Here is a 57,671-nt window from a genome sequence, read left to right as displayed (position 1 = left end):
AATATGGCTGAAATTTTAACTTACATTCAAGATATTCCAATTCAAAGAAATTTTATTGAAGATTTGCCTTTCAATATAAAACTTAAAGAAAGGGCCAAAAAATTAAGAAAAGCTGGTAATTTTCCTGAAGTTGTATTTTGGAAACAAGTTCGAGCAAAAACATTTTGGAAAATTGATTTTGATAGACAAAGAATTATTGGTAATTATATTGTTGACTTCTATATTAAAACACTTGGATTAATAATTGAGATTGATGGTTCAAGTCATAATGATAAAGATATTTACGATGAAAAACGAGACTTGTATTTATGTTCTTTAGATTTAAGAATTTATAAAATTTCTAGTTTAAGAGTATTACATGATTTAGAAAATGTAATGAAAGAGTTAGAAAAATTTATAATTGAAAATTATGGTTTAAAATAAAACCACCCCGCCTTTCAGGCACCCCTCCAAAGGAGGGGAAGTATAGCGAAGAAAGATTGTCAAATATAATATTTACCCAACCGCTTCTTTATAAACTCGTAAACATTTTTCTCTGGCTTCTTTGTGATCTACAATTGGATTTGGATAATATGCTGTTTCTAATTCAGGAATCCATTTTTTGATGTATTTTAATTCTTTATCAAATTTTTTAATTTGTTCCGTTGGATTAAAAATTCTGAAATAAGGTGCTGCATCAACTCCAGAACCAGCAGCCCATTGCCAATTTCCGACATTACTAGCTTGTTCGTAATCTAATAATTTTGAAGCAAAATAGGTTTCGCCCCAACGCCAATCGATTAATAAATGTTTGCATAAAAAACTCGCAACCACCATTCTCACGCGATTATGCATGTGTCCAGTCGTATTTAATTCTCTCATTCCAGCATCTACCATTGGATAACCTGTTTTTCCTTCACACCATTTTTGAAATAAAACTTCATCATTCACCCATTTTATTTGATCATATTTGGGTTTGAAACTTTGCGTTTTAGTGTGTGGAAAATGCCATAGAATTTGCATGAAAAATTCTCTCCAAATTAATTCTTTTAAATAGGTTTCATTTTGAAATTTAACCGCATATTGTACTAATTTTCGAATACTTATTGTACCAAATCGTAAATGAATACCAATTAAAGAAGTTCCGTTTTTTAAAGCTGGGAAATTTCTTGTAGCTTCATATTCAGAAACTAATTTTTCTGAAATATTGTATTCTGGTAATGGAATAGTTGTTTTTTCGAAACCGATTTCATTCAATGATAAAAAAGGGTAGGCGTGTGGTGTAATTTTATCTAATAGTGTTTCAGAAGGATAATTAACTAATTTAGTTTCTTTTAATTTCGCTTTCCATTTATTAGAATAAGGTGTATAAACCACATAAGGCAAACCATCGTCTTTAGTAATTTCCGATTTCTCAAAAATTACTTGATCTTTACATGTTTTAAATTCAATTTTGTGTTTTTTGAATAAGTCATTTAATTCAACATCTCTTTTTCTAGCATAAGGTTCATAATCGTGATTGGTATAAACCGAAGTGATTTTATTTTCAGTAAGTAACTTTTCAAAAATATCAATCGGTTTTCCATAAAAAACTGCTAATGACTTATTAATTTTAGCTAATTCGTTATTTATTTTATCTAACTGATTGTGAATAAAAGAAACTCTTGCGTCATTATTTTCTAAATATTGCAATATGCTTTCATCAAAAATAAATATTGGCAAAACAGCTTCATTATCCTGCAAAGCGTGAAATAAAGCGGTATTATCTTCTAAACGTAAATCTCTTCTAAACCAAAAAACAGTCATCTTATTTAATTTCTCCAAAAAGTTCAATTAATTTTTTTCTTCTGTATTCAAATATCTCATTTAATTTTGGTTTCACAATAAATGGATGAACTAATTGTCCTAAAACTCCCATTGGAACTTTATAATCAATACTATCTTCCATTTCAACTCCACCAGGAATTTCCTTGATGAAATGCTTGTGATGCCATAAAGCATAAGGTCCAAAACGTTGTTCATCCACAAAGTATTCACCTTCAACAACATGAGTAATTTCAGTAACCCATTTAGTTTTAATCCCTAATACTGGCGTAACAATGTATTGTATTATTTGTCCAGCAAACATTGGTCGGTCTGCGCCACTTAAAATATCAAAACTCATATATTCTGGAGTAATTGTTTTTAAATTTCTTGGGCTAGATAAAAATTTCCAAGCTTTTTCTTTTGAAATTGGTAAATTTTGTTTCGATTCTAATCTGTATATTTTCATAATTTTATTTTAGTTTTAGAATTGCAAATATACGATTGTTTAATCTTTATTATAAAAAATTAAACAAAATAAATTATTTTATAATTTTATTAACTTTCTATAAATATTAATTACCTTAAATTAGCAAAAAAATATTTTTACTTATGAAAAAATTCATTGCTTTTAGTTTATTATTAATGACTGGAATTTCATCAGCACAAATTTCAATGCCACAAGCGAGTCCAATTTCAAAAGTTGATCAGACTGTTGGGTTAACAAAAATTGAAGTAGATTATCACAGACCAAGTGCAAAAGGAAGAGCCGTTTATGGAGAATTAGTTCCTTATGGGAAAAATTGGAGAACAGGAGCAAATGAAAATACAACAATAACTTTTTCTCAAGATGTAAAGATTGATGGAAAACCATTAGCTCAAGGAACATATGCTTTATATACTACTCCAAAAGCAGACGCCTGGGATATTATTTTTTATAAAGACATTCACAATTGGGGCTTACCAGAAGAGTGGAGTGAGGAGAAAATTGCCTTAAAAACTTCTGCAAAACCAGAAAGTTTAAACAGATTAGTGGAAACTTTTACCATTTCATTTAATAATGTGACAACTGAAGCGGCTAATTTAGAATTATCTTGGGAAAAAACTTTGGTTTCTGTTAAGATTGATGTCCCAACTCAAAAAATAGTTTTAAAAACGATTGAAGATGTCATGAATGGACCTTCAGCAAATGAATATTATACATCTTCTCAATACTATTATCAATCAAATACCGACTTAAACAAAGCTTTAATTTGGATTAATCAAGGTATTGCATTATCTGGTGAAAAAGTTCCATATTGGTACTATAGATTGAAATCGCTAATTCAGTTTAAATTAGGTGATAAAAAAGGTGCTATTGAAAGTGCAAAATTATCTTTAGCAGGAGCAACTGCTGATAAAAATGAAGATTATATCAAACAAAATAAAGATAGTATCGAATTGTGGTCTAAAAAATAATTCGTAACTTTATATATTAAAATAGGGCTGTCTAATTAATAGGAAAACCAACGGTTAAAAATTCTGGATTTACTTCAGAATAAGGTTTTCGAGACTTTTTAGACAGCCTCTTTTTTGTTTAAATTGTTTTCAAACTTTCAATAAAAACATCAATTTCTTCTTTAGTATTGAAATGACTAAACGAAATTCTTAACGAAGGTTTCTTAATATTATCTTCAGATAAAAACTCAGCTAAAACGTGCGACGGCTTTATGCTTCCACTTTGACAAGCACTTCCTCTAGAAACTGCAATTCCTTTCATATCTAAATTGAATAAAATCATAGCTGTTTTTTCTTCAGAAAATGGTAATAAAACATTTAGAATATTATAAAATGTATTTTCTCCATTTATAATAATTCCGTCAAAATTTGCTTGTAATTTCGAAATACAATATTCTTTTAATTCTGCAATATATTCTGTTTCTTCAACCAAATGTTCGTTAGATAAATCAAAAGCTTTTGACATTCCTGCAATTTGGTGAATTGCTTCCGTTCCGGCACGTAATCCTTTTTCTTGTTCACCACCAAATAACATAGGTTGCATAATTCTGTTTTTTCGAATAAAAGCAAAACCAATCCCTTTCGGACCGTGGAATTTATGCGCACTTGCTACTAAAAAATCTAAAGGCGTTTCTTGCAAATCAATCTTCACTTTTCCAATAGATTGCACCGTATCACAATGAAAAATTGCTTTGTATTTTTGACAAATAGCAGTAACTCTATTTAAATCTAAAACAGTTCCAATTTCATTATTCACGTGCATTAAAGTCACTAATGTTGGAATTTCATCATTCAATTTTCTTTCAAAATCAAATAAATCTAAATTTCCATTTGGAAAAACATTGATATACTCTACTTCAATTCCAAATTCTTTTTGCAGATTTAAAACGGTGTATAAAGTCGCGTGATGTTCAATTTTACTAGTTATAATTTTTTTAATTCCATTATTTTTAACCATTTCACGTAAAATCCAATTGGTTCCTTCTGTTGCATTTGCGGTAAAAATAATTTCTTGAGCAGAGCAATTTAAATGCTTAGCTATAGTTTTTCTTGATGTTTCTAAAATAGATTTCGAACTTCTTCCAAAACTATGCGTTGATGACGGATTTCCAAAATCGTGTTGCAAAACATCAACCATCGTATGAATAACTTCTGGGCGTAAAGGTGTGGTTGCGGCGTTATCTAAATATATATTTTTCATTTATTTTATTTTTGTTTGATGTAAACTTCCATAGCTCCAAGTCCATATTTTCCGTAGCTTGCTTCTTGTATCACAATGTTTTCGTAGCGTTTTAATAAATATTCTAATTCGCTTTTTAAAACTCCATCACCAACTCCGTGAATTAATACTACACGATTGTATCGCTTAGAAATAGCAAAATCCATAGCACGTTTGGCTTCTTCAAGTTGAATGTTCAGTTTATCGAAGTTTGTTAAATTCTGATTTCTTCCTGTAATTATTTTTTCCAAATGCAAATCGACTTCAAAAACCATTGGGTCTTTTTTACTCAATTTACTTAAAACAGAACCTTTCTTTTTTGGAATTTCTTTTTCGGCTAAAACCTGAGATAAATTGGCTCCAAAGTTTATTTTCGGCGCATCTGAAGCAATTTGAATCAGTTCTTTTTTATAATAAATTAATTCAAAACCATCAGTTGTTTCTACAATTACTCTGTTATCTGTCTCAAAACCAATTACTTTGCCTTCTAAATTATCATCTAGCACTTGTACAACATCTCCTATATTCATCATTTCTCGAATTTAAATCTGCATCAAAAATAAATAATTCAAATTTAATTTGGTAATTAAAATACAACTATATAAATTTGTACCCAATATGAAGAACAGAATTCAAAATACTTGGTGGTGGAATAACTTACAACTTACGTCGTGAGCAAATCCTCTATTGTATTAAATTATACATTTAAAAAAGGCTTGTCATTCACGACAAGCCTTTTTTTATTTTCTAAACTCAACAAAAAACAATGAAAACATATACTTTACATACCAATTCTAAAAAACTGCTAGCTGATACGTTTACGCCAGTTAGTGTTTATTTGAAAATTAGAGATAAATTCCCAAATAGTCTATTATTAGAAAGCTCTGACTATCATGCCAATGACAACAGTTTTTCTTTCATTTGTTTCAATCCAATTGCTAATTTCAGTATCGAAAACAATGTGATAACGAAACAATATCCGGATAATTCAATCGTAAAAACAGACATTCAAAACAAAAATGTAGTGGATGAATTAGCTCAATTTTCTCAGCAATTTATAACCGAATCGGAATCTTTTAAGTTTATCAATAATGGTCTTTTTGGTTATATTTCATATGATGCGATTCAATATTTCGAGAAAATAAATATTAAAGAAAAGTCTCCAGAAAACGAAATTCCATTAATACAATATGCTGTTTATCAAAATATTATTGCTATAAATCATTTTAATAACGAAGCGTATATTTTTTGTCATTCTTATGATGATGTAAACAATATCGCCGAAATTGAACAAGTATTACAAAACAAAAGTTTTGCTTCGTTTAGTTTTAAAAAGGAAAATGAAGTGGTTTCGAATTTAACAGATGAAGAATTTAAAAGAAACGTAACTTTAGCTAAGAAACATTGTTTGCGTGGCGATGTTTTTCAATTGGTGTTATCAAGACGCTTTTCGCAAGAGTTTAAAGGTGATGAATTTAATGTTTACAGAGCTTTAAGAAGTATAAACCCGTCGCCGTATTTGTTTTATTTCGATTATGGAAATTATAAAATTTTTGGATCATCGCCAGAAGCACAGATTATTATAAAAGAAAATGTAGCTGAGATTCATCCAATAGCTGGAACTTTTAAAAGAACTGGTAACGACGAAGAAGACGCACAATTAGCCAAAAAACTTACAGAAGATGCCAAAGAAAATAGCGAACACGTCATGTTAGTTGATTTAGCTAGAAACGATTTGAGTAGAAATTGTAACGAAGTAAAAGTCGAAAAATATAAAGAAGTTCAGTTTTTTTCTCACGTGATTCATTTGGTTTCAAAAGTGACTGGGAAATTGAAAAATTCTAATAATTTTATGAATTTAGTAGCCAATACATTTCCCGCTGGAACTTTAACTGGAGCGCCAAAAGTAAAAGCCATGGAGTTAATTGAAGAAATAGAACAAACGAACAGAAGTTTTTACGGAGGTGCAATTGGTTTTATGGATTTTAATGGAAATTTCAATCACGCAATTATGATTCGTTCCTTTTTAAGTAAAAATCATAAATTGTATTTTCAAGCTGGTGCCGGAATTGTAGAAAGTTCCACAGAAGAAAACGAAACACAAGAAGTATATAATAAGTTAAGTGCTTTGCAAAAAGCTTTAGATTTAGCTGAAACTATTTAATTCTCAATTAGCCAATTTGTCAATTTGTCAATTTGTCAATAAATAAAAAAAATATGAAAATAGCAGTTATAGATAATTACGATAGTTTTACATACAATTTAGTACACTATTTAGACGATTTAGGAGCAGAAGTGACTGTTTTTAGAAACGATGAATTTGAGCTAAAAGAATTAGAGCCTTTTGAAAAAATACTATTGTCGCCAGGACCAGGAATTCCTGATGAAGCAGGTTTACTAAAAGAGGTAATTAAAACCTATGCCAAAACAAAAAGTATTTTTGGAGTTTGTTTAGGTTTACAAGCAATTGGCGAAGTTTTCGGAGGAACACTTACTAATTTAGAAAAAGTATATCACGGCGTAGCTACAAAAGTTTCTAAAACAGAAGACGATTTCATTTTCAATAATTTACCTAATGAAATGGAAGTAGGACGCTATCATTCTTGGGTGATTTCCAACGAGAATTTTCCTCAAAATTTAATCATCACATCAACGGATGCAAACGGACAAATTATGTCAGTAAAACATAGTGTTTACGATGTTCGAGGTGTGCAATATCATCCAGAAAGTGTCTTAACGCCTCATGGAAAAAAAATCTTGGAAAATTGGCTTAGTCATTAAAGAGCCAAGTAAAAAGTAAAAAGAATCAAGTAGGACGATTTATACCTAAAGATCATGAAAAATATAATAAATAGATTAATAAACCACGAAATACTTTCCAAACAGGAAGCTAAATCGACATTAATAGAAATCTCTAACGGAAATTGTAATTCACATCAAATTGCAGCATTTTTAACGGTTTATATGATGCGAAATATTACTATTGAAGAACTTTCAGGTTTTCGCGAAGCTTTGCTAGAATTGTGTATTCCAGTTGATTTTTCAGCGTATGACACCATCGATTTATGCGGAACAGGTGGTGATGGAAAAGACACGTTTAATATTTCAACTTTGTCTTCTTTTATTGTTGCAGGAGCTGGTTACAAGGTTGCAAAACATGGGAATTATGGCGTTTCTTCCATTTCTGGATCGAGTAATGTGATGGAACAAATGGGCGTGAAATTTACAAATGATCAAGAAGTTTTAAGTAGATGTATAGAAGAAGCTAATATTGCGATTTTACATGCGCCTTTATTTCATCCAGCCATGAAAAATGTTGGACCAATTAGAAAGGAATTAGGTGTAAAAACGTTTTTTAACATGCTCGGTCCAATGGTGAATCCATCGTTTCCAAAGTTTCAAATGGTGGGAGTTTTTAGTTTAGAATTGGCCCGAATGTATGCCTATCTATATCAAAAAACAGTTACAAAATATGCTATTCTTCACGGATTAGAAGGTTTTGACGAAGTTTCATTAACTGATAAAGTAAAAATTATTACGAATACAACAGAAACCATCAATTCACCTGCTGATTTTCTTTTTGATACCATTCAATTGTCTGAAATTAAAGGTGGAGATACAGTTGAAGATTCAGCCAAAATATTTCATAAAATTTTAAATGGTGAGGGTTCAGATGCACAAAATAATGTGGTTTTAGTCAACTCAGCTTTAGCCATTCAAACGATTTCTGAATTAAGCTATGCTGATTCTTTAGAGAAAGCAAAAGAAAGTTTATTTAGTAAAATGGCACTTTTAAAATTAAATACACTTATAAAATTAAGCAACTAATGGATATTTTAGAAAAAATTATTGAAGACAAAAGGCGAGAAGTGGAATTGAAAAAATCAATCATTCCTGTTTCTCAATTAGAAAATTCGGTTTTATTTAATTCTAGAACCCATTCGTTAAGTAAATTATTGCAAAATTCTTCTTCTGGAATTATTGCGGAACACAAACGAAAATCGCCATCTAAGCAAACCATAAACTCTTCTTTTACAGTTGAAGAAGTTGTAAAAGGCTATCAAAATGCTGGTGTTTGTGGAATTTCAGTGTTGACAGATATGAAATATTTTGGTGGAAGTTTAGACGATTTATTGTTGGCGAGAGCTTCAGTAACCATTCCTTTATTGCGAAAAGAATTTATCATTGACGAATACCAATTAATTGAAGCCAAAGCACATGGAGCAGATGTAATTCTCTTAATAGCAGCCATTTTAACGCGTCAAGAAATTAAATATTTATCTGAATTTGCGCAATCTTTAGGTTTAGAAGTTTTGTTGGAAGTGCATAATGAAGAAGAATTGCAAAAAGCGATTATGCCAAGTTTAAATATGATTGGTGTAAATAACCGAGATTTAAAAACTTTTGAGGTGAGTTTATCGTATAGTAAAGAGTTAGCTAGTTTAATTCCGAATGAATTTGTAAAAATATCAGAAAGTGGTATTTCCAATGTTGAAGCGGTTAAAGAGTTACAACAATTTGGTTATCAAGGATTTTTAATTGGAGAAAACTTTATGAAAACGGATAACGCTGGTTTTGCTGTGAGTGAATTTATCAAACAGTTATAATAAAAGTAAAACGACCCAGATTAAAGAGATTATATAAATTTTTAGAAATTTCTCCAACCTGTGTTCAAAACGAAAATCTATGTTCACTTTTTTGAGCGAAGCGTCTATTATTTGAATTAAATTCTATGACCCTATGTGTTTCAAAAATTAAAATTAAAAAAATGAAAGTTAAACTAAAAATATGTGGCATGAAATTTCCAGAAAACATTCAGGAAATAGCTCTTTTGCAACCTGATTTTTTAGGCTTTATTTTCTATGAAAATTCGGCTAGAAATTATACAGAAAATTCAATTGTTTCGTTACCAGATTCTATAAAAAAAGTGGGGGTTTTTGTGAATGAAAGACAAGATAAAATCATTCAAATCATTCAAAAGCACCATTTAAATTACATTCAATTACATGGAAATGAAACTGAAAGTTATTGTTTAGAATTAATAAATCAACTTAATCACAATCAGTTAAATACAAAAATAATAAAGGCTTTTTCAGTTGATGATTCTTTTGATTTTCAACGCCTTACTAATTTCCAAATCGTTGATTATTTTTTATTCGATACGAAAGGAAAATTACCTGGCGGAAACGGAACGAAATTCAATTGGCAAATTTTAGACAACTATCATTTAGAAAAACCTTATTTCTTAAGTGGTGGCATTGGAATAGAAGACATTTCAACTATTGCAGCATTTTTAAAAACACCAGCTTCAAAATATTGTTTTGCATTAGATGTAAACAGTCAATTTGAAGTAGAACCTGGATTAAAAAACAAAGAACAATTACAACAATTTAAAACACAACTATATGAGTCAGTTTAAAGTTTCAGAAAAAGGATTTTACGGAAAATTTGGTGGTGCATTTATCCCAGAAATGTTATATCCAAATGTAGAAGAATTACGTACTCAATATCTATCAATCATTGCAGAACCAAGCTTTCAAGAAGAGTATATGTATTTGTTAGAGCAATATGTGGGTCGACCAACTCCTTTGTATTTTGCGAAGCGATTGTCGGAAAAATACAATACCAAAATCTACTTAAAAAGAGAAGATTTATGTCATACTGGTGCACATAAAGTCAACAATACTGTTGGTCAAATTATCTTAGCTAAACGTTTAGGGAAAACTCGAATTATAGCTGAAACAGGAGCAGGGCAACATGGTGTAGCAACCGCAACGGTTTGTGCTTTAATGGGTATGGAATGTATCGTTTATATGGGAGAAGTTGACATTGAACGTCAAGCACCAAATGTAGCACGAATGAAAATGCTTGGCGCAGAAGTTCGTCCGGCAACTTCAGGTTCAAAAACCTTAAAAGACGCTACAAATGAAGCCATTCGAGATTGGATCAACAACCCAACGGATACGTTTTATATCATTGGATCAGTAGTTGGGCCACATCCTTATCCAGACATGGTAGCGAAATTTCAAAGTATTATTTCAAAGGAAATTAAATCGCAATTATTAACGCAAGAAGGCACAGAATATCCAAATTATGTGATTGCTTGTGTTGGAGGTGGAAGTAATGCTGCTGGTGCTTTTTACGAATTTTTAGATGACAAACTAGTTGGTTTAATTGCTGTTGAAGCAGCTGGACATGGCGTAGATTCTGGAGAAAGTGCTGCGACATCTGTTTTAGGAAAAATTGGAATTATTCACGGAAGTCGCACTTTATTAATGCAAACAGAAGACGGACAAATTACTGAGCCTTATTCTATTTCTGCAGGTTTAGATTATCCAGGAGTTGGACCGCTTCATGCACATTTGAATGATACTGGTCGTGCCGAATTCATTGCTATTACAGATGAAGATGCCATGAATTCTGGATTAGAAATTTCTAAAATGGAAGGTATTATTCCAGCTATTGAAACCGCTCATGCTTTTGCTGTTTTAGATAAAAAACAATTCAAACCAACAGATATTGTGGTGATTAATTTATCTGGTCGTGGCGATAAAGATTTGAATACATACATTAATTATTTTAATTTCTAGAAAATATGAATAGAATCAATCAAAAATTACAGGAAAACAAAAAATTACTTTCTATTTATTTTACAGCAGGATATCCAAATTTAAATGACACGGTTTCAATTATTCAAGAATTGGAAAAAAGTGGCGTAGATATGATAGAAATTGGTTTGCCTTTTTCAGATCCTTTGGCAGACGGACCAACTATTCAGGAAAGTTCTACTCAAGCTATTGAAAATGGAATGACAACTAAATTGCTTTTCGAACAGTTGAAAGATATTCGTAAAACTGTAGAAATTCCTTTGATAATTATGGGGTATTTTAATCCTATGATGCAATTTGGAGTGGAAAATTTCTGCCAACAATGTAATGAAGTTGGTATTGATGGTTTAATTATTCCGGATTTGCCTTTAGAAGAATATCTTTCGGAATATCAAGCTATTTTCGAAAAATATAACTTAAAAAATGTGTTTTTAATCACACCTCAAACTTCAAACGAACGCATTTTACAAATCGATTCGGTATCTGATAGTTTTATTTATATGGTGAGTTCAGCTGCGGTTACTGGAAGTCAATCTGGTTTTGGAACGGAACAAATGAACTATTTTGAACGCATTTCGAATCTAAATTTAAAAAATCTACAAATTATCGGATTTGGAATTAATAATAAGGAAACTTTTGAGCAAGCAACTTCTTATCAAAAAGGGGCAATTATTGGAAGTGCGTTTATAAAATTTATAACAAATAATGCTATTGATAAAATTGGTGAATTTGTTCAGAAAATTAGAAACTAAAAAACATTTAATTAATCTTTTGGTAATAAAACAGACTAGTTTCTTGTCAAAACAAACCAAATTAATAATGTTATATATAGATAAACACATAGAATTTTACATTTTTTTGTTTTTAGAATGATACTATTTTAATGTTCGACAGTGAATTTTGTAGCAATTAAAAAACTACATAACAATGTCGAAAAATTATCTAACAAAAAATCAATTATTACTGTGTTTAGTAATGGTAACGTCTTTTTCTTGGGGACAAAATTTAGTTCATTATTGGAACTTTAACAACAATGCTTCAGTGGCAACAATCACAACTCCTTCTCAAACTGTTGGTGGTGCTAATTTAGTTGCAATTGCAGGTGGAATTAGTACGATAGATTTTGCTGGTGGAACAGGTCAAAACTTTAATCTTTTAAATCTAAATGCCAAAAACAGTGATGTTTCTGGAACTCATTTACGTTTTAATGATCCCATTGGTGGCGCTTTAGAGTTTGCTTTACCAACTTCAGGTTATGAAAATATAGTGGTGAAATTTGCAACTCGTCGTTCAGGTTCTGGAGCTGGAACACAATCTTGGTCGTATTCTTTAGATGGAACAACTTATGTTCCTTTTACAACAATAACTCCAAATAATGGAGATCCAGCTTTAGCAACTTTAGATTTTACTGCAATTTCTGGCGCAAATAATAACGCCAATTTTAAACTAAAAGTAGAATTTTCACAAGGAGCTGGTGGAACAGTTGGAAACAATCGTTTTGATAACTTTACTTTGGAAGGAAATACAACTGGTGGTGGAGATACAACAGCACCAATTACTACAATTTTACCAGTAAATGCGGCAACAAATGTGGCGACAACAATAAATCCAACTATTAGTTTCAATGAAGCCATTCGTTTAGTTGACGATAATGCCATAACAAATACGAATGTTGATGCTTTAGTAGAATTACGATTGAATAATGCTTCAGGAGCAATTGTTCCTTTTGATGCTACGATTACTGGAAATGTGATTACAATAATTCCTGCTTCGATTTTAAATAACGGTCAACAATATTATGTGGCTTTATTACCAAATACAATAGAAGATTTAAGTAATAATGCAGTTTCAACAACACAATCAGCAACATTTACAACAGGAAATCCAAGTGTTGCTTTCGCTTCTAATTTTATTAAAACTAATGAAGGAGCAACACTTTCTTTTGTGATTAATTTAACGAGTCCAGCAACTTCTTCTGTGGATTTAGTGGTGAAATCAAGTCCTTTTAGTACGGCTGATTTTAGTGATATTGTTTTAACTACCCAAACATTAAATTTTACAAGTTCAAGTACATTAACTCAAACTATTACTATTCCAATAGTAGATGATGCTTTAATTGAACAACAAGCAGAATACTTTGTTTTAAGTTTAGAGAATCCAGTTGGAGTTACCATTTCTGGAAATTCATTTGCAACGATTTATATTATTGATAACGATAATGTAGCGCCAATTCCTTCACAAGAAATTGAATTAAATTATATTGGAAGTTTTGATCCATCAGGTGCTAGTACAAGTACTTGTGAAATCGTAGTTCACGATCCAGCATCGCAACGTTTATTCACAACAAGTGCTGTTGCAGGGTTTTTAGACATTATTAATTTTTCAAATCCAGCAGCTCCAACAGTTGTAACTTCTATTGACATGAATAGTTATGGAGGCGTGACTTCAGTAGCGGTTAAAAACGGAATTGTGGCTGTTGCATCACCAAATACGGATGAAAGTTTAAATGGTTCGGTTGTGTTTTTCGATACGAATGGAGTATTTTTAAAACAAGTTACAGTGGGTGCTTTACCAGATATGATTACGTTTTCTCCAGATGGAACAAAAGTAATGACAGCCAACGAAGGGCAACCAAATGCTAATTATTCAATTGATCCTGAAGGTTCTGTAAGTGTAATTGATATTTCTGGCGGAATTCCGACTTTATCGCAAGCTAACGTTACAACTTTATTGTTTACGGCTTATAATTCACAAGAAGTTTCTTTAATTGCTTCAGGTGTCAGAAAATTAAAAGCGACAAGTACTTTATCTCAAGATTTTGAACCAGAATACATTACCATAAGTGCTGATTCTCAAAAAGCATGGGTGACACTTCAAGAAAATAATGCAATTGCTGAAATAAATTTAGCAACTACAACTTTTACAGATATTTGGGCTTTAGGAACAAAAGATGTGAGTCTTCCAGGAAATGGAATGGATATTTCAGATAATAACGGACAAGTGTTAATCGCAAACTGGCCTATTAAAGCGTTTTATATGCCTGATGCCGTTGCAAATTATACAATCGGTGGAACAACTTATTTAGTTACAGCTAATGAAGGAGATGAAAAAGAATATACTGGTTTTGTTGAAAGAACTACAGTTGGAGCAGCAGCTTATACTTTAGATCCAGCTATTTATCCAAATGCTTCAGTATTAAAACAATCATACAATATGGGACGTTTTAGAGTTTCTAACTTAAGTGGAAATACAGATGTTGATGCAGATTTCGAAACGATTAATGCAGTTGGTTCGCGTTCCTTTTCAATCTTTAATACCACAACCAAACAAATTGTATTTGATAGTGGAGACGATTTTGAAAGATATACAGCAGCTAATTTAGCTTCAATTTACAATGCAGATCACAGTGATAATATTTCAAAAGGAAGAAGTCGTGCTAAAGGTCCAGAACCAGAAGGTGTAACTGTTGCTCAAATTGGAACGGAAACTTTTGCTTTTATTTCATTAGAAAGAGTAGGTGGAGTTATGGTTTATAACATTACAGATCCAAACAATGTAACTTTCGTAGATTATAAAAACAGTAGAAGTACTTCTGCATATTCAGGAGATAACGGTCCAGAAGGAATTACTTACATTAAACCTGAAAATAGTCCAAATGGAAAAGGTTATGTTTTAGTGGCGAATGAAATCAGTGGAACTATTACCGTTTTTGAAGTGGATGCCAATCTATTATCAGCTTCACATTTTAATACAGAAGTTAAAACATTTGCTATTTTTCCAAATCCATCTGAAAACGGAATCGTATATTTCAATAGAGTTGCCGATTACGAATTATTTGATATTTCAGGTAAGAAAATAAGCGGAGAAAAAGAAGCTTTAACAATTAATACAAGTAAACTTTCAAAAGGAATTTACTTAGTAAAAACTAGCGAAGGAATTGTTCAAAAACTAATTATAAACTAATTATTTACGAAATTAACACCAAACCTCTAGCGAAAGTTAGAGGTTTTTTTATTTCTATAACATGTTTTTTATCTGTTAAAATAATGTTAAAATAAAATTAAACAATTGTTTAAATTAAACGTTTGTTTAATTTTGTATAGAATTTAAAAGATAACCCCATTATGGAATATAATTCAAAACAAATAGAAATCTTAAATATAACTGAAAAACTTTTTGCAGAAAAAGGGTTTGATGGAACTTCTGTAAGAGATATTGCAAAAGCCGCTGATATAAATGTAGCAATGGTTTCGTATTATTTTGGTTCTAAAGAAAAATTACTTGATGCGATTATTATACACCGAGTTTCTGGTTTTAGAATGATTTTAGAAAATCTTCAATTGGAAACGATTTCTCCAATAGAAAAAATCAAAAAATTTGTGGATTTATACATTAATAAGCTTAACGAAAATAAAGATGTATATCAAATAATTCATTTCGAAATAGTAAATCAAAAAAGAGCTTGCGATTTATCAGCATTTTCAGAAATCAAAAAGAAAAACTTATTACTTCTTGAAAATATAATTGCAGAAGGACAGAATGCAAATTTATTCAAATCAAATTGTAATTCGCTTATGATTCCAGCTATGGTGATAGGAACATTCTCCCAAATTTACAATAACAAGAAATTTTATATTGAGATGTTAAATTTAAAAAACGAAAATGAGTTTGAAAATTATATTTTAAATGATTTCAAAGAGGAAATAACAAATGTAGTATTAGGAATGTTAATCAAATAAAAATGAATATCAACAAAATTATAATTCTAGCGCTGTTTTCAATTGGATATATCCAAGCACAAGAAAACAAACCACTTTCTCTAAAAGAGGCAATTGATTTAGGAACAACTAAAAGCAACCAAGCTATTTTAGCCGATACGAAAGTTAAAACTTCAGAATGGGAAGTAAAAACGGTTAAAAATAATCAGTTACCAAGTGCCACACTTTCTGGACAATTTTTCAAACTTACCAAAGCAGATGTAAAAGGAAATCTTATTCCGCAATCTGATAATGGAATAGATATTAGTCAATTAGCTATAGGTCAAGCGAATGTTACCGTTCCTGTTTTTAATGGATTTAAAATTCAAAACAGCATCAAAGCTTCACAAAATTTAAATTTAGCGGAAGTAAGTAATGCACAACACACAAAAGAACAAATCGCTTTATATGTTACGCAACTTTATTTTAGTTTGTATAAAACCCAACAAATGATTCTGTTAACAGAAGATAATTTGAAAAGTGCACACCAACGTGTTGTTGATTTTCAAGCTTTAGAAGATAACGGCCTTTTAGCGCATAACGATTTATTAAAAGCTCAATTACAAGAATCTAATATCGAATTATCATTAGAGACGGCTAAGAAAAACAATTCCGTTTTGAATTTTCAATTGGTTAATTTTTTACAATTACCAGAAGGAACTAAAATAAAAATTTCGGAGGAAGAATTTAAATCGTTACAAACCATTTCTGATACTACCTTTCAAAGAAAAGATTTAGAAGCTTTAACGTTTCAACAACAAGCAGCTAAAAACAATATAAAAATTGCACAAGGAAATTATTATCCTTCTTTTAATTTAATTGGTGGATATATCGCTTTAGATGTAAAAAATGCTTTAACAGTAACTAATGCTATGAATTTTGGAGCTGGAGTTTCCTATGATATTTCTTCAATCTTCAAAAATAAAAAGAATGTCGAAAAAGCTAAAAGCAAATCTCTTGAAGTAGAAAATCAAATCGCTATTTTAAACGAAAAAATTACAGAAGAAGTTCAAGAAGCGAATGAAAATTACAATTTAGCCATCAAGCAAAAAAATGTGTACGAAAAAGCACAATTGCAAGCAACTGAAAATTACAGAATTGTGTTAGATAAATACAACAACGGCTTATCCAACACAAACGATTTATTAGAAGCCAACGTAGAACAATTACAAGCAAAAATAAATTACACGATTTCAACTTCAGATATTCTTCAAAAATATTACGAATTACAATTTCAAAAAGGAAAACTAACGCAATCAATAAATTAAAATATATTCAAAATGGAAAAAAAACAAACTAATAAAAAATTCACATTTGTTCTAATTGGATTAGTAACTTTAGGTGCAATATATGGTGGTTATAAATATAATCATTCCCAATCACATGAAACAACTGATGACGCTCAAGTAGAGCAAAACATGACACCTATTATTCCAAGAGTTACGGGTTTCATTGAAAAAATTTATATAAAAGACAATCAATTTGTAAAAAAAGGAGATACTTTATTTGTGATTGACAACAGTGATTATACTGTAAAAGTGGAAGAAGCCAAAGCTGCTTTATTAGCTGCACAAAGTTCATTTGAAGTTTCTAAAGCAGATGTTGGAACAGCGCAAAGTACGGTTTCTGTTAGTGATGCAAATGCTAAAACTTCTGTTAATAGCATCGAATCGGCTCAAATTCGATTATGGAGAGCGACTAACGATTTCGAGCGTTTTGAAAATTTATACAAAAACAAATCCATTACAAAACAACAATACGAACAAGCTTTAGCTGCGAAACAAGAAGCTGAAAGTCAATTGAAAATGATGAAGCAACAAAAAAGCGCCAACGATTTCCAAAAAAATGTTGCGGTTACAAGAACAAACGTTTCTCAAAAACAAACTTCAGTAGCCGCTGCAAATATCGAAAGAGCTAAAGCGGCTTTAGATGCAGCACTATTAAACTTAAAATATACAGTAGTTACTGCTGCAACAAACGGACAAGTTTCAGCTGTTGATTTACAACCTGGACAATTAATTCAACCAGGACAATCTTTATTTTACATTATTAATTCTGAGGAAGTTTGGGTGGTAGCTAATTTTAAAGAAACGCAATTGAATAAAATGAAATTAGGTCAAACAGTAGAAATTAAAGCCGATGCTTTTCCTGGTGAAAAATTTGAAGGTTCAATTACTTCATTTTCTCCAGCTACAGGTTCTCGTTTTTCTTTATTACCACCTGATAATGCAACGGGTAATTTCGTAAAAACTGTTCAACGTTTACCTGTGAAAATTTCATTGACAACAAATAATGCAAAAGATAAAATCAATTTACTTCGTTCAGGAATGAATGTAGAAGTAGATGTTCACTTAGATTAATTATGAGCACAAGCACAACAAACACAAACGAAGATAGTTTAGTTGAATATGGCTTTAATCGAGTAATAATCACTATTACCGCAGTTTTATGTGCACTTTTAGAAATTGTAGACACTACGATTGTAAATGTGGCATTGAACGATATGCGTGGAAGTCTTGGTGCAACTTTAACCGATGTAGCTTGGGTAATTACAGCCTACGCGATTGCAAATGTTATTGTTATTCCAATGACAAGTTGGTTGTCACAACAATTTGGTAGAAGAAACTATTTTGCAGCTTCCATCATCATTTTTACAACTGCATCATTTTTATGTGGAAACGCATCTGATATTTGGGAATTAATTATTTTTAGATTTATTCAAGGATTAGGTGGCGGTGCATTATTAGTGACTTCTCAAACCATTATTACCGAAAGTTATCCCGTTGCAAAACGTGGAATGGCACAAGCCATTTATGGAATGGGAGTAATTGTTGGTCCAACTTTAGGGCCGCCATTAGGTGGTTATTTAGTCGATACGTATTCTTGGCCTTATATTTTTTACATCAATATTCCAATCGGAATTATCGCTACATTATTAACGTTACGATATGTAAAAAGTCCGAAATATGGAGAAAAATTAAGTGCTAATCAAGTCGATTGGTTCGGAATTCTAACTTTAGCTGGATTTATTGGATCTTTACAATATGTTTTAGAACACGGTCAACAAGACGATTGGTTTAACAACAGAACAATAGTTACGTTGAGTTTAGTAAGTTTCTTTAGTTTGTTTTTCTTTATTTGGAGGCAATTAACGTATAAATATCCAATCGTAAATCTGAAAGTTTTAAAAGACACCAATTTGCGAGTGGGTACGATTTTAAGTTTTATCATGGGATTTGGATTATACGGCTCTACATTTATTATTCCGATTTACACCCAATCGATTTTAGGTTGGACGGCTACAGATGCAGGTTTACTTTTAATTCCAAGTTCACTAATGACCGCTTTTATGATGCCAATTATTGGACAATTATTACAAAAAGGAGTGCCTCAAAAATATTTAGTGGCTCTTGGTTTCTTAATGTTCTTTTTCTTTACGTTTTGGATGTATAATGTAATGACACCAGACACTGGAGAAGAATATATGTATTGGCCTTTAATTATTAGAGGATTAGGTTTAGGATTATTATTTGTTCCAATTACGACTTTATCTTTATCAACATTAAAAGGGAAAAGTATTGGTGAAGGAGCTGCTTTTACAGGAATGATGCGTCAACTTGGAGGTTCTTTCGGAATTGCGATTATCACCACATTTATTGCACGATTTAGTCAAGAACACCGGGTGAATTTAATAGCCAATATTGATGCGACAAAAACACAAGTTCAAGATAGAATTACGCAATTACAACATGGTTTTATGGCAAAAGGATTTAGTTCCAATGAAGCTTTAGCAAAAGCACATAAAGTTATTGATTTTAGTGTGAATAAACAAAGTACTGTTTTATCGTACATGGATATTTTCTTATACTTAGGACTTTTGTTTTTAGTTTGTATTCCGATAATACTTCTAATTAAAAACAATAAAAATAAAGTTGATATTAGTGAAGCCATGCACTAAAATAGAATTCAAAAAAAAATCCCAATCAATCGATTGGGATTTTTTTTTATCTCGTAAAAACTAATTTATTTCCTTCTGATAAATTGCTGTCAAAAGCATAACCTTCATAATTAAATCCTTTTAAATCATCAATAGTTTCAGCATTCGTATCAATAATATAGCGAACCATCATACCACGCGCTTTTTTTGCAAAGAATGAAATCATTTTTAGTTTTCCGTCTTTATAATCTTTAAATTCTGGAGTAATGACTGGAACTTTTAGTTTTTTCACATCTACAGCAGAAAAATATTCGTTGCTGGCTAAGTTTACAAATAATTCGTCTTTTTCTAATTCAGAATTTAAAGTATCTGTAATGGTTTTTTTCCAAAATTCATATAAGTTTTTATTCGTACCAATTTTTATAGAAGTTCCCATTTCTAATCGATATGCTTGCATTAAATCTAAAGGTTTTAATAAACCATATAATCCTGAAAGTATGCGTAATTTGTCTTGTAAATCTACTAATTTTTCTGTTGGTAACGAATAAACATTTAAACCGGTATACACTTCACCATCAAAAGTAAAAACTGCTGGTCTAGCATTTTCGATTGTAAACGGAGTTTGCCAATCTTGATTACGTTGCCAATTTAAATCCCCTAATTTTTCAGAAATATGCATCAATTCCATCAACTGATTTGGTTTCAACTTTTTTAAAGTTTTTTGGATAGTTTCCGCATGTTTCAAAAACGCAGATTCTGTATGTAATTGTGTTGGAAGTTCTTTATCTAAATTTAAAGATTTAGCTGGAGATATAACGATTTTCATTTTTGAGTAGATTTTTTTCAAAAATAGGCAATAGGATGATTTTTCACAACATAGATTTAAGAAATTTCAAAGATTTATATAATTTTTAAAATCTGTTTAACATAAAAAATGATATTGTATTTGATTGTGTAATTGATTATCTTCGCCACATGATAAAAGTAATTCTTTTAGGTTCGGGAAACGTGGCAACACATTTGTTTCAGGCTTTTTCTAAAGCAACTGAAGTAGAAGTAGTACAGGTTTTTTCTAGAACTATTTCAAAAGATTTTCCTGAAAGCATTCAGACTTCAGATGTTGAGCAAATTTTTGAAGCTGATATTTATATCATTTGCGTTTCTGACAATGCCATCGCAAATGTTTCTAATCAATTACAATTTGAAAACAGGTTAGTGGTTCACACTTCTGGAAGTACTGATTTTGATGTGCTTGACGTAAAAAACAAAAGAGGCGTTTTTTATCCTTTACAAACTTTTACTAAAAATAAAGCTGTCGATTTTAAAGATATTCGAATTTGTTTGGAAACTGAAAATCCATCTGATTATGCAACTTTAGAAAAATTAGCCAAATCTATTTCAAATTCTGTCACTAAAATTGATGGAAAACAACGAAAAGCGTTACATGTTTCTGCGGTTTTTGTTTGTAATTTCACGAATCATTTGTATCAAATTGGAAATGAAATTTGCAAAGAGAATAACATTCCATTTCAGATTTTACAACCTTTAATTGAAGAAACAGCTCAGAAAATAAAATCACTTTCGCCACAAGAAGCACAAACTGGTCCAGCTGTTAGAAATGACACTAAAACGATTGAAAAACATATCGATTTTCTAACCAATGAGAATCAAAAAGAAATATATAAAATCCTGACAAAATCTATACAAAATGTCTAAAAGTTATAAAGAATTAATGAATGATATAAAAGCGTTTATCTTTGATATTGATGGCGTTTTAACAGACGGAACCGTACACATTTCGGAAGACGGGCAATTGCTTCGTCAAATGAATATTAAGGATGGTTACGCTATGAAAGCCGCTGTAGATAAAGGTTATCCGGTTTGTATAATATCTGGAGGAAGTAATGAAGGTGTTCGTATTCGCTTACAAAATTTAGGAATCAAAGACATTTATTTAGCAGCTCCAGATAAAGTAGAAAAGTTTTATGAAATTTGCGATGCGTATCAACTAAAACCGGAAGAAATTCTATACATGGGTGACGATATTCCTGATTATTTAGTGATGCAAAAAGTGGGTTTACCAACATGTCCGCAAGATGCTGTGCAAGAAATTAAAGGAATTAGTAAATACATTTCACATGTAAATGGTGGAAAAGGTGCGGTTCGTGATGTCATCGAGCAAGTGATGAAAGTTCAAGGGACTTGGATGGACGATTTTAACGCCAAGTTTTTTTAAAATATAAAATTCATATCAAACTAAAATGAAATACTACTTAAAACTAATACGCATAGAAAATTTATTACTTATTGCATTAATGCAACTTGTGATTAAATATACTTTTTTAAATCAAGCTGATATTTTACAAGCCCTTTCTGATTGGAAATACTTTTTATTAATTATTGCAACCCTTTCAATCGCTGCTGGTGGTTACATTATTAATGATATTTACGATGTAGATGTGGATACAATCAACAAACCAAATAAGGTTTATGTTGGCACACATATTTCAGAAAAAAACGCTTACAATTTATATTTTGCCTTAAATGTAATTGGAGTTGGCTTAGGTTTTTATTTAAGTAGAACCGTTAATAAACCAGCAATTGCAGCTGTTTTTGTAATTTGTTCTGCCTTATTATATGTGTATTCTAATGGTTTAAAACAAATTCCTCTTGTCGGAAATCTTGTAATTGCAGCTTTAGCTGCTTTGAGTATTTTAGTCGTTGGTTTGTTTAATATCTATCCATTCATTTTCGATTTCAATAGAAACGAAATGTTCAGCATTTTATCAGTAATTATTGATTATGCTGTTTTGGCTTTTCTATTACATTTCGCTAGAGAAATTATCAAAACTATTGAAGATATTGAAGGTGATAAAGCTTTTGAAATTACAACAGTGGCTTCGTATTTCGGAATTCTAGTTAGTAAAATCATAACCATTTTTACTTTATTAGGTTTTATTGGATATGCTTGTTATTTCATTTATAACAACATCATGCATATGCCATATGTAATAGGTTATTTCGTTATTTTAATGATGCTTCCAACTCTATTTGTGATTTTTAAAACGATTACAGCTAAAGAAAAAGCAGACTTTAGTTTCATAAGTAAACTAATAAAAATAATCATGTTAACCACTATTTTTTCATTAACTGCAATCGTTTTAATAGGAAATTAATATGTTAAACGAAAAATTCAATAAACATCGTATTATTTTAGCTTCGGGCTCACCAAGAAGACAACAGTTTTTAAAAGAATTAGATGTCGATTTCGAAATTCAATTAAAAGATATTGAAGAAATTTATCCTGAACATTTACAAGCAGAAGAAATTACCAATTTCTTGGCTAAATTAAAGGCTTCTGCATTTGCTTTAGATTTAGATGACAATGATATTTTAATCACTTCTGACACCATTGTTTGGTTAAATAACAAAGCGTTAGGGAAACCAAAAGATTACGATGATGCTTTTGAAATGCTTACCGAAATGTCTGGAACAACTCATAAAGTAATCACTTCAGTTTGTCTTAAAACTACAGATAAAGAAATCGTTTTTTATGAAGAAACTTTAGTAACTTTTACGAAACTATCTTCAGATGAGATTAAATATTATCTGAATAATTACAAACCTTTTGATAAAGCGGGTTCATATGGAATTCAGGAATGGATTGGTTTGGTTGCTATTGAAAAAATTGAAGGTAGTTATGCGAATGTAGTAGGCTTGCCAACACACAGATTATATGAAGAAATGATGAAGTTATAAATTATCAACTTACATTTTTCAAACACGGATTGGAGAAATTTCACAGATTAATATTATTTCTTAAATCTGGGTTTTAAAAAAATTGATATTGTAATTGAAATATCTTACTTTTGTAAACACAACACACAAAAACATGAGTCAAAAAATATTGCTCAATACTAAAGAAGTCAATATCATCTTACATCGATTGGCCTGTCAATTAATCGAAAAACATCTCGATTTTTCTAATACTATACTTATCGGAATTCAACCAAGAGGTGCATTTTTAGCCAAAAGATTAACTGAAATTTTAAAAGACGAATATCAAATTTCCGATTTAAAACTAGGCCTATTAGACATTACTTTCTTTAGAGATGATTTCCGAAGAAGTGAAAAACCTTTCGAAGCCAATCAAACTCAAATCGATTTTTTAGTGGAAGACAAAAATGTCGTTTTCATTGATGATGTTTTATATACTGGAAGAAGTATTCGTGCTGCTTTAACAGCAATTCAATCGTTTGGAAGACCTAAATCTGTTGAACTTTTAACCTTAATTGACAGACGTTTTAGTCGCGATTTACCAATCCAACCCGATTATCGAGGCCGACAAGTAGATGCCATTAACAACGAAAAAGTTCTGGTAAAATGGAAAGAAAAGGATGGCGAAGATGCCGTTTATATAGAAGTGAAATCGTAGTGACAAGTCGAGACTTGTCATAATTATATAAAGAAAACAACACAACAACTAAAATGAAGGAATTAAGCGTCAATCATTTACTAGGAATAAAATACATCAATAAGAATGATATTAATTTAATTCTTGAAACTGCTGATCAGTTCAAAGAAGTAATTAATCGTCCCATAAAAAAAGTGCCGTCATTACGAGATATTACCATTGCCAATATCTTTTTTGAAAACAGTACAAGAACAAAATTATCTTTCGAATTAGCTCAAAAACGACTTTCAGCAGACGTCATGAGTTTTTCTTCCGCACAATCGTCAGTTAAAAAAGGAGAAACGTTAATTGATACAGTAAATAATATTTTAGCCATGAAAGTGGATATGGTTGTGATGCGACATAGCTCTCCAGGAGCCGCTCATTTTTTATCACAACATGTAAAGGCAAGTATTGTAAATGCTGGTGATGGCGCACACGAACATCCAACACAAGCTTTACTAGATAGTTACACAATTAGAGAAAAATTAGGTGAAGTTGCTGGTAAAAAAATTGTCATTGTTGGTGATATTTTACATAGTAGAGTTGCACTTTCTAACATTTTTGCCTTACAAATGCAAGGTGCGGAAGTGAAAGTTTGCGGACCAAAAACACTGATTCCTCAATACATCAATTCATTAGGTGTAACGTACGAACCAAATTTAATCAAAGCTTTAGAATGGTGCGATGTAGCAAATATGTTACGCGTTCAAAATGAAAGATTAGACGTAAGTTATTTCCCAAATACACGTGAATACACGCAACAATTCGGATTAACAAATGAAATACTAAACAATCTGAATAAAGAAATTGTCGTGATGCATCCCGGACCAATTAATCGTGGAGTCGAAATTACTTCAGATGTAGCTGATGGACAGCATTCAGTTATTTTAGATCAAGTCGAAAATGGAGTAGCAGTAAGAATGGCGGTTATTTATTTATTAGCGAGTAAGATTCAGAATTAATTTAGAGTTGGAAGTAGGGAGAATCCAATTCACACAAAACCTTTTAAACTATTAACGATTTAAACTCATAAACTTTTCAAAAATGAAAGTAGAACAAAAAGGACATACCACAACAATTAAAGATACGGAAAGTAGTTTTGAAGCATTTTTAGAAAAAATAACTACGCAATATAACTCGTACAAATCAGTTAATTTAATTATTGATGTTACGCATGATAAATCATTTAATATGAATTGTTTAAAACAATTTTCTGATTTAGCTAAAATGCATAAAAAGAATAAAAAATCTTTTGTAGTGGTCGCTGAAGATATTGATTTTAATAAAGTCCCAACTTCGATTAACACCGTTCCTTCTTTATTAGAAGCTCACGATATCATTGAAATGGAAGAAATTGAACGCGATTTAGGATTTTAATTTATTCATTATGACAACAAGAGCTAAATTCAACCTGTTTTTCCTACTATTAGCAATTATTTTGTTAGTATTAAACGGTATGATTTCTTATCAAGAAAATAAAATAGAATGGTTTAGAGTTGTTTCAAACGTTTTATTGATTCTTCTTTTTTCAATGAACATCTATAACGAAAACAAGAAACAAAAACAGCAATAGATTATAAAAAATCAATCCTACTCAACTCCGTAGGAGTTAAATTTTAGGTAAGTTGAAAGTAAAAATATTAGGCTGTTATGCCGCTACACCAAGAACGATAACCAATCCTACTTCGCAAGTTTTAGAAATAAAAAGTCACATGTTCTTAGTCGATTGTGGCGAAGGAACTCAAGTACAACTTCGAAAACATAAAATTAAGTTTTCTCAAATTGAACATATTTTCATATCCCATTTACACGGCGATCATTTCTTCGGATTAATTGGCTTAATTTCTACTTTTATGTTATTAGGTAGAGAAAAAGATTTACATGTTTATGGTCCAAAAGGTATCAAAGAAGCCATTTTATTGCTTTTAAAACTAGGAAACGCTTACACTTCTTATCATTTATTTTTTCACGAATTAACTTCCAAAGAAAGTGAAGTAATTTACGAAGATGAAAAAGTAAAAGTCACCACCATTCCTTTAAAACATAGAGTATATACCAACGGTTATTTGTTCGAAGAAAAAAACAAAGAACGAAAACTGAATATTGATGCCATTTTAAATTATGATATTGAAAAAGTATATTATAATAAAATTAAATACGGTGGCGATATCACTTTAGATGACGGAAGAATCATTCCGAATGCCGAATTATCTTTCGATCCCGAAGTCGCTAAAAGTTATGCTTTTTGTTCGGACACCATATATAATGAAGAAATTATTCCAATAATAAAGAACGTTACGGTTTTATATCACGAAAGCACCTTTTTAGAAAGCGAAAGTCATTTAGCTGAAAAAACGATGCACACAACTGCTAAACAAGCCGCAAATATTGCTAAATTAGCCGAAGTAAAAAACTTATTATTAGGGCATTATTCCACACGTTACGGAAATATTGAATTATTCAGAACCGAAGCTAATGAAATTTTTGAAAATGTTTTATTAGCCGATGATGGTTTAGAATTTGAGTTTTAAAAAATTTAGAAATGAAAAATTTAGAGAAAACTTCACAATTATTACCATTAGCCTATTTATTTTTAATTGTTTTAGGAATATTTAAAGAAACCATTTATTATTCTCAAGTAGGAATTAATATAATGGAATACTCGTCTATAACTGATGTAATATTGAGTCCAATTGCAGAATTAACTTCAAATATACCCGCTTTTATATTTTGTGTTATTTATACTTTTTTAGCCTTTTATTTAATTACTTTATTAAAAAAATATAGTCATAAAAAGTGGACGTATTATTTTACTAATGATAAAAATTTTAATAACTATTCTGAAGAGGTAAAGGAAGAAAAATATGTGTCGTTATTAATAGCTTTTCTTGCTTCAGTTTATGTTGGGTATTTTGTTGGTTTTGGTGTTTTTCATGGCAAAAGAATATCTGAACAGTTAGCTAAAAATACTTTACAATTTGAAGATGTTTTAACACAAAGTAATGGAACAACTATTAAATGTCATATTTTAGGTTCAAACAGTCAATATTATTTTTATATTAAATCAAATAAAACCATTGAAATTAGCACTATTGGAACAATTTCAACAATTATTAATAAACCAGAAATCAAAAATAAGTAATTAGAAAAATTGAAACCTTTTTAGCAAAACTGTTGCATTTATATAAGAAGTTTATTTAGAAATTAAAAAAGCCTTCGCGACTTTGTGACTTCGCGGCATATATTATGAAAGACTTATCAGATTATAGAAAATCATACGAGAAAAGTGAATTGTTAGAAAACACAATTCCAGATGATGCGATACAATTATTTCACAAATGGTTTTATGAAGCAGAAGAACAAGAAGATGGAGAAGTAAATGCTATGACGGTTTCTTCTATTGGTTTAGACGGATTTCCGAAAAGTAGAGTAGTGCTTCTAAAAAAGTTTAATGAAGAAGGTTTTATTTTCTACACCAATTACAGTTCTGAAAAAGGAAAAGCTATAATACAAAACCCTAATATTTGTATTTCTTTCTTTTGGCCAATTTTAGAGCGTCAAGTTATTATAAAAGGAATAGCTGAGAAAACAGCAGATACTATTTCAGATAACTATTTTGATTCCCGTCCAGAAGGAAGTAAGCTAGGCGCTATTGTTTCAAACCAAAGTGAAGTGATTCCTTCAAGAGATTTTTTAGATGAAAAATTAAAAGCTTTAGAAATGGAATTATCAGGTTCGGAAATAAAACGGCCAGAAAATTGGGGTGGTTTTTTAATCAAACCTGTTGAAGTGGAATTTTGGCAAGGAAGAGCAAACCGACTTCACGATAGAATTAGATATAAACTAAACGAAGATTTTAGCTGGAAAATAGAAAGATTATCGCCTTGATAATCAAATACATACAAAATAATCAAATCCTAAGTACTCCACTTAGGATTTTTTTATGTTTTTACTTACAAAAAACGTAACTAATTGACATTTAACAACTTAAAATGTTAAAGTTTAGTGTATTTCGTCGATTTTATTTGCAGTTAATCTGAATTATTGTACATTTGTCTTGTTAATCAACCACTTAGTCGATAATTATGAAAAATATGATATTTTTAAGAAGTTTAGTAGTTTTAGGTTTAACTATTACTTTGTTGTCTTGTTCAGGCGCAGATGCTACTCCAGAAGCAGCAACTCAACCAACAATTACATTAAACAATTATACTCATTCTACTTTTGAAGTTGAATTGTTAGATTTAGTAAATCAAGATAGAGTTAGTAAAGGTTTAAATGCCTTAACAATTATTAATGAAATTTCATATTTAGCATCAACTCATGATGATTATATGATTACAAATGGAGTTGCAAGTCATGACAATTTTGAACAAAGATCTGCATCTTTAAAAAGTGGAATTGGAGCAATTAGTGTAAGTGAAAATGTAGCCGCTGGTTTTAATACACCTGCTTCAACATTAGCTGCTTGGAATGCTAGTCCAACTCACAAAGCAAATTTAGAAGGAAATCATACACATTATGGATTAGCTGTAAAAGCTGATGCAAATGGAAAAAAATATTATACTTTATTGTTTATCAGAAAATAATGATTTACATATAGTTTTAATTGTTTAGTTTTTAGTTATAATGCAAAAAAAATCCCGATACTAATGTATCGGGATTTTTTATTTTATTCAGACTCAGAATCATCATCTTCATCATCTTCATCTTTTGTAATACTATCTTCTTCGTCTTCGTCGCTTACTAATTCGAAAAACGTGAAAGTAGTTCCACCATAAGTTCTGGCGAAAGAAAAATTATCTAAATGTTCTAACTTCGTATCTTTAGAATGTTCTATAATTAACATGCCTTCTTCCTCTAATATTTCATTCTCGAAAATTAATGTCGGAATTTTTTCAAAATCCTTTTGATCTAAATGATACGGTGGATCAGCAAAAATAATATCATAACATCCTTTGTGTTTTTGTAAAAAAGTAAACACATCACTTTTAATGGGCGTAATATCAAAATCAAATTCATTTGAAATTTTTCTAATAAAATTCACACAACCCATATCTGCATCTACTGCTACTAAAGGCGTAGCGCCACGAGAAGCAAATTCGTAAGCAATATTTCCAGTTCCAGAAAACAAATCTAAAATTTTAAGTTCACCAAAATTAAAATGGTTGTTCAAAATGTTAAACAAAGCTTCTTTGGCCATGTCAGTGGTTGGTCTTACAGGCAAATTTTTAGGTGCTTGTAATCTTCTTCCTTTATATTTTCCTGATATTATTCTCATGAGTGAAATAAAATAAAGTGCTTTAATAGGTCTTTTTCTTCCACATTAAAGGCTGTTTTTAAGTGCGATACATCTAACAAACTACAATTTCTTATGTATTTATAAGCTATTTTAAAAGAATCACTTTCTTCCGAAATATCGCCTATAAATTGAACTGGAACTATTTCCGGATTCAATTGCAATTGCTCATAGGTGAACAATAAATAATAAATGAAATCTTCTAATGTTTGGTAAATAAATGTATTGAACAATAATAAATGTTTGTTTTTGGTCACCACAATTTCAAATCGATCATTTTGAAAATGCACCCAAACTTGTTTTGCATCGTTATTTTTAGAAAAATCTAATGCTTTTTTTACGAATATCGAATTGCAATTTTTATAATCGAAAGTATCGTAATGATCTAATAAATAGTTGTTTATATTCGTATACGGAATAAAAACATTGTTTAAATCGTACGTATCTAAATAATCGTAAGCGAAATAATCTGTTTCAAAAACTTTGGAATTATATTGCAAATAACTTCCTAAATAATTCGGATCAAATAGGGAAGAAGGCACAAAAGTATTTAAGTTGGAATTATGCAAAACTACCACATCATCATACTTTTCTTCTAAAACAGGATTTTCTACAAATAGTTTCCATAATTCTTCTTCCAATACATTATTTTGATTAAAAGTATAAGATTTATGCGTAATTATTTGGTTTGAAATCAAATCAATAACACAAAAAGAAAGGTTACTATTCGCAACCTCAAAGCATAACTTTTTATATGTTTTTTGAGTAATATCCTGATTCATGTTTTCTATTTGATTGACAAATTTACATTTTTTGAGAGAATTAAAAACCTTCAAATGAAATTATATTTAAAAACCTTGCTATATTTGGTGTTCTTAAATAAAAATGAATGTCGCCAACGCAATTTTACAGAGTTTTAATGGATAATTTTCCTTTTGAGCCTACCGCTAATCAGGATATTTTCTTTCAAAAAATTGCAGGTTACATTTTACATTTCAAAGACGATTTATTTGTATTAAAAGGATACGCTGGAACGGGAAAAACGACTGTAATTTCTACTTTAGTAAATCAATTAAATACAGCCAATAAAAAAGCGGTAATGTTGGCGCCAACTGGTCGTGCTGCGAAAGTGATGTCGGCCTATTCTGATAAACCAGCATTTACCATTCACAAACGTATTTATTTTCCAAAAAAGAATAAAAATGGAGGTGTTGGATTTGTGATGCAAGCCAATAAATTTAAAGATACAATTTTCATTGTCGATGAATCGTCCATGATTTCAGACCAATCTAACGAAACGAGTTTGTATGAAAACGGTTCTTTATTAGACGATTTACTGTTTTATGTAGATGCTGGTCAAAATTGCAAATTAATTTTAGTTGGAGATACCGCGCAGTTGCCACCAATCAATTCAGAAATTAGTCCGGCTTTAGATATTCATTCTTTACATGTGAATTACGATAAAGAAATTGTTCATATTGAATTAGATGAAGTCATGCGACAAGCTGAAAATTCTGGGATTTTGTACAATGCTACAGAATTACGAGAATTACTTAAATCGCATTTTATTGATGATTTTAAATTCAGTTTGAAACGCTTTAAAGATATTGTCCGATTAGAAGATGGTTTTGATATTGAAGACGCCATTCATCAATCGTACCGAAATTATTCTACGGAAGATACAGCGTTTATTGTGCGTTCGAACAAAAGAGCCAATCAATACAACCAACAAATTAGACAACGAATTTTAGGAAAAGAAAGTGATTTATCGGCTGGCGATTTACTAATGGTGGTAAAAAACAATTATTTCTGGTTGAATGATACTTCACAAGCTGGTTTTATTGCTAATGGCGATATTATTGAAGTCCTAAAAATTAGAAATATTCAAGAATTATACGGATTCAAATTTGCGAATGTTACCATTAGAATGATTGATTATCCAAATGAAGCTTCGTTTGAAACCGTTTTACTTTTAAATACGATTGAAAGTGAATCGGCATCGTTAACTTATGAAGAATCCAACTTATTATACCAGGAAGTTTCTAAAGATTATGAAGACGAAAGTCATAAATACAAACGCCTTTTAAAAGTCAAAAGTAATCCGTATTTCAATGCGTTACAAGTCAAGTTTTCTTATGCGATCACCTGTCATAAATCGCAAGGTGGACAATGGAGTAGCGTGTTTGTAGAAAAACCCTATTTACCAAATGGAGTAGATAGAGATTATATACGTTGGTTATATACTGCGATTACTCGTGCTAAAGAAAAGTTATATTTAATAGGATTTAAAGATGAAAATTTTGAGTAACCTTATAATGCTACAAAAGTATGATTTTTGAAACAGAACGACTATTAATTAGACATTTAGAAGAAAGGGATTCTGAAGCAATGTTTGAAATTTACTCTGATAAAGAAGCAATGAAATACAGAGCAAATCAACCTTTTGAGAATATTTCTGAAGCAATAGAAATGATTCAACAATCAAAAAATGACTATAAATTAGGATTAAAATTTAGATTGGCAATTGAAAAGAAAGATTCAAATGAATTAATTGGTACTATTTTATATTTCTCTGAAGATATCAATTCAGAAATTTGTACTATTGGATATTCTTTAGGGAAAAACCATTGGAAACAAGGTTTTGCTTTTGAAGTTTTAAATGGTTTTATACCGTTTTTAAAAACCAAAGAATTTAAAAAATTAGAAGCTAAAGTTTTTAAAATGAATGTTGATTCTATCAAATTATTAAATAAACTTGATTTTATTTTAAATGAAGACACAAATGATGAAAAACTTTTTACTTTTGAAAAAATAATTATTAATTGAGGGAGTATGAGATTGCTTTGTTCCTCGCAATGACAAAAAAATGAAAATAATTGCTGTAATTCCTGCGCGTTATGCTTCTACACGATTTCCTGCCAAATTAATGCAAGATTTAGGTGGAAAAACGGTTATTTTAAGAACTTATGAAGCTGCAATGTCTACAAATTTATTTGATGATGTATTTGTGGTAACAGATTCAGATTTAATTTATAACGAAATTATTTCGCACAACGGAAAAGCGATTATGAGCATCAAAGAACACGAAAGTGGCAGCGACAGAATTGCAGAAGCTGTTGAAAACATAGATGCTGATATTATAATTAACGTTCAAGGTGACGAACCTTTTATCAATAAACCGCCATTGGAACAAATTATTGAAGCTTTCAAACAAGATGTAGAAAACAAAATTGATTTAGCTTCTTTAATGTTCGAAATTAAAGATAAATCAGAAATTGAAAATCCAAATAATGTGAAAGTAATTACAGATCAACAAAGTTTTGCGTTGTATTTTTCACGTTCTGTAATTCCGTTTCCACGAGAAGAAAATGTAGGTGTGCGTTATATGAAACATATTGGAATATATGCCTTTAGAAAGCAAGCTTTATTAGATTTTGCTAAATTACCGATGCTTTCTTTGGAAGCTTCTGAAAAACTAGAACAATTACGTTATTTAGAATATGGAAAACGTATTAAAATGATAGAAACTTCACACGGAAGTATTGGAATTGATACGTTGGAAGATTTAGAAAAAGCAAGATTATTGCTTCAATAACTTAGTTATTAAATATAAAAAAGGCTTCAAATTTTATACATTGAAGCCTTTTTTATGTTTTAGAAAGAAATATTAATGTTCCTCTTCATTGGAACATAATCCGATAATTTCATGAAAAACATCATGCAATTTGACTAATGCTTCTGTAATTTCTTTATCCGATTTTTTACCTTTTACTAATTTATCAAGTTTTTTACTGTCTACTTTTAATTTCTGAACAGCAGTTACCACTTCTTTTTTATTAAATTCAGTTGGAATAATTGATTTTGCTAATAAGTCAGCTTTTGCAACCATTTCTGCACTTCTAGCTTTTATAGGTTTTAAATCTCCATTTTCACTTGGGTGAAAGGTTTGCGACATCACTTTATGAAAATCCTTTAAAGCAGGCCATTCATCAAATTTACCCTTTGTAGCTGCTTTGTAATTAGCACTTACTTCATTCCAATTAATAACATTCCAAATAGAAGTTAAATAATCAGCGCGTTTGTTTTGGTATTTTAAATAATAAGCATGTTCCCAAACATCAATTCCTAAAATTGGTGTTCCTTTACTTTCTACAACATCCATTAAAGGATTGTCTTGATTTGGAGTAGAAGAAACTATAAGTTTTTTATCTTTATCTACAGATAACCAAGCCCAACCAGAACCAAATCGAGAAGTTGCAGTAGCATTTATTTTTTCTTTTAAAGCTTCTACACTTCCAAAAGTTTCAGTAATTGCTTTTTCCAATTCAACAGAAGGTTTTGTGTTTTTTTCAGGAGTTAAAATCGACCAAAATAATTCGTGATTATAATGTCCGCCTGCATTGTTTCTGATAGCTGGACTAAATTTAGAAACGGTTGCAAAAATTTCTTTTACAGACATTTTTTCAGCCTCTGTTCCAACAACAGCGGCATTTAAATTTTTCACATAAGCAGCGTGATGTTTGCTATAATGAATTTCCATGGTTTGTGCATCTATAGATGGTTCCAAAGCAGCATAAGAATAAGGTAACGGCTTTTGAGTGAATTGTGCAGAAACACTAATACTAACAATTGATAACAAGAATAAAATTTTATTTTTCATGTTGACTTTTTGATTTAAATAATAATCGTAAAGTTACGATGTTTTAAGATTAAAAAATTAGTTTTTACACAACTTTAAGATTTAATAATACAATCTAAAATCTAATAATTTACAAAGTGCGTAGTGTTTTTGAAAAAGAGCTTCAACAACTTCTTCAATATTGTCATCATCTTGAAAAAGTTTAAAGAAAACTTGATCTAATTGATAACTTTTTAGATTATTAAATTTCTCTCCGTAGCCCGAAATCGCTTTCGCTCCAGTTACATCTAAGAAAAATTGTGCTTGATCATTGGTTAACTCTAAGGTTTTAGTATTAGCAAAATGAATGATTTTACCTCTCATTTTTCCTTCGAAAAGTTCTGCAATCTCATCTAAACTGTAATAGTAATCGTAAATACAAATGTTATTATTTTCACCTTCCATTACCAAATAAATAATTTCATAATTCTTAAAATTATGATCATCATAAAGTAGTGCTGACAAGCTTTCTTCTAAACCTTCAATCGTATCACAAGATTTGTAAATGTTAGGAATTCCGTGATGTAGTGCTAAACTTTCTAATTGCTTTTCAATTTCTGAGGTTTCAACAATTTCAACATCTGAAACCGCTTCTAAACAGAAAACAAATTGTTCTAATTCTTCCATACTTAATGCTTCAATGGTCGTTTTTTAATCATTCCTCCTCGTGTATCTTTTACACTGTTCATCACCACAAAAGCTGAAGGTGAAATTTTATCTAATTCAGTCATTAACTTGTTTAACTCTAATCGGGTAATTACGGTGTAAACAATATCTGTTTCTTTAGTTTCTCCACGTTTTCCAAATCCTTTTTTACCACTGTATACTGTTACACCACGTCCCATTGTATTGATAATCATTTCTCTAATTTCTTCATTATGAGAAGAAACAATGGTTACTCCGATATATTCTTCTATACCTTCTACAATAAAATCAAGTGTTTTGGAAGCTGCTAAATAGGTAATCATCGAATATAATGCCACTTCAATACCTAAAAAATAAGCTGCAGTTCCAAAAATTAGTATATTAATAATAATAATAACATCACCAATTGTTGTACCGAATTTTCTACTCAAATAAATAGCTAAAACTTCCGTTCCATCAATAACAGCGCCACCTCTTATAGCAAAACCAATCCCAGCTCCAAGAAAAAACCCTCCAAAAACAGCTACTAATAAATTATCATCTGTTATATTTGGAAACGATAAAGTAGCTAGCGCTAATGAAAGTCCTCCAATGGCAAAGGCTGTTTTTACAGCAAATTGTTTTCCAATTACATGATACCCTAAAAAAACAAAAGGCAAATTCACACAAATAATTAGTAGATAAAGCGGGATTTTAGTTAGTGAAGCTACAAGTAAAGAAATACCTGTAGCGCCACCATCAATAAAATGATTTGTTAATAAAAATGCCTTAAAACCAAAGGATGCCGATAAAATTCCTAATAAAATCAAGAAAACATCTTTAATGTTATGCTTGACTGTAATTTTAAATTTCTTGTAGGCTTTCGCGAAAATATAATCGGATATTTTAGTTCTATCGATTGTTTCATCACGAAGAATGAATTTAAGAATGATATTTTTAAAAAATGAATTCATTTTATTTTTTTAAGAATGATTAGGTGATTTTATTCAACAGCGTTTGCCATTTCTGAATAATTTCAATTTCGTTTAGTATTAATCGGGTTTCGTCTTTATTGAAAAACTCTAAAACTACAGTTGGTTTACTGGCGAATGTGAGTTCTAACTCTAACTTTTCTAATACATTATGCTTGCTTTCTGTTCTCTCTATTCGGCACTTTAATAATTCCGAAATATTGATGGAGATAAATTTATCAAATTCTTCTGATTTTTTAGAGAAAAAAAGCATTTTATTTGTTTTGTCTATTCCGATAATAGATTGATTCCAATCATCTTTTTCTTGAATTGTCGCATTGTTTTCTTTTGCTTTTAGAATTAAGTTCTCAATTCTTTTTTTACGTTTTTTACTGTTAATTATACTGAATAATATAAACGGAAATACACATATTATTAATAATATGATACCAATTGTTAAGGATGTTGCATCCATGTTTTTTAAAAGTTTTAAATTAATGATACATTATTTATTTGTAGGTATTACAAGACTTACAAAATTATTTTATTGTTAAAATGTACGATTAATTACCAAAAGTTATGGAATGGAAACAGGATATCAGTTTGCTTAAAACGAATAGGAATGATAGTATCAAAATAATGATTCTTGGCTAAAACCGATTTGTTTTCTTTTTTCTTCGTTAAGGCTTTTATAAAATGAATGTTATAAAAAGCTTTAGAAATTTTAGTTTTTGCTGTAAAAAAGTGAAGTTGTAGTGTTCTATTTAAATTATCACTTAAAATTGTTGAAGAATCTATAGTGTGAATTTCTTTTTTATCAGATTGTTCTTGTTGAGGAACTTCTATAATACGAGAATTCATCTGTTGTAAATTACTCATAAAAAAGTAACTTACAACAGAGAAAAGGATTATAAATGATATTTTAAAAGTATTTCTCACTTTTTCAAAATTAGTTTTTATAAGTGTAAAGAACTAATTGTACAAAATAATTTAGGATAATTTTAATACTTTATATTTCACTTTCGTGGTCGAAATAGCCTTTACTTTTTACTTTTGAAGAAAAGAAATTTAAAAATAAAACCACAAACGACAAGAAAAACATCGCCTGAATACTAACTAATACTTTTGCAAATGTAGTTATAGGATAAAAATCTCCATAACCAACTGAATTAGATGTAATTATGCTAAAATAAATTGAATCAAACCAACTTGTAAAAGGTTTGTTCATATTGTCTCCTAAAGTATAGAAAACAGCGAAAGCGCATACAATTTCCAGATAATTTAAAAACAAAAGCATCATAGAACGTTTATAAGAACGCGGTCGAGATAGCATGTCGGAAGCAAAAATTAAAGTCGGAATGTATAAAACAGTTTCTAGTAAAACATAAACCATAATGTAAATTAGAATAGTATGTTCTTGCCAATGATTTTTTAAAATTAGCACAGGAAAAAACAATTTCAATAAAATATAAATATCCATAGCGATATCTTGATACTCGAAATTTCTTTTAGAAACCCAATACTTTATATAAACTCCAGGAAAAAGGAGTTGTGAAATAGATAAAAACAACCTGAATATTTTCTCAATTCCATTATCGTCTTGATGGTCGTTATTCCAAATCGCTCTTATATTTAATATTCTTTTTTGTATGGGATTTATTTTTATCGAGGTTGATCATTTTTTGTGATCTTTCCTAGTAAAAGTTGTCTTAAAAATCTTTTCATTTTTTTGGGTTTAATATCTTATAAACTCTTAATAATTATCAAATCATTATAGCGCTCAACATTTTTCAATACATTTTTAGAATAGTTTTGTGCTTCAAAATGGTTTAAATAATTTTGAATTTTATCTTTTTTATAAGTATCTAAAATCATCATATTAAAGATTATAAATCCATTTATATTAAGTCTTTGTTTAATAGAATTAATAAATCTTTCTTCAAATAAAAATTCCGGCATTTCTGTATCTTTAAATATATCGATAATTATTAAATCAAACTTATCCGTACCAGTTGAAACGAATTTCTCTGCATCTTCAATCACACATTTAAAATTACTAATTTTATCTAAGTCGAAATATGAATTCGCAATTTCAATTATTTCAGGATCTAACTCCACACCAGTAATATTTTTTGTGAATTCAAAATCAGTAATTAAGGTTTTTACAACGCTTCCGCCAGCGACACCAAGCACCAAAACACTATTCATTTTACTTATTTCCGATTGACCAATCGTTAAAAGTCCTTTTTTTAGAACGGATTGCAAACTACCGTAAGAATAATTCGTATTTTTAGTATTTAATAACGTTTTTCCATTATACAAGGTAACTTCTAAGGACTTACTAATATTTGAAGATTTATTATAAACGGTGATAGGATAGAAGTAACTGAGTATTTTTTTAAACATCATGCTTTGATTTAAGTAAATATACTATATTTTTGTCATGCAAATTTATAAGAATGAAACAAATTATCTACAGATTTATATTTTTTACTTTAATGGGTTGGAAGATAAAAGGCACTTTCGATACCAATATAAAAAAATGCATTATGATTGTCGTTCCACACACAAGTTGGTTCGATTTTTTCATTGGTGTTTTCTTTAGAGGAACTTATCCTGTTGAAATTAATTTTTTAGCTAAGAAAGAATTATTTAAATTTCCTTTAGGCGGTTATTTAAAATGGATGGGCGGAATTCCTTTAGATAGAAGTAAAACAGAAAACAAAGTTGATGCAATTGCAAGAATATTCGAAACTAAAGACGTATTACGACTTTCCTTATCTCCAGAAGGAACCAGAAAAAAAGTGACACAATGGAAATCGGGTTACTATTATATCGCTCAAAAAGCCAATCTTCCAATTATTCCTATTGGTTTTGATTATGCGAACAAACAAGTTATTGTTTTTGAACCATTTACCGTTACAAATGATTTTGAAAAAGATTCTAAATATTTAGAAAGCTTATTTAAAAACGTAAAAGGTAAGGTTGCTGAAAACAGTTTTTCATAAATAAAATCATTTTTTTAATCTTGTAAACCCTTTATTTTACTAAGATTTCAACTAGTAATTTAAAAAATATAAACTTTTCTAAAACCAAATTATAAAGTTTTACGTAGATACATTTATAACTTAAAAACTATAAATTATGAAACGTATTATTTTATCAATTTCCGCTTTAGCATTTCTATTGACTTCTTGTTCAAATGATGAAGGAACACCAATGGAACCTATGGCAACTTCTGAATTAAAATTAGTAACAACAAGCAACACTACAGGAAAAGTATCTTATGTAGATTTAATAAAAACTCCAACAACAACAAAATCATTGACAGTAAATGGTTTAGACGCAGATGGCGCTTATTTTAACAGTGAAACTGACGAATTTATGTTAGCCTCAAGAACTAACAATACCTTACAATTGTATAAAGGTTTAAATAGTTCAGTATCAAACAACACAGATGCTTTATTATTACAAGCTTCAACAGGAAATACTGATTTTAATAACCCAAGAGAAATTGCGGTTTCTGGAGATAAAGTTATTGTTACACAAGATCAAAACACGGCAAATGGAAATACAAATAAATTATTTGTTTATCAAAAAACAAATGCTGGTTTTACATTATTAAATTCATATACGGTAAACTTCAAAACTTGGGGAATTCATATTGAAGGAACAACATTATATGCTGTTGCCGATTTATCAAGTGATTTAGTTGTTTTTGATAATTTCTTTTCAAACGCAAATGGAAACATTTTACCAACAAAAAGAGTGACTATTGAAGGTTTAATTAGAACTCACGGAATTACTTTTTCAGCAGCAGATAACAGAATGATTTTAACCGATGTTGGAAGTGCCGCTTCTGATAGCGATGGTGGAATTATTGTTATTAATGATTTTTCATCAAAAATAGCTGCCACACCAAATATGGGAACAATCACAATGGCAAATCAAGTTAGAGTTTACGGACCAAATTCAAGTTTAGGAAATCCAGTTGATGTAGCCTACGACAATGTTACCAATAACATATTTATTGCAGAACGATTAAACGCAGGTGGAAAAGTATTAACATTTGCTTTACCAACAAATAATGGTGACGCAACTCCATTGAATAGCAGAACTGAAGCCGGAGTTTCATCTGTATATTTAATTAGAAAATAATAGTTTTAGTTTTTTTTGTAAATCCCAGCATGATTTATTTCAGGTTGGGATTTTTTTGTAGATATGTTTTAAAAGTTCCGTCTCTATAAAAAACTACAATTTGCTCAATATCAGAATTGCTAATTAAAGTATTTATCGGAGTATTGAAAACTTCCGTATTTGAAAAATTTTTAGAACTATTTTCAAATACAGGATTTTTTTCATTTTCAGTTAAAGGAATAGTAGTAGAGAATAAATCTGGTGAATTTAATTCTTGTTCATTTTCTATTTTTTGAATAGGAGTAACGTTTGTTTTTTCTTGAATAAAATTTTCACCTTTAGGAAAATTACCTTTTCCGTTTAATAACCATAATAATTCTACATCTGGAAAGTTCTCTATAACTTTTAGAATAAAATCTAAACTAGGTTTGTTTCTCCCAGACAGTAGGTGAGAAATACTCGAACGCTGAACGTTAATTTTATCCGCAAATGAAGAAGCAGTTAGTCCATAATAATCAAAAATGGTTTCTAATCGTTTTACAAAATCGTCAGTATTTATCATAGTAATTTAAATTGTAAATTATGTTTACAAATGTAATAAATAAAAGTACATAAACGTAAATTACAATTGTAAATTCACTTAAAATCATATATTTTATATAAAGTAAAAACTTAAACTAAGCAGTGTAACTAATTAATAATTAGAATTTTAATCTAATTTTATTAAACCTATTTACATTTGTCAATTACATCGAATAGTTTGTGTTTACATTTGTTTACACTTGGTTGTTTTTGTAAGTTTACAAATGTAAAATTTAAAATATTTACATTTGTAACATGAAAGATAATTTACAATTAGCAACTGAATTTTTATATAGTGATATATTAGGTAGATATGTTACTATGAATCATATTAATCCTTTTTTAGAGACTTTACATTCTGGTTTTAAAATTTCTACTGTTGGATTTTCTGTAGAAAAAAATCCTATAAAAGCCATTCAATTTGGTGAAGGAAAAACTAAAATTTTGGTTTGGTCACAAATGCATGGAAACGAATCGACAACAACAAAAGGCTTGATTGATTATTTAAACTATTTGAATTTAGATAAAAAGGAGTTTGAAAACATAACAAAAAACTACACCTTATATATACTACCAATTTTAAATCCTGATGGTGCGATTTTTTATACTCGTGAAAATGCGAATAAAGTCGACTTAAATCGAGATGCTTTAGATTGTTCACAGCCGGAAAGTAAAGTATTACGAAATGTTTTAGTAGATTTCAACCCAGATTATTGTTTCAATTTACATGATCAGCGTACGATTTTTGGTTTGTTAGAGTCGAAAAAACCAGCTACTATGTCTTTTTTAACTGCTTCGTACAATAATGAAAGGGAATTTAACGTTGTTAGAATGAAAGCTGCCGAAGTTATTGTTGGAATAGATAATGAACTTCAAAAATTCATTCCAAATCAAGTCGGAAGATTTGATGATTCTTTCAATATAAACTGCACTGGTGACTATTTTACCAATAAAGGTTATCCTACCATTTTATTTGAAGCCGGACATTATCACAATGATTATCAAAGAGATATTGTAAGAAAATATGTTTTTATCGCATTAAAATCTGCAATTTCTACTATCGATGAAAACGATATGGTTGAATTAGATTTTAACAATTATTTGCGTATTTATCAAAATAATAAATGTTTTTATGATTTTATTTTCAAAAATGTCAAAATTATTGATAATAATGTAGAAAAAATCATTAAATTTGCAGTCCAATATAAGGAAGTTTTGAAGAATGACGAAATTGAGTTTATTCCAGAGATTATTCAAGTAGAGAATTTAGATGATTTTTATGCACATCAAACTATTGATTCTAAAAATGATTTATTTGAATTTGAAAATAGAAACTTTCCTAAAATTGGCGACACTATAAAAATTAGAATATAAAAAAGAGTAAAAAAATTGATTATGAGTAAGTTTAGATTAGATGAAGTAGATCACCAAATTTTAGATATGTTAATTGACAATACTAGAATCCCGTTCACGGATATTGCCAAAAAACTATTAATATCTGCTGGTACTGTGCATGTTAGAGTTAAAAAAATGGAAGATGCAGGAATCATTCAAGGTTCTTCTTTAACCTTAGATTATGAAAAATTAGGATATTCTTTTATTGCATACGTAGGTATCTTTTTACAAAGTACTTCTCAAACAAAATTTGTATTAGAAAGAATTAACGAAATACCATATGTAACTGTTGCTTCAGTAACGACTGGAAAATTTAATATTTTCTGTAAAATTAGAGCGAAAGATACAGCAAACGCAAAGGACATTATCTTCCAAATTGACGACATTGACGGAGTTTACAGAACAGAAACAATGATTTCATTAGAAGAAAGCATTAACGACAAAAAACGATTAATGCATACAATCTTTAAAGAATTGTAATATATTTAGGCTTTCATTTTTGAAAGCCTTTTTTATTTTATATAACTATGATACATTTAAACCACAACGAATACTCAGAATATTACGGCTATTACATTTCATTGAATGCTACTGATAATTTAATTCTGAATTTAGAGCATCAATTAGAAGCTACGTGTGATTTTTTTAAATCAATACCAGCTGATAAATTAGAATATCAATATGAAGTAGGGAAGTGGACACCAAAAGATATTTTGCAACACATTATTGATACAGAAAGAATATTCGCTTACAGAGCCTTAAGATTCGCTCGTTTCGATACTATTAATCTTCCAGGCTACGAAGAAAATGATTATGCAGAAGTTGCCAATGCAAATAGCAGAACCATAGAAGATTTAATTGAAGAATATAAAATTGTAAAATTAGCAACGATTCATTTATTTAAAAGTTTTTCAGAAAAAATGCTGTTAAATATTGGTCAGGCTAATAATGCCCCGGCTTCCGTTAGAGCAATTGGCTTTATAATCTCTGGTCATGAAATTCACCACATCAACATTATAAAAGTGAGATATTTGAAATAAAAAAATCCCGATTGTTTAAATCGGGATTTTTTTATATTTTAATCTTCGTCGTCTTCGTCATCATCATCTGAATCGTCACTGATTTTATTTCCATCAGCATCTTCTTCGTCATCTAACTCGATTTTTTCTTCTTTTTCGTCTTCATCATCTCCATCATCGTCAATTTCTAACTCTTTTAAAGCATCTAAACTTTCCTCTGGTGCGAATAAATCATCATCTTCATCGAAGTTTTCAATTCTATCCGCCAACTTCATACTTACTTTTACCAAATAAATAGTGTCCTCCGTTTTTACTTCAACTGCCTCAATAGTCTCATTTTTAGCATTTTTGAAACGAATAATATCCGAATCATCATATCCGTCAGGAAACTTTTCAACTAGTAAGTTTAAAATCTCGTTTGTTAACTTTGCGTACTCTACAATTACTCTTTTCATTTGTTGCGTGCCTTAATCAATTTAAGTGTCAAATTTAGTATTGAAATATTAAAATTTAAATTTTTTTTAAACTTTTTTTTTTCTTATTACCAACCTAAGATGTAAGCAAATATTAGTGGTGTCACAATTGTAGCATCAGATTCTACAATAAATTTTGGTGTGTCAATATCTAATTTTCCCCAAGTAATTTTTTCATTTGGAACTGCTCCAGAATACGAACCATAACTTGTAGTTGAATCTGAAATTTGACAGAAATAACTCCAAAATGGCACATCATGCATTTCCATATCTTGGTATAACATTGGTACTACGCAAATTGGAAAATCTCCAGCGATACCACCACCAACTTGGAAGAAACCAATTCCTTTACCAGCACAGTTTTCAGGATACCATTTTGACAACCACATCATGTATTCAATTCCGCTTTTTGTTGTTGACGGTTGAAGTTCTCCTTTAATACAGTATGATGCGAAAATGTTACCCATTGTACTATCTTCCCAACCTGGAACAACAATTGGTAAGTTTTTTTCAGCTGCCGCAACCATCCAAGAATCTTTTGGATCAATTTCGTAGTATTGTTCTAAAACTCCAGAATTAATCATTTGGTACATGAATTCATGTGGAAAATATCTTTCTCCAGATTTGTCTGCTTTATTCCAAATATCGAATAAATGTTGTTGTAAACGACGGAAAGCTTCTTCTTCTGGGATACAAGTATCTGTAACTCTATTAAAGTGATTGTCTAATAAATCTCTTTCTTCAGCTGGAGTTAAATCTCTATAATTTGGAATTCTTTTGTATGAATTATGAGCAACTAAGTTCATAATATCTTCTTCTAAATTCGCACCAGTACAAGAAATAATATGAATTTTATCTTGACGAATCATTTCAGCTAATGATTTTCCTAACTCAGCAGTACTCATCGCACCTGCTAAAGTTACCATCATTTTACCATTGTCTAATAAATGTTCTTCATATCCTTTAGCTGCATCAACTAAAGCCGCAGCGTTAAAATGTAAATAATGTTTCTCTACAAACTGACTTATTGGTCCTTTACTCATTGTATTATATATTTTCGTTCTTTTTTTTATTATATCCTAAAATGTCTAAAACTTGTTCGGCATTTTGTTGCTCAGAAAACACTTCTGTTGCAAAAATTCCGTTTTTATCTTTATCAATTAAAATGTGTTTTGGTTGTGGTAAAATACAGTGACTTAATCCACCATATCCTCCAATTGTTTCTTGATAAGCACCCGTGTTGAAAAACCCTATATATAATGGCTTTTCTTTATTATATTTTGGTAAATAAACCGCATTCATGTGTTGTTCCGAATTGTAATAATCGTCACCATCGCAGGTTAATCCACCTAAAAGTACTCTTTCATAAACATCATTCCAACGATTCACCGCTAACATCACAAAACGTTTGTTAATTGCCCAAGTATCTGGTAAAGTTGTAATAAATGATGAGTCAATCATGTTCCAATTTTCTCTATCATTTTGTTTCTTTTGATATAAAACTTGGTATAAAGCACCACCAGCTTCACCAACTGTAAATGAACCAAATTCTGTAAAAATATGTGGCACATCAACTTCCGCTTCGTCACAAGCAATTTTGATTTGATTTAGAATTTCATCTACCATATATTGATAATCGTATTCAAAAGCTAAAGAGTTTTTTATAGGGAATCCACCACCAATATTTAAACTATCTAAAGAAGGACATTCCTTTTTTAAAGCGATATATACTTTTAAACATTTTACTAATTCGTTCCAATAATAAGCTGTATCACGAATACCAGCATTAATGAAAAAGTGAAGCATTTTAAGTTCAACTTTCTTATTATCAGCAATTTGTTTTCTGTAAAATGGTACAATATCTTTATATCCAATACCTAAACGAGACGTATAAAACTCAAATTTAGGTTCTTCTTCCGCAGCAATTCTAATTCCGATTTTAAATTTACCATCAATTTGTTCTTGTAGTAAATCTAATTCTTCATAATTATCAATTACTGGAATGGTGTTTTTATGTCCGTTGTTAATTAAACGAGCGATATTTGTAACATATTGATCACGTTTGAACCCGTTACAAACAATAAATGAATTTTTATTGATTTTACCTTGTTCCATTAAGTTTTCAACAATATTAATGTCGAAAGCAGAAGAAGTCTCAATGTGAATATTGTTTTTTAAAGCTTCATTTAAAATGAATTCAAAATGCGAGCTTTTTGTGCAATAGCAATAAAAATATTTGGCCTCATAACCATGTTTTTCCATTGCATTTCTGAACCACATTTTGGCTTTATTGATGTTTTCAGAAATTTTTGGTAAGTAAGTAAACTTTAAAGGCGTACCGTATTGTTCCACTAATTTCATTAAATCGATACCGTGAAACTGTAAATGATCTTTATTTAAAGTAAATTCTTCCTGTGGAAAATAGAAAGTTTGATTTATAAGGTCGGAATATTTTGTATTCATTGAATAAATAAAAGTTTAATTGAAAAATCAGTACAAAAATAATTTGCAAAAGTAAAAATAATATTGCTAAAAATAGATGTAATTTAAAAAAAAATTAATTCTGTAAATAATCTTCAAATGCTAATAAAATCAACGAGTTATCTACAGTTTGATCAATTTTAATTTCGCCAATTTTATTTAGTAAAGCAAATTGTACTTTTCCAAACTCATTTTTCTTGTCGAAAATTAATAAATCTATAATTTTTTGAATGTCAACATCATTAAAATCAACCTTTTCAAAAATATCGGTAATTATGTATTTAATTTCGGCATATTCTTCATTTGAAATCAGATTCAATTTTAAGGATAAAAAACTTTCTAAAATCATTCCAACCGCAATAGCTTCACCATGAAGTAATGCTTTTTTATCTTCAGATTCCAAGAAATAACTTTCAATAGCATGACCTAAAGTATGTCCGAAATTTAATGATTTTCGAATCCCATTTTCGGTTAAATCTTCAGAAACAATATTATTTTTTATTTCAATTGATTCTTTAATTAAAACATCTAAATCATCAGTATTTAAATCATTTAAGTTTTTTAATTTATCCCAATATTTTTTATCGTAAATTAATCCATGTTTTAACATTTCAGCTAAACCAGAACGCATTTCGTTGGAAGGTAAAGTTTCTAAAAACTTAGTAATTACAACAACAAATTTTGGTTCTTTAATCACACCAATTTGGTTTTTTAAGTTTCCTAAATCGACACCGTTTTTACCACCAATTGAAGCATCAACCATTGACAATAAAGTAGTTGGGATATTTACAAAATCGATTCCTCTTTTAAAGGTACACGCTACGAAACCACCTAAATCTGTAACAACACCGCCACCTAAATTTAGCATGATACTTTTTCTGTCTCCGCCTAATTCAATCAAAGTATGCCATAAATCAAGGCAAGTATAGATGTTTTTATTTTCTTCACCGACTTCAATTTCAATGATTTCAATATCAATTTCGGTTGGTAAATTTGACAAAAAATAAGGCAAACAATTTTCGTTCGTATTTTCATCAACTAAAACGAATATCTTGGAATAGGTTTCCGCTTTTAGAAGGTTTTCTAAATAAACAAAACTATCATCATTAAAATAAATAGAATAATTATTGGCTTGAATAGGATCCATGGATTTTTTTATAAATTCTTTGCAAAATAAATTAAAAAAAAGGAGAAATCATTACTTCAATAAGTATATTTGCATTCCTAAATTTTCATGTGACTTTTCAATTGATTTTTTATCTGACACATGTAATTCATAAACAATAATAGTATTTAAAATAAATTTAGATTAATACTCATTTCATAAAGTATAATGGAAAAAATATTCAACAATACAGAAAACGCATTTTCGCTAAAATCTAACTCTGAATTAAACAGAGCACACTTTTTATTTCAAATGATTGGTAAGCCATCATTAGTAAAAATTGGAACTTCATTAACAAATTTTGCTTTAAAATTTCATTTACCAGTAGAAGGTATAATTAGAAAAACCGTCTTTGATCATTTTTGTGGAGGCGTAAGCGAGCAAGATTGTTTAAAAGTGGTAGCTAATATGTATACCAAAGGTGTTTCTTCTGTTTTAGATTATTCTGTTGAAGGTAAAGAAGAAGAAGAGCAGTTTGACGCATGTTTAAAAATGACTTTGAAAACGATTGATTTTGCTAAAGAAAACAAAGCCATTCCATTTGCCGTATTTAAACCAACTGGTTTAGGTAAAATTGATTTATATGAAAAAGTTGGTGCGAAATTACCTTTATCTTCTAGTGAACAAAATGAATGGAATAGAGTAGTGGCACGTTTTGAAAAAATTTGTCAATATGCTTATGATAATGATGTTCAGATTTTAATTGATGGTGAAGAAACTTGGATGCAAGATGCTGCTGATGATTTGGTAGAGAAAATGATGGAGAAATTCAATACAAAAAAAGCATTGATTTTCAATACTTTACAACTGTACCGTTGGGATAGAGTTACATATTTAAAAAATTTACATAGTAGAGCTAAGGAAAAGGGGTATCATATTGGAATGAAATTAGTTCGTGGTGCTTACATGGAAAAAGAAGCGAAACGTGCTGAAGAGAAAGGTTACAAAAATCCTATTTGCGAAAGCAAAGAAGCTACTGATGCTAATTTCAATGCTGGATTATCATATATGTTAGACAATATTAATGAAATGGCAGTTTTTGCTGGAACACATAATGAAGAAAGTTCTTATTTATTAATGGACTTAATGCAACAAAAAGGAATTGCTAAAAATGATTCACGAATTTGGTTCGGACAATTGTACGGAATGAGTGATAACATCAGTTATAATTTAGCTGCAAATGAATATAATGTAGCAAAATATTTGCCTTTTGGACCCGTTAGAGATGTGATGCCTTACTTAATAAGACGCGCTCAAGAAAACACTTCAGTTGCCGGACAAACGGGAAGAGAGTTAACGCTAATTATCTCAGAAAGAAATAGAAGGAAATTAAAGTAATTTTATTTATATTTGATAATTATTAATTAACTTATATAATTATGAAAAAAAATTACATTTTAAAACAAATAGTATTTTTATTTGTTTTCTTTTTTGCAGTAGATTCTTATTCGCAAATTAATTATTATGATTGTGTTTCTGGAAATGGTACTTCTGTAAATGCAAGAGCACCTCAAGGAACAAGAAGATATGCTCGTTCGGTATATTTAATAACTGCTGCTGAAATGAGTGCATCAGGTTTAGTAAATACTGATGTAATCAATTCAATTGCCTTTTCTTATACTACAGCACAAGATATTGCGACTACAGGAAATTTAATAGTTTATTTACAAAATACAGCAGATGCTACTAATTTAAAAAGCACAACTTGGTCAACAGCTGGAATGACAACAGTAAGTAATTCTGCTTTAAATATAGGTACATCAACTGGGTCATTATTTATTCCATTTGCTGGTGGATCAGCTTTTACCTATACTGGTGGAGCCGTATATGTTGCTTTTGATTATCAAAATGCTGCAGGACCAATTGCAACTGTTGCACCTACTGTAAAATGTAGTAATTCTTTAACAAATGGATTAAAAGGTGCTCAATCTCAAACTGTTGTACCTACAACTTTAACAGCTACAAATTTTAGACCAGTTACTAAATTAGGTAAAGCTTCTACTTGTTCAAGACCTACAGATTTATCATACAATACAGTAGGAACGTTAACAACAAATCCTATTACTTGGGTTTCTCCTGACGCTGGTACAAATTTCATTCTTGAATATGGACCATATAATTTTACTCCAGGAACTGGAACTACAGTAAATGTAACAGGAAGTTCTTACACAATTACAAGTCTTACTGACAGTTCTGTATATGATTTTTACCTTAAAAAAGACTGTGGTGGAGGAATTAACAGTATTAATTCTTATGCTTCTAGTTTTGCAACTCAATTCATTCCTGCAAATACACCATACAATACAGGTTTTGAACAAGAAGTAACTGACTTTATAGGTTGGAAAGTAGTTCCAGGAACTTTAGGTTCTGATTGGGGTATTGGTAATTATGGTGCTGGTGCTTTAGTACAAGAAGGTGTTTCTTCTATTGTATCAATTACACCTGCTGCTTCTGCTGCTGATAATTTAGTAATTTCAAGAGGGGTTAATTTATCAGCTGGTTCTACAGTTACTGTAAATTATTATTTAAGTAATTTCGCTAGTGGTAGTGCAAATACAGGTACATATCAGTTAACTTGGGGAACAGATCAAACTGCAGGAACACAAACTAATATTATTACTACTGAAACAGGTTTAAATACGGCTGCTTTTACTTCAAAAACTTTTAATTTTGTTGCTCCTACTACTGGTGCATATTATTTTGGAATTAAAAACCAATCACCTTTAAATGCAGCTGGAACACATGCTATAATTATTGATAATTTTACAGTATCACAAGTTTTATCTTCAGAAACATTTACTTTATCTGGAGTAAAAATGTATCCAAATCCAGCTAAAGACATTTTAAACATTCAATCTGAAACTGAAGAATTAACTAAAGTTTCAATTACTGACTTAAATGGAAGAGTGGTTAAAGAAATTACAAATAATTTATCTCAAATTTCTTTAGGAAATTTAGCTAAAGGAATTTATATGGTAACTATAGAATCTGCAACAGCTAAAAAAGTAGAGAAGTTAATTGTAGAATAAATTTCAATTTACAATAAATAAAAATCCCGAAGCAATTCGGGATTTTTTTATGAAATAAATTTTCTTTTAACTTCTTCTGTTGGCATCATACAACTTTCTTTTTTACCATACCAATTGTATCTGTTTTTCGCAATTATATCGTAAAAAATATTTTTAATACTTGTTGGAATAAAATTAAAAAACAACAATAATCTTACTGATGACGATAAATGTTTAATAATTCTAAAAACTGCTTCCGATTTAATAAAATAAGCATAACCAGGTTCGTATAAAATTATACTATCAATAGAAGAATCAATTCCTAAATAGTTAATGATTTTTTGTCCCGTTTCGCATTGTAATGCCACAAATCTGAAAACATCATGTTTGTCGTTTTTAATTATGAAATTAATTTTATCATTACAATAATTACAAACTCCGTCAAAAAGAACTATTTTTTTATCTTTTGGTAAACTATCTATTTCCATTTAATCATTAGTTAATATTTGAACCTGACTTTTTAATCTTTCGATTAACATGGTCATCATTCTTTTATTTAAATTCGAAGAGTTCTTGATATAATCTAAATATTCCTCCACACTAAACAAAGCAATAACCATTCCTTTTAAGGAATTTCTGAACTTGATATCTTTCTGAATTACATTTTCAATATACTTTTCCTTTTTATCTGGAGAAAGCTCAAAAAAAGTGTTTTTTTGCTTTACTGCATAATTCTTAAAAACCTCAATTAATAAATCGTTTTGCAATTTAAGAATCGGTCTTAAGGTATTGTTTTGAAAATATTCCTCACTTAATGATTCTACATTTTCATCTCCAAACTTTACAGTTTTAAGTGGCAAAAGAAATTGGCTACGTTCTATCATTTTTTATTTTAAATTTACAAAAAAAACAATCATGTCTAAATATGTATCTAAAATTTTTGTAACAGTTGATGTATTAGTTATTAACAAAAAAACAAATGAAATTTTATTAATAAAACGTTTGAATGAACCTTATAAAGATTGTTGGGCTTTACCTGGCGGATTTGTGGATGAAAATGAAGATTTAGAACAAGCGGCTAGGAGAGAACTGTTTGAAGAAACGAATATTGAAACGAATGAAATGATTCAAATAGGCGCTTTCGGAACTCCAAATCGAGATCCACGTGGACATATGATTTCTATTGCATATCAAACCGATTTAATAGAAAATCAAATTGTAAAAGCTAAAGATGACGCGAAAGAAACAAAATGGTTTTCTATAAACGATTTACCAGAATTAGCTTTTGATCATTTAGATATAATCAACTCAATTTTATAAAGTTGAGTTGATTATTCTGTATCTATAATATCCAATAAATTTAATTTATCGGACTTAACATGTTGTACTTCAAACAATTCTAAATCGAAATAAGGAATTGAAGCAATGATATGATCGAAAATATCGGCCATAATGTATTCGTAGTTTTCCCATTTTTTGTCTTTACTAAAGCAGTAAATTTCTAACGGAATTCCTTTTTCTGTGGGTTGTAAATGTCTTACCATCAATTGCATATCTTTATTTATGCCTGGATGTGTTTCAATATATTTTTGAATGTATTTTCTGAAAAGCCCTAAATTGGTAATGTTTCTACCGTTTACATTTAAAGATTTATCTATATTGTTAGCCGTGTTATATTTGTCAATATCCGCTTTTCGTCTTTCAATATAACTGGCTACAAATTGAATACGTTTAAACGATTCTAATTCGTCATTTGTAATAAATCTTACTGTTGCGCCTTTTATTAAAATGTGTCTTTTAATTCGTCTACCGTCAGAATTTATCATGCCTCGCCAGTTTCTAAAACTATCCGAAATTAAGCTATAAGTTGGAATAGTGGAAGTCGTGTTATCAAAATTTCGAACTTTTACTGTAGCTAGATTAATTTCTTCTACTTCACCATCAGCGCCAAATTTATCAACTGTAATCCAATCACCAATTCGAACCATATCGTTGACAGTCACTTGAATACTAGCTACAAATCCTAAAATCGTATCTCTAAAAACTAAGATAATTAAAGCTGAAATAGAACCAAAAGCCGTTAATAATACATTCTTTTTTGTATCAAAGAGTAGTAAAACAATAGAAACTAATGCATAAATCCACAACACTATCATAATTACTTGAATGTAACTATCAATGGGTTTATCGTTGTATTTGGTTTGCGTTTTTAAATAATCTTTAAGAGAATTAAATATACTTCGAACAATAAAAAGTGATAAAACGATTATGAAAATTTTCACACTTTTTCCAAACAAATTTTCCCAGTAAACAAAATCGTCTAAAACTATTGGAATTTTTTTACTGATGTAATATAATGGAACTAAATGCGCAATATATTTTGCTGTTTTATTGGCGACTAAAAAATCGTCAAAAGTTGATTTTGTATAGGTTGCCACAACAGCTAAACCAATTATCAAAACTTTTTTAGCCAAATAATCAATTGCGTAAGCCAAGACCATCAACACAAACAAATTGATAAACAAATTTACATACAAAGTAAAATCTGCACCAAAATCAAGTTTTTTTAATAAAGGTTCTGCTAGATCGAAAACTTTCATATTTTCAAATAGTTTTTATTTTTTTTTGAATATCGAAATTTTAGCTAAGATATTTTTTATCCACCCAAAAAGTTCCAAAAGGAATTAATGAAGCTAATAATATAATGGCGAAATTTTTAAGATTCCAATTTTTTTCTTCTTTAAGCAAAAATGCTAATATAATGTATAAGATAAATAAAATTCCGTGAGCCATTCCGAAAGGCTTTAAAATCATTTTATACGTTTCTAAATAGTTTGGTTTTAAAACCAACATATTAAAAATTAAAATTAAATACGAAATTCCTTCAAGTAGTGCGATTCTTTTAAACCAGTTTAACATATTATGTGTAAATTTATATTTCATACAAAACTAAATAATGTTTAGCAATTAACGCAGTATTTATGATAATTTTAAAATAATATATTTGAACTATAATATACATTATGTAAAATAGAATATTTTTAATTAAGTCTTTCACTATTGATATATTTGCTTTAAATTTGAAGTGTATTTACTACTCCAACTATGAAAAATACTTTTGCAGAAAATATTGTCGACTTTTTACAGCAATACGATCCTTTTAAAACAGTAGCATACAGTGACTTATTAGATATTGCATCGCAAAGTGAAATTATTTATTTAGAAAAATCAAAACGATTATTCAAAATAAACGATGAATTACATAAAAATTTCTACATCGTAAATTCAGGAATTATACATTTAACAAAAATTGTTGATGCCCAAGAAACTTTAGTTTCTAAATGTTATGTGGGTTCTATTTTTGGTTTACGCCCGTTTTTTGCTAAGAATGATTATTCGTTAAATTCTATCGCCAATGAAGATGCTGTAGTTTATGCGATTCCAATTGTATTATTCAAACCTTTATTAGCTAAATATGCTGTTGTGATGGATTACTTTTTAGAAAGTTTTTCTGAACAAACGAAATCTACTGGTGAAAACTATCAGAATTTAAAAGCTATCTCTGAAGCTGGATCCGAATCTGAATTAACTGATTTTTCTTATTTTCAAGAGTTAGATTACGATAAAAATCCACTATTAGTTCCTATTCATACGAGTATTTCTACTGTTGCTAAGAAAATGGTTGAAACTAATAAATCCTACGCTATTGTTACTAATAATGCCAGAATTACTGGTTTAGTTACAGATGCCGATTTTAGAAAGAAAATTGCTTTCGGAGTTATAAATTTAGATGCCGATTGTACAACTTTAATGCAACAAAATGTAACAATAGTTGAAGAATCTATTTCTGTTGCTGAAGCGCAGTTATTATTGCTAAAAAACGAAACGAATTATTTATGTGTCACTGAAGATGGTACTGAAAATACACGTATTAAAGGTATGATTTCTGAACGTGATATCATCAAATCACAATCAAATAATCCTGGCGTTTTAATTGATGAAATTAGGAATGCTAAGAATTTTGAAGAACTAAAATATGTGCATTCAAAATATTTATTTGTCATTCAGAATTCATTTACCAAAAATATTCCGATTTTTCATATCAATAATACGGCTGGCGGAATTTTACATTCGATTATTCAGCAATGCATCAAATTATGTATTGAAAAAATTGGCTCACCTCCTGCCCGTTTTGTATGGCTTTCTTTGGGAAGTCAGGCGCGTAAAGAACAGTTAGTTTTAAGCGATCAAGATAATATGATTGTATATGAAGATGTTGCTGCAGAAAAACACCGAGATGTAAAGTTTTACTTCGTGCAATTGGCTAAAATGGTGATTTTAAACATGGAAGAATTAGGCTATAAACCTTGTCCTTACGAACATTTGGCGAGTAATATCAAATGGTGTAAATCTTTATCCGATTTTACAGCAATTTATAGCAATTGTATCAAATCACCAGGTGAAAATATGTCAGATTTTAGTGGTATTTTCTTTGATTTCGAATACATTTATGGGGAAATTAAAATTAAAGATTCTTTAGAAATAGCTATTCATCAAAGTTTAGCCAATAATAAAATATTTTTCGATTATATTGGTAATCAATTATTGAAATCTCCTCCACCACTTACCTTTTTTAAGAAATTTGCTGTAGAAGAAACCGGAGTTCACAAAGATCAATTCAATTTAAAACAAAAAGGATTACAGTTTTATATTGATGCGGCTAGAATTTTTGCTTTAAGTCATAATTTAAAAGGTGTCAATAATACCTTTTTACGATTTAAGCAAATGGCGATAACTGACCCAAAAAATGCCGAAAAATACCTTGATTTTGCTGAAAATTACATCAAATTACAAGAATTTAGAACAAAAGAAGGAATTTTAAATGATAATGACGGTGCCTTTATTGATACTAATAAATTATCGAAAATTGATAAAGAAGAATTGAAAAAAGCCGTAGCAGAAATTGATGATGTTATCGATTTAATCAAAGATAAATACAAATTAACCAGATTTTCATAAAGCCATATGCTATCAAAATTATTTAATAAAGAATATCCAGAATTTTGGAAAAAATATACCGATTCTTTTAAGAGTCCGGCGACAAAATATGTGGTTATTAGTATGGAAACTTCAGGTTTAGATACTGAAAAAGATGTAATTATGTCTGTTGCAGCTACTTCAGTAATTGACAACCGAATTATTATTAAAGATTCATTTGAAATTTTCGTGATTCATAAAAGACATACTGAATTAGATATTGATAACGAATTTATTTCGGTAAGTAAAATTGAAAAAGTATTTGAAAACAATGCTATTGAAACCTTGTTAAACTACTTAAATAATTCTATTTTAATTGGTCATCGCGTGGATTTCGATATTGAAATGCTTAATAAAGCTTTAAGCAGAATGAAATTAGGTAACATTAGAAATGAAGCTTTTGATATTGAAGCCATGTTTAATAAAATTAAGGAAACCAACGAAAAAAAGTATTCTTTAGAAGAAATGAGTAAAGCATTAAAAATATCCTTAAGTGAAAGAAATTCAGTAGCAGATGACGCGTATTCTATCGCTTTATTATTTTTAAAAATGAAAGATAAATTAGGAATAAAATAGTTTCTATTATTTTGATTTGATGTTACTTCTAACAATCTGAAACAATTGAAAAATAGCTAAAACTAAGAAAATGACCCAAATGTATTTAGAGAAAAATTGGGGAGAAATGTACTCTTTATCTTTTGCCGCTTGAATGGAAAATATTATGGCTAACATTCCGAAATACGTTCCGATTACTGTACCTAAAACATAAACTAAACCTAATTTCCCTTTAGAAATAATATAGTTTTCATTGGTTAAATATAAATTCCAACTCATCCAAAACGGAATTTGTGCGAAATTAATACTGCTTAAAATTAAGCCTGAAATTAGTGCCGAATAACTTAAATAAGAATTGTATTTCTCTAAAGAATTGCTTTCGTTTGAAGAAGAATTATATGTTAAAAGAGCAATTACTAGTAAGAAGATAAAAGAAAAAATAGAGATGTAATTTTTCCACTTCGGATTCATAGATACTTTTGCCGATAATTTTAAAGTAGAATAAATGACAATTGCTTCTATTAACAAAACACCTAATAAATAGAAATTTAATTGATTGAAATTGGATGTTGTGAAAATTTGATAGCCAAATAAATTAAGGTATCCCAAAGGAATAGAACCAATAAAACTTATGGCGAATCCAACAAGTATGTTTTTTAAAAACTTCAAAATTAGATGGAAACGATTTTATTTAAACACTCGTTATGTGCTTTGTATTCTTTCATTCCTTGTTTGTAGCTTAAGAATTTAAATCCTCTATCGTTATTGTATTTTCCAATTTTATACATGTGGCGGATTCAAGACCTTAACGCAACAAGGTCAGTTAATATTGTTCTAATCAAAATTAGTATTTTCTTTTCATTTTGTCTAATTTCAGAATAACTTTTTTGGTCTTTTTAATTGACCAAAAGTTATTTCCGAAATAGGCTTGATTTATGCTATATAGTTAGTGATTTCTTGATTCATTTTTTCTTGAGGTGTTTTGTACCCTAAAACCTTTCTAGGTCTATTGTTTAGAGTTAATTCAGCATGTTTTAGTTGTTTGTTTGTTATGGTGTTAAAATCAGTTCCTTTAGGGAAAAAACGCCTAATTAAACCGTTCGTGTTTTCGTTAGTTCCACGTTCCCAGGAAGAATAAGGATTAGCAAAATATATATCCATTCCAGTGTTATTTGATAGCCATTTGTGATTTGCCATTTCCATTCCGTTGTCGTAAGTCATTGATTTTACAGTGTATTTGGGTAGTGTTTTCAAGTGTTTTGCAAATTGTTGTGTCACGGTTTCGGATTTTCTATTTTCTAATTTAATAATGAAAACATATCTTGTTTTTCTTTCTACAATTGTTCCGATGGCACTTTTTTGTCCTACACCAATCATTAGATCTCCTTCCCAATGTCCAACTTCGTTTCGTAACTCAACACTGTTGGGTCTTTGGCTAATATTTACTTGGTCTTTGATTCGTATTTTGTTTTTTCCACCTTTTCTATTGTATCTTCTTTTGGAATGATGATAGGGTAGAAGTTGTATGAGTTTTTTGCCTAATCTTGACTGTCTATGTTTATAAATATGCTGATAAATTGCTTCATGAGAGATTGTCATAATACTATTGTTAGGATAATCAATTTTAATTCTTCCAGCAATTTGTTCTGGCGAAAAACCACATAATAAGCCTCTGTAAACAAATAGTTTAAGTTTTTTATGAGTATTTATTTTATCAAGATTTCTTTTGTTTAAATACTCTTCTTTTGCAAAGAAATCTGCTAAAGTTGCATTGTATTTATCGGTTGGTTTGTGCATCCAACTATTTATTTCTCGAGTAATAGTAGAACGATTTCTATTTAGATGCTTTGCAATATAACTTTTAGACTTATTTTCATAGAGTAAAGTCTCAATAATAATGCGTTCATTTAGTGTAAGTCGTTTGTGCTTTTTTTCCATAATTCAACAAAGATAAAAATTATCATTTGTTGCATTAAGTTATTGAATTCTCC

Annotated in this window: 63 protein-coding genes and 1 pseudogene; 39 read left to right on the top strand and 25 right to left on the bottom strand. The window is 29.7% G+C overall.

The window, feature by feature from the left end; all coding sequences use genetic code 11:
* Positions 1–3 precede the first annotated feature (3 nt).
* Positions 4–423, top strand: a complete 420-nt coding sequence (locus UEQ13_RS04165; protein WP_329805118.1) for an endonuclease domain-containing protein — start codon at positions 4–6, stop codon at positions 421–423.
* Positions 424–495: 72 nt separating this feature from the next.
* Here UEQ13_RS04165 and UEQ13_RS04160 read toward each other — a convergent pair whose 3' ends face one another.
* Both UEQ13_RS04160 and UEQ13_RS04155 read right to left on the bottom strand, forming a co-directional pair.
* The gene (locus tag UEQ13_RS04160) at positions 496–1,785 is read right to left on the bottom strand and encodes a cryptochrome/photolyase family protein (RefSeq protein ID WP_329805117.1); all 1,290 of its coding nucleotides are present in this window, start codon (positions 1,783–1,785) and stop codon (positions 496–498) included.
* A gap of 1 nt (position 1,786) precedes the next feature.
* The gene (locus UEQ13_RS04155; protein ID WP_329805116.1) at positions 1,787–2,251 is read right to left on the bottom strand and encodes an SRPBCC family protein; all 465 of its coding nucleotides are present in this window, start codon (positions 2,249–2,251) and stop codon (positions 1,787–1,789) included.
* A gap of 143 nt (positions 2,252–2,394) precedes the next feature.
* Between UEQ13_RS04155 and UEQ13_RS04150 the strand changes: the two genes are divergently transcribed.
* Positions 2,395–3,240, top strand: coding sequence for a DUF2911 domain-containing protein (locus tag UEQ13_RS04150; RefSeq protein WP_329805115.1), 846 nt, complete (start codon positions 2,395–2,397; stop codon positions 3,238–3,240).
* Positions 3,241–3,358: 118 nt separating this feature from the next.
* Here UEQ13_RS04150 and UEQ13_RS04145 read toward each other — a convergent pair whose 3' ends face one another.
* On the bottom strand, positions 3,359–4,480 hold the full coding sequence (locus UEQ13_RS04145) for a cysteine desulfurase family protein (protein ID WP_329805114.1): 1,122 nt from the start codon (positions 4,478–4,480) through the stop codon (positions 3,359–3,361).
* A gap of 5 nt (positions 4,481–4,485) precedes the next feature.
* Positions 4,486–5,031, bottom strand: a complete 546-nt coding sequence (locus UEQ13_RS04140) for a Smr/MutS family protein (RefSeq protein ID WP_329805113.1) — start codon at positions 5,029–5,031, stop codon at positions 4,486–4,488.
* A 233-nt stretch (positions 5,032–5,264) separates the two neighbouring features.
* Here UEQ13_RS04140 and UEQ13_RS04135 point away from each other — a divergent pair, with 233 nt between their 5' ends.
* The 12 genes from UEQ13_RS04135 to UEQ13_RS04080 all read left to right on the top strand — a co-directional run bounded on the left by UEQ13_RS04135 (position 5,265) and on the right by UEQ13_RS04080 (position 19,821).
* Complete coding sequence (locus UEQ13_RS04135; protein WP_329805112.1) at positions 5,265–6,662, top strand: anthranilate synthase component I family protein; 1,398 nt, start codon at positions 5,265–5,267, stop codon at positions 6,660–6,662.
* A 53-nt stretch (positions 6,663–6,715) separates the two neighbouring features.
* Entirely contained in the window at positions 6,716–7,279 is a 564-nt protein-coding gene (locus UEQ13_RS04130; protein WP_329805111.1) for an anthranilate synthase component II, read from the top strand.
* A gap of 54 nt (positions 7,280–7,333) precedes the next feature.
* Complete coding sequence (gene trpD, locus UEQ13_RS04125) at positions 7,334–8,326, top strand: anthranilate phosphoribosyltransferase (RefSeq protein ID WP_329805110.1); 993 nt, start codon at positions 7,334–7,336, stop codon at positions 8,324–8,326.
* A complete protein-coding gene (gene trpC, locus UEQ13_RS04120) occupies positions 8,326–9,105 on the top strand; it encodes an indole-3-glycerol phosphate synthase TrpC (RefSeq protein ID WP_329805109.1) in 780 nt (259 codons plus the stop codon). The genes trpD and trpC overlap by 1 nt, the downstream gene beginning before the upstream one ends.
* A 161-nt stretch (positions 9,106–9,266) precedes the next feature.
* Entirely contained in the window at positions 9,267–9,917 is a 651-nt protein-coding gene (locus UEQ13_RS04115; RefSeq protein WP_329805108.1) for a phosphoribosylanthranilate isomerase, read from the top strand.
* Entirely contained in the window at positions 9,904–11,088 is a 1,185-nt protein-coding gene (gene trpB / locus UEQ13_RS04110) for a tryptophan synthase subunit beta (protein ID WP_329805107.1), read from the top strand. The genes UEQ13_RS04115 and trpB overlap by 14 nt, the downstream gene beginning before the upstream one ends.
* A gap of 5 nt (positions 11,089–11,093) precedes the next feature.
* On the top strand, positions 11,094–11,858 hold the full coding sequence (gene trpA, locus UEQ13_RS04105) for a tryptophan synthase subunit alpha (protein WP_329805106.1): 765 nt from the start codon (positions 11,094–11,096) through the stop codon (positions 11,856–11,858).
* 175 nt (positions 11,859–12,033) lie between these two features.
* Positions 12,034–15,069: a choice-of-anchor I family protein gene (locus UEQ13_RS04100; protein WP_329805105.1), complete on the top strand. Its 3,036-nt coding sequence runs from the start codon at positions 12,034–12,036 to the stop codon at positions 15,067–15,069.
* Between the two features lie 161 nt (positions 15,070–15,230).
* On the top strand, positions 15,231–15,845 hold the full coding sequence (locus UEQ13_RS04095; protein WP_329805104.1) for a TetR/AcrR family transcriptional regulator: 615 nt from the start codon (positions 15,231–15,233) through the stop codon (positions 15,843–15,845).
* Between the two features lie 2 nt (positions 15,846–15,847).
* Positions 15,848–17,131 (top strand): TolC family protein, encoded by a 1,284-nt coding sequence (locus tag UEQ13_RS04090; protein WP_329805103.1) that lies wholly within the window; start codon positions 15,848–15,850, stop codon positions 17,129–17,131.
* Positions 17,132–17,143: 12 nt separating this feature from the next.
* Positions 17,144–18,223, top strand: a complete 1,080-nt coding sequence (locus tag UEQ13_RS04085) for an HlyD family secretion protein (RefSeq protein WP_329805102.1) — start codon at positions 17,144–17,146, stop codon at positions 18,221–18,223.
* A gap of 2 nt (positions 18,224–18,225) precedes the next feature.
* On the top strand, positions 18,226–19,821 hold the full coding sequence (locus UEQ13_RS04080; RefSeq protein WP_329805101.1) for an MDR family MFS transporter: 1,596 nt from the start codon (positions 18,226–18,228) through the stop codon (positions 19,819–19,821).
* A gap of 46 nt (positions 19,822–19,867) precedes the next feature.
* Here UEQ13_RS04080 and yaaA read toward each other — a convergent pair whose 3' ends face one another.
* On the bottom strand, positions 19,868–20,626 hold the full coding sequence (gene yaaA, locus UEQ13_RS04075; protein ID WP_329805100.1) for a peroxide stress protein YaaA: 759 nt from the start codon (positions 20,624–20,626) through the stop codon (positions 19,868–19,870).
* Positions 20,627–20,775: 149 nt separating this feature from the next.
* Between yaaA and UEQ13_RS04070 the strand changes: the two genes are divergently transcribed.
* From UEQ13_RS04070 to UEQ13_RS04015, 12 genes are all read left to right on the top strand, one after another.
* Entirely contained in the window at positions 20,776–21,516 is a 741-nt protein-coding gene (locus tag UEQ13_RS04070; protein WP_329805099.1) for a Rossmann-like and DUF2520 domain-containing protein, read from the top strand.
* Positions 21,509–22,036, top strand: a complete 528-nt coding sequence (locus tag UEQ13_RS04065) for a KdsC family phosphatase (RefSeq protein ID WP_329805098.1) — start codon at positions 21,509–21,511, stop codon at positions 22,034–22,036. Before UEQ13_RS04070 ends, UEQ13_RS04065 begins: the two co-directional genes overlap by 8 nt.
* Before the next feature lie 25 nt (positions 22,037–22,061).
* Entirely contained in the window at positions 22,062–22,976 is a 915-nt protein-coding gene (locus tag UEQ13_RS04060; protein ID WP_329805097.1) for a geranylgeranylglycerol-phosphate geranylgeranyltransferase, read from the top strand.
* 1 nt (position 22,977) lies between these two features.
* Positions 22,978–23,559, top strand: a complete 582-nt coding sequence (locus UEQ13_RS04055) for a Maf-like protein (RefSeq protein WP_329805096.1) — start codon at positions 22,978–22,980, stop codon at positions 23,557–23,559.
* Positions 23,560–23,692: 133 nt separating this feature from the next.
* Positions 23,693–24,235 carry a bifunctional pyr operon transcriptional regulator/uracil phosphoribosyltransferase PyrR gene (gene pyrR / locus UEQ13_RS04050; protein ID WP_329805095.1) on the top strand — a complete coding sequence of 181 codons (543 nt, stop codon included), beginning with the start codon at positions 23,693–23,695 and terminating at the stop codon, positions 24,233–24,235.
* A 53-nt stretch (positions 24,236–24,288) separates the two neighbouring features.
* The gene (locus UEQ13_RS04045; RefSeq protein ID WP_329805094.1) at positions 24,289–25,218 is read left to right on the top strand and encodes an aspartate carbamoyltransferase catalytic subunit; all 930 of its coding nucleotides are present in this window, start codon (positions 24,289–24,291) and stop codon (positions 25,216–25,218) included.
* Positions 25,219–25,300: 82 nt separating this feature from the next.
* Positions 25,301–25,633, top strand: coding sequence for a ribonuclease Z (locus tag UEQ13_RS04040; protein WP_329805093.1), 333 nt, complete (start codon positions 25,301–25,303; stop codon positions 25,631–25,633).
* Positions 25,634–25,643: 10 nt separating this feature from the next.
* Positions 25,644–25,829, top strand: a complete 186-nt coding sequence (locus UEQ13_RS04035; protein WP_329805092.1) for a hypothetical protein — start codon at positions 25,644–25,646, stop codon at positions 25,827–25,829.
* Positions 25,830–25,881: 52 nt separating this feature from the next.
* Positions 25,882–26,787, top strand: coding sequence for a ribonuclease Z (locus UEQ13_RS04030; RefSeq protein WP_329805091.1), 906 nt, complete (start codon positions 25,882–25,884; stop codon positions 26,785–26,787).
* An 11-nt stretch (positions 26,788–26,798) separates the two neighbouring features.
* On the top strand, positions 26,799–27,398 hold the full coding sequence (locus UEQ13_RS04025) for a hypothetical protein (protein WP_329805090.1): 600 nt from the start codon (positions 26,799–26,801) through the stop codon (positions 27,396–27,398).
* Between the two features lie 104 nt (positions 27,399–27,502).
* A complete protein-coding gene (gene pdxH / locus UEQ13_RS04020) occupies positions 27,503–28,144 on the top strand; it encodes a pyridoxamine 5'-phosphate oxidase (protein ID WP_329805089.1) in 642 nt (213 codons plus the stop codon).
* A gap of 206 nt (positions 28,145–28,350) precedes the next feature.
* Complete coding sequence (locus UEQ13_RS04015) at positions 28,351–28,845, top strand: CAP domain-containing protein (RefSeq protein WP_329805088.1); 495 nt, start codon at positions 28,351–28,353, stop codon at positions 28,843–28,845.
* Between the two features lie 83 nt (positions 28,846–28,928).
* Here the strand turns inward: UEQ13_RS04015 and rsmD are convergent, their stop codons facing one another.
* The gene (gene rsmD / locus UEQ13_RS04010; protein ID WP_329805087.1) at positions 28,929–29,537 is read right to left on the bottom strand and encodes a 16S rRNA (guanine(966)-N(2))-methyltransferase RsmD; all 609 of its coding nucleotides are present in this window, start codon (positions 29,535–29,537) and stop codon (positions 28,929–28,931) included.
* Positions 29,534–30,337, bottom strand: coding sequence for a DUF3822 family protein (locus UEQ13_RS04005; RefSeq protein ID WP_329805086.1), 804 nt, complete (start codon positions 30,335–30,337; stop codon positions 29,534–29,536). Before UEQ13_RS04005 ends, rsmD begins: the two co-directional genes overlap by 4 nt.
* A 107-nt stretch (positions 30,338–30,444) precedes the next feature.
* Between UEQ13_RS04005 and UEQ13_RS04000 the strand changes: the two genes are divergently transcribed.
* The 3 genes from UEQ13_RS04000 to kdsB are packed head-to-tail and all read left to right on the top strand — an operon-like array spanning position 30,445 to position 33,150.
* The gene (locus UEQ13_RS04000; RefSeq protein WP_329805085.1) at positions 30,445–31,863 is read left to right on the top strand and encodes an ATP-dependent DNA helicase; all 1,419 of its coding nucleotides are present in this window, start codon (positions 30,445–30,447) and stop codon (positions 31,861–31,863) included.
* Between the two features lie 20 nt (positions 31,864–31,883).
* Complete coding sequence (locus tag UEQ13_RS03995) at positions 31,884–32,381, top strand: GNAT family N-acetyltransferase (protein WP_329805084.1); 498 nt, start codon at positions 31,884–31,886, stop codon at positions 32,379–32,381.
* 40 nt (positions 32,382–32,421) lie between these two features.
* Positions 32,422–33,150, top strand: coding sequence for a 3-deoxy-manno-octulosonate cytidylyltransferase (kdsB, locus tag UEQ13_RS03990; protein WP_329805083.1), 729 nt, complete (start codon positions 32,422–32,424; stop codon positions 33,148–33,150).
* Between the two features lie 399 nt (positions 33,151–33,549).
* Here kdsB and UEQ13_RS03985 read toward each other — a convergent pair.
* The 7 genes and pseudogenes from UEQ13_RS03985 to UEQ13_RS03955 all read right to left on the bottom strand — a co-directional run.
* A pseudogene (locus tag UEQ13_RS03985) lies at positions 33,550–34,215 on the bottom strand (superoxide dismutase); the annotation flags it as partial.
* An 81-nt stretch (positions 34,216–34,296) separates the two neighbouring features.
* The gene (locus UEQ13_RS03980; protein ID WP_329805082.1) at positions 34,297–34,860 is read right to left on the bottom strand and encodes a DUF6642 family protein; all 564 of its coding nucleotides are present in this window, start codon (positions 34,858–34,860) and stop codon (positions 34,297–34,299) included.
* Between the two features lie 2 nt (positions 34,861–34,862).
* Positions 34,863–35,831, bottom strand: coding sequence for a YitT family protein (locus UEQ13_RS03975; protein ID WP_329805081.1), 969 nt, complete (start codon positions 35,829–35,831; stop codon positions 34,863–34,865).
* A 19-nt stretch (positions 35,832–35,850) separates the two neighbouring features.
* Positions 35,851–36,303 (bottom strand): hypothetical protein, encoded by a 453-nt coding sequence (locus tag UEQ13_RS03970; RefSeq protein ID WP_329805080.1) that lies wholly within the window; start codon positions 36,301–36,303, stop codon positions 35,851–35,853.
* A gap of 92 nt (positions 36,304–36,395) precedes the next feature.
* Positions 36,396–36,707: a hypothetical protein gene (locus UEQ13_RS03965; RefSeq protein WP_329805079.1), complete on the bottom strand. Its 312-nt coding sequence runs from the start codon at positions 36,705–36,707 to the stop codon at positions 36,396–36,398.
* A gap of 130 nt (positions 36,708–36,837) precedes the next feature.
* Complete coding sequence (locus UEQ13_RS03960) at positions 36,838–37,398, bottom strand: potassium channel family protein (protein WP_329805078.1); 561 nt, start codon at positions 37,396–37,398, stop codon at positions 36,838–36,840.
* 173 nt (positions 37,399–37,571) lie between these two features.
* The gene (locus UEQ13_RS03955; protein ID WP_329805077.1) at positions 37,572–38,237 is read right to left on the bottom strand and encodes a spermidine synthase; all 666 of its coding nucleotides are present in this window, start codon (positions 38,235–38,237) and stop codon (positions 37,572–37,574) included.
* A 50-nt stretch (positions 38,238–38,287) separates the two neighbouring features.
* Between UEQ13_RS03955 and UEQ13_RS03950 the strand changes: the two genes are divergently transcribed.
* Positions 38,288–38,836 (top strand): 1-acyl-sn-glycerol-3-phosphate acyltransferase, encoded by a 549-nt coding sequence (locus UEQ13_RS03950; protein WP_329805076.1) that lies wholly within the window; start codon positions 38,288–38,290, stop codon positions 38,834–38,836.
* A 136-nt stretch (positions 38,837–38,972) separates the two neighbouring features.
* A complete protein-coding gene (locus UEQ13_RS03945; RefSeq protein ID WP_329805075.1) occupies positions 38,973–39,986 on the top strand; it encodes a hypothetical protein in 1,014 nt (337 codons plus the stop codon).
* A 34-nt stretch (positions 39,987–40,020) separates the two neighbouring features.
* Here the strand turns inward: UEQ13_RS03945 and UEQ13_RS03940 are convergent, their stop codons facing one another.
* Positions 40,021–40,527, bottom strand: coding sequence for a helix-turn-helix domain-containing protein (locus UEQ13_RS03940; RefSeq protein WP_329805074.1), 507 nt, complete (start codon positions 40,525–40,527; stop codon positions 40,021–40,023).
* 275 nt (positions 40,528–40,802) lie between these two features.
* Here UEQ13_RS03940 and UEQ13_RS03935 point away from each other — a divergent pair, with 275 nt between their 5' ends.
* From UEQ13_RS03935 to UEQ13_RS03925, 3 genes are read left to right on the top strand one after another with little or no spacing between them, the layout of a single operon-like run.
* A complete protein-coding gene (locus UEQ13_RS03935; RefSeq protein WP_329805073.1) occupies positions 40,803–41,921 on the top strand; it encodes a M14 family metallopeptidase in 1,119 nt (372 codons plus the stop codon).
* A gap of 21 nt (positions 41,922–41,942) precedes the next feature.
* Positions 41,943–42,422, top strand: coding sequence for an Lrp/AsnC family transcriptional regulator (locus tag UEQ13_RS03930; RefSeq protein ID WP_091313834.1), 480 nt, complete (start codon positions 41,943–41,945; stop codon positions 42,420–42,422).
* Positions 42,423–42,469: 47 nt separating this feature from the next.
* Positions 42,470–42,982 (top strand): DinB family protein, encoded by a 513-nt coding sequence (locus UEQ13_RS03925; RefSeq protein WP_329805072.1) that lies wholly within the window; start codon positions 42,470–42,472, stop codon positions 42,980–42,982.
* 38 nt (positions 42,983–43,020) lie between these two features.
* Here UEQ13_RS03925 and UEQ13_RS03920 read toward each other — a convergent pair whose 3' ends face one another.
* The 4 genes from UEQ13_RS03920 to aroB form a co-directional block, all read right to left on the bottom strand.
* The gene (locus tag UEQ13_RS03920) at positions 43,021–43,416 is read right to left on the bottom strand and encodes a DNA primase (protein WP_166125255.1); all 396 of its coding nucleotides are present in this window, start codon (positions 43,414–43,416) and stop codon (positions 43,021–43,023) included.
* A gap of 86 nt (positions 43,417–43,502) precedes the next feature.
* On the bottom strand, positions 43,503–44,477 hold the full coding sequence (locus UEQ13_RS03915) for a deoxyhypusine synthase family protein (RefSeq protein ID WP_166125256.1): 975 nt from the start codon (positions 44,475–44,477) through the stop codon (positions 43,503–43,505).
* A gap of 4 nt (positions 44,478–44,481) precedes the next feature.
* Positions 44,482–45,897 (bottom strand): type III PLP-dependent enzyme domain-containing protein, encoded by a 1,416-nt coding sequence (locus tag UEQ13_RS03910; protein WP_329805071.1) that lies wholly within the window; start codon positions 45,895–45,897, stop codon positions 44,482–44,484.
* Between the two features lie 94 nt (positions 45,898–45,991).
* Positions 45,992–47,062, bottom strand: coding sequence for a 3-dehydroquinate synthase (aroB, locus tag UEQ13_RS03905; protein ID WP_329805070.1), 1,071 nt, complete (start codon positions 47,060–47,062; stop codon positions 45,992–45,994).
* Positions 47,063–47,248: 186 nt separating this feature from the next.
* Here aroB and UEQ13_RS03900 point away from each other — a divergent pair, with 186 nt between their 5' ends.
* Together UEQ13_RS03900 and UEQ13_RS03895 are read left to right on the top strand one after the other, a co-directional pair.
* Positions 47,249–48,418, top strand: a complete 1,170-nt coding sequence (locus tag UEQ13_RS03900) for a proline dehydrogenase family protein (RefSeq protein ID WP_329805069.1) — start codon at positions 47,249–47,251, stop codon at positions 48,416–48,418.
* A gap of 41 nt (positions 48,419–48,459) precedes the next feature.
* Entirely contained in the window at positions 48,460–50,109 is a 1,650-nt protein-coding gene (locus tag UEQ13_RS03895; RefSeq protein WP_329805068.1) for a T9SS type A sorting domain-containing protein, read from the top strand.
* 47 nt (positions 50,110–50,156) lie between these two features.
* Here UEQ13_RS03895 and UEQ13_RS03890 read toward each other — a convergent pair whose 3' ends face one another.
* Positions 50,157–50,570, bottom strand: a complete 414-nt coding sequence (locus UEQ13_RS03890; protein ID WP_329805302.1) for a thiol-disulfide oxidoreductase DCC family protein — start codon at positions 50,568–50,570, stop codon at positions 50,157–50,159.
* Between the two features lie 6 nt (positions 50,571–50,576).
* Complete coding sequence (locus UEQ13_RS03885; protein WP_329805067.1) at positions 50,577–50,972, bottom strand: glyoxalase; 396 nt, start codon at positions 50,970–50,972, stop codon at positions 50,577–50,579.
* Positions 50,973–51,003: 31 nt separating this feature from the next.
* Between UEQ13_RS03885 and UEQ13_RS03880 the strand changes: the two genes are divergently transcribed.
* Entirely contained in the window at positions 51,004–51,408 is a 405-nt protein-coding gene (locus tag UEQ13_RS03880) for an NUDIX hydrolase (protein ID WP_329805066.1), read from the top strand.
* Positions 51,409–51,419: 11 nt separating this feature from the next.
* Here UEQ13_RS03880 and UEQ13_RS03875 read toward each other — a convergent pair whose 3' ends face one another.
* A complete protein-coding gene (locus tag UEQ13_RS03875) occupies positions 51,420–52,688 on the bottom strand; it encodes a mechanosensitive ion channel family protein (protein ID WP_329805065.1) in 1,269 nt (422 codons plus the stop codon).
* 40 nt (positions 52,689–52,728) lie between these two features.
* Positions 52,729–53,007 (bottom strand): DUF3817 domain-containing protein, encoded by a 279-nt coding sequence (locus UEQ13_RS03870; RefSeq protein WP_329805301.1) that lies wholly within the window; start codon positions 53,005–53,007, stop codon positions 52,729–52,731.
* Between the two features lie 186 nt (positions 53,008–53,193).
* On the opposite strand from UEQ13_RS03870, the gene UEQ13_RS03865 reads away from it, so the two are divergent.
* Both UEQ13_RS03865 and UEQ13_RS03860 read left to right on the top strand, forming a co-directional pair.
* Positions 53,194–55,107, top strand: a complete 1,914-nt coding sequence (locus UEQ13_RS03865; protein ID WP_329805064.1) for a DUF294 nucleotidyltransferase-like domain-containing protein — start codon at positions 53,194–53,196, stop codon at positions 55,105–55,107.
* 6 nt (positions 55,108–55,113) lie between these two features.
* Positions 55,114–55,701: a 3'-5' exonuclease gene (locus UEQ13_RS03860; protein WP_329805063.1), complete on the top strand. Its 588-nt coding sequence runs from the start codon at positions 55,114–55,116 to the stop codon at positions 55,699–55,701.
* Positions 55,702–55,707: 6 nt separating this feature from the next.
* Here UEQ13_RS03860 and UEQ13_RS03855 read toward each other — a convergent pair whose 3' ends face one another.
* Positions 55,708–56,349: a hypothetical protein gene (locus UEQ13_RS03855; protein WP_329805062.1), complete on the bottom strand. Its 642-nt coding sequence runs from the start codon at positions 56,347–56,349 to the stop codon at positions 55,708–55,710.
* A 264-nt stretch (positions 56,350–56,613) separates the two neighbouring features.
* Positions 56,614–57,618 (bottom strand): IS30 family transposase, encoded by a 1,005-nt coding sequence (locus UEQ13_RS03850; protein ID WP_329804339.1) that lies wholly within the window; start codon positions 57,616–57,618, stop codon positions 56,614–56,616.
* Positions 57,619–57,671 lie beyond the last annotated feature (53 nt).

Source organism: Flavobacterium facile (genome assembly GCF_036321945.1).
Lineage (GTDB): Bacteria > Bacteroidota > Bacteroidia > Flavobacteriales > Flavobacteriaceae > Flavobacterium > Flavobacterium facile.
The sequence above is the reverse complement of the archived record's forward strand: the minus strand, read 5'-3'. Positions and strand labels throughout refer to the sequence as shown.

What these genes read in the sequence shown, in the direction of transcription:
- UEQ13_RS04165 (WP_329805118.1), top strand. Translation starts at nt 4, where the DNA reads ATGGCTGAAATTTTAACTTACATTCAAGATATTCCAATTCAAAGAAAT.
- UEQ13_RS04160 (WP_329805117.1), bottom strand. Translation starts at nt 1,785, where the DNA reads ATGACTGTTTTTTGGTTTAGAAGAGATTTACGTTTAGAAGATAATACC.
- UEQ13_RS04155 (WP_329805116.1), bottom strand. Translation starts at nt 2,251, where the DNA reads ATGAAAATATACAGATTAGAATCGAAACAAAATTTACCAATTTCAAAA.
- UEQ13_RS04150 (WP_329805115.1), top strand. Translation starts at nt 2,395, where the DNA reads ATGAAAAAATTCATTGCTTTTAGTTTATTATTAATGACTGGAATTTCA.
- UEQ13_RS04145 (WP_329805114.1), bottom strand. Translation starts at nt 4,480, where the DNA reads ATGAAAAATATATATTTAGATAACGCCGCAACCACACCTTTACGCCCA.
- UEQ13_RS04140 (WP_329805113.1), bottom strand. Translation starts at nt 5,031, where the DNA reads ATGATGAATATAGGAGATGTTGTACAAGTGCTAGATGATAATTTAGAA.
- UEQ13_RS04135 (WP_329805112.1), top strand. Translation starts at nt 5,265, where the DNA reads ATGAAAACATATACTTTACATACCAATTCTAAAAAACTGCTAGCTGAT.
- UEQ13_RS04130 (WP_329805111.1), top strand. Translation starts at nt 6,716, where the DNA reads ATGAAAATAGCAGTTATAGATAATTACGATAGTTTTACATACAATTTA.
- trpD (WP_329805110.1), top strand. Translation starts at nt 7,334, where the DNA reads ATGAAAAATATAATAAATAGATTAATAAACCACGAAATACTTTCCAAA.
- trpC (WP_329805109.1), top strand. Translation starts at nt 8,326, where the DNA reads ATGGATATTTTAGAAAAAATTATTGAAGACAAAAGGCGAGAAGTGGAA.
- UEQ13_RS04115 (WP_329805108.1), top strand. Translation starts at nt 9,267, where the DNA reads ATGAAAGTTAAACTAAAAATATGTGGCATGAAATTTCCAGAAAACATT.
- trpB (WP_329805107.1), top strand. Translation starts at nt 9,904, where the DNA reads ATGAGTCAGTTTAAAGTTTCAGAAAAAGGATTTTACGGAAAATTTGGT.
- trpA (WP_329805106.1), top strand. Translation starts at nt 11,094, where the DNA reads ATGAATAGAATCAATCAAAAATTACAGGAAAACAAAAAATTACTTTCT.
- UEQ13_RS04100 (WP_329805105.1), top strand. Translation starts at nt 12,034, where the DNA reads ATGTCGAAAAATTATCTAACAAAAAATCAATTATTACTGTGTTTAGTA.
- UEQ13_RS04095 (WP_329805104.1), top strand. Translation starts at nt 15,231, where the DNA reads ATGGAATATAATTCAAAACAAATAGAAATCTTAAATATAACTGAAAAA.
- UEQ13_RS04090 (WP_329805103.1), top strand. Translation starts at nt 15,848, where the DNA reads ATGAATATCAACAAAATTATAATTCTAGCGCTGTTTTCAATTGGATAT.
- UEQ13_RS04085 (WP_329805102.1), top strand. Translation starts at nt 17,144, where the DNA reads ATGGAAAAAAAACAAACTAATAAAAAATTCACATTTGTTCTAATTGGA.
- UEQ13_RS04080 (WP_329805101.1), top strand. Translation starts at nt 18,226, where the DNA reads ATGAGCACAAGCACAACAAACACAAACGAAGATAGTTTAGTTGAATAT.
- yaaA (WP_329805100.1), bottom strand. Translation starts at nt 20,626, where the DNA reads ATGAAAATCGTTATATCTCCAGCTAAATCTTTAAATTTAGATAAAGAA.
- UEQ13_RS04070 (WP_329805099.1), top strand. Translation starts at nt 20,776, where the DNA reads ATGATAAAAGTAATTCTTTTAGGTTCGGGAAACGTGGCAACACATTTG.
- UEQ13_RS04065 (WP_329805098.1), top strand. Translation starts at nt 21,509, where the DNA reads ATGTCTAAAAGTTATAAAGAATTAATGAATGATATAAAAGCGTTTATC.
- UEQ13_RS04060 (WP_329805097.1), top strand. Translation starts at nt 22,062, where the DNA reads ATGAAATACTACTTAAAACTAATACGCATAGAAAATTTATTACTTATT.
- UEQ13_RS04055 (WP_329805096.1), top strand. Translation starts at nt 22,978, where the DNA reads ATGTTAAACGAAAAATTCAATAAACATCGTATTATTTTAGCTTCGGGC.
- pyrR (WP_329805095.1), top strand. Translation starts at nt 23,693, where the DNA reads ATGAGTCAAAAAATATTGCTCAATACTAAAGAAGTCAATATCATCTTA.
- UEQ13_RS04045 (WP_329805094.1), top strand. Translation starts at nt 24,289, where the DNA reads ATGAAGGAATTAAGCGTCAATCATTTACTAGGAATAAAATACATCAAT.
- UEQ13_RS04040 (WP_329805093.1), top strand. Translation starts at nt 25,301, where the DNA reads ATGAAAGTAGAACAAAAAGGACATACCACAACAATTAAAGATACGGAA.
- UEQ13_RS04035 (WP_329805092.1), top strand. Translation starts at nt 25,644, where the DNA reads ATGACAACAAGAGCTAAATTCAACCTGTTTTTCCTACTATTAGCAATT.
- UEQ13_RS04025 (WP_329805090.1), top strand. Translation starts at nt 26,799, where the DNA reads ATGAAAAATTTAGAGAAAACTTCACAATTATTACCATTAGCCTATTTA.
- pdxH (WP_329805089.1), top strand. Translation starts at nt 27,503, where the DNA reads ATGAAAGACTTATCAGATTATAGAAAATCATACGAGAAAAGTGAATTG.
- UEQ13_RS04015 (WP_329805088.1), top strand. Translation starts at nt 28,351, where the DNA reads ATGATATTTTTAAGAAGTTTAGTAGTTTTAGGTTTAACTATTACTTTG.
- rsmD (WP_329805087.1), bottom strand. Translation starts at nt 29,537, where the DNA reads ATGAGAATAATATCAGGAAAATATAAAGGAAGAAGATTACAAGCACCT.
- UEQ13_RS04005 (WP_329805086.1), bottom strand. Translation starts at nt 30,337, where the DNA reads ATGAATCAGGATATTACTCAAAAAACATATAAAAAGTTATGCTTTGAG.
- UEQ13_RS04000 (WP_329805085.1), top strand. Translation starts at nt 30,445, where the DNA reads ATGTCGCCAACGCAATTTTACAGAGTTTTAATGGATAATTTTCCTTTT.
- UEQ13_RS03995 (WP_329805084.1), top strand. Translation starts at nt 31,884, where the DNA reads ATGATTTTTGAAACAGAACGACTATTAATTAGACATTTAGAAGAAAGG.
- kdsB (WP_329805083.1), top strand. Translation starts at nt 32,422, where the DNA reads ATGAAAATAATTGCTGTAATTCCTGCGCGTTATGCTTCTACACGATTT.
- UEQ13_RS03980 (WP_329805082.1), bottom strand. Translation starts at nt 34,860, where the DNA reads ATGGAAGAATTAGAACAATTTGTTTTCTGTTTAGAAGCGGTTTCAGAT.
- UEQ13_RS03975 (WP_329805081.1), bottom strand. Translation starts at nt 35,831, where the DNA reads ATGAATTCATTTTTTAAAAATATCATTCTTAAATTCATTCTTCGTGAT.
- UEQ13_RS03970 (WP_329805080.1), bottom strand. Translation starts at nt 36,303, where the DNA reads ATGGATGCAACATCCTTAACAATTGGTATCATATTATTAATAATATGT.
- UEQ13_RS03965 (WP_329805079.1), bottom strand. Translation starts at nt 36,707, where the DNA reads ATGAGTAATTTACAACAGATGAATTCTCGTATTATAGAAGTTCCTCAA.
- UEQ13_RS03955 (WP_329805077.1), bottom strand. Translation starts at nt 38,237, where the DNA reads ATGATGTTTAAAAAAATACTCAGTTACTTCTATCCTATCACCGTTTAT.
- UEQ13_RS03950 (WP_329805076.1), top strand. Translation starts at nt 38,288, where the DNA reads ATGAAACAAATTATCTACAGATTTATATTTTTTACTTTAATGGGTTGG.
- UEQ13_RS03945 (WP_329805075.1), top strand. Translation starts at nt 38,973, where the DNA reads ATGAAACGTATTATTTTATCAATTTCCGCTTTAGCATTTCTATTGACT.
- UEQ13_RS03940 (WP_329805074.1), bottom strand. Translation starts at nt 40,527, where the DNA reads ATGATAAATACTGACGATTTTGTAAAACGATTAGAAACCATTTTTGAT.
- UEQ13_RS03935 (WP_329805073.1), top strand. Translation starts at nt 40,803, where the DNA reads ATGAAAGATAATTTACAATTAGCAACTGAATTTTTATATAGTGATATA.
- UEQ13_RS03930 (WP_091313834.1), top strand. Translation starts at nt 41,943, where the DNA reads ATGAGTAAGTTTAGATTAGATGAAGTAGATCACCAAATTTTAGATATG.
- UEQ13_RS03925 (WP_329805072.1), top strand. Translation starts at nt 42,470, where the DNA reads ATGATACATTTAAACCACAACGAATACTCAGAATATTACGGCTATTAC.
- UEQ13_RS03920 (WP_166125255.1), bottom strand. Translation starts at nt 43,416, where the DNA reads ATGAAAAGAGTAATTGTAGAGTACGCAAAGTTAACAAACGAGATTTTA.
- UEQ13_RS03915 (WP_166125256.1), bottom strand. Translation starts at nt 44,477, where the DNA reads ATGAGTAAAGGACCAATAAGTCAGTTTGTAGAGAAACATTATTTACAT.
- UEQ13_RS03910 (WP_329805071.1), bottom strand. Translation starts at nt 45,897, where the DNA reads ATGAATACAAAATATTCCGACCTTATAAATCAAACTTTCTATTTTCCA.
- aroB (WP_329805070.1), bottom strand. Translation starts at nt 47,062, where the DNA reads ATGGATCCTATTCAAGCCAATAATTATTCTATTTATTTTAATGATGAT.
- UEQ13_RS03900 (WP_329805069.1), top strand. Translation starts at nt 47,249, where the DNA reads ATGGAAAAAATATTCAACAATACAGAAAACGCATTTTCGCTAAAATCT.
- UEQ13_RS03895 (WP_329805068.1), top strand. Translation starts at nt 48,460, where the DNA reads ATGAAAAAAAATTACATTTTAAAACAAATAGTATTTTTATTTGTTTTC.
- UEQ13_RS03885 (WP_329805067.1), bottom strand. Translation starts at nt 50,972, where the DNA reads ATGATAGAACGTAGCCAATTTCTTTTGCCACTTAAAACTGTAAAGTTT.
- UEQ13_RS03880 (WP_329805066.1), top strand. Translation starts at nt 51,004, where the DNA reads ATGTCTAAATATGTATCTAAAATTTTTGTAACAGTTGATGTATTAGTT.
- UEQ13_RS03875 (WP_329805065.1), bottom strand. Translation starts at nt 52,688, where the DNA reads ATGAAAGTTTTCGATCTAGCAGAACCTTTATTAAAAAAACTTGATTTT.
- UEQ13_RS03870 (WP_329805301.1), bottom strand. Translation starts at nt 53,007, where the DNA reads ATGTTAAACTGGTTTAAAAGAATCGCACTACTTGAAGGAATTTCGTAT.
- UEQ13_RS03865 (WP_329805064.1), top strand. Translation starts at nt 53,194, where the DNA reads ATGAAAAATACTTTTGCAGAAAATATTGTCGACTTTTTACAGCAATAC.
- UEQ13_RS03860 (WP_329805063.1), top strand. Translation starts at nt 55,114, where the DNA reads ATGCTATCAAAATTATTTAATAAAGAATATCCAGAATTTTGGAAAAAA.
- UEQ13_RS03850 (WP_329804339.1), bottom strand. Translation starts at nt 57,618, where the DNA reads ATGGAAAAAAAGCACAAACGACTTACACTAAATGAACGCATTATTATT.